The sequence below is a fragment of the Buchnera aphidicola (Hyalopterus amygdali) genome, from assembly GCF_964059015.1.
Lineage (GTDB): Bacteria > Pseudomonadota > Gammaproteobacteria > Enterobacterales > Enterobacteriaceae > Buchnera > Buchnera aphidicola_BN.
The window spans coordinates 403,700-461,370 of the sequence record NZ_OZ060383.1; the positions used below are offsets into that span (position 1 = coordinate 403,700).

Sequence of the window (57,671 nt, forward strand, 5' to 3'; positions counted from 1 at the left end):
CTGTTTTTTTACCAAAAACCATCCAATAACTTTGTTTAATATCTGGACGTGTAGTAATATTTGATTGTATTCTTATTTCTTTAGGATTATTCATAAATCTTTTAGAAATACGTCGTATAGCTTCTGGCATTGTTGCTGAAAACAAGGCGGTTTGATGTTCTTTAGGTATTTTAGACATAATTGTTTCTACATCTTCTATAAATCCCATACGTAACATCTCATCTGCTTCATCTAAAACTAAAGAATCTAAATTTGAAAGGTTGAGTGTTCCTCTCTTTAAATGATCTAACAAACGTCCTGGAGTTCCTACAACAATTTGAGGACCTTGGCGAAGAGCTCGTAATTGTACTTCGTATCTCTGTCCACCATATAAAGGCAATACATGAATCCCTAAAATATATTTAGAAAAACCTGAAAAAGCTTCGGCTACTTGCATAGCTAACTCTCTTGTTGGAGCTAAAACTAAAATTTGAGGTGCTTTTAAGTTAACATTAATATTATTTAATAAAGGCAGTGAAAAAGCTGCTGTTTTACCACTACCTGTTTGTGCCATTCCTAATACATCTCGCCCTTCTAAAAGCAATGGAATACAGGCAGATTGAATAGGAGAAGGTTTAACATATCCCATTTTAGATAAAGATTTAATAATAAAAGGATTTAAACCAAGAAAAGAAAATGTGCTTTCAGTATGAGTCATGCAATAGATATGCCTTTTAAGTTACCGGGGCCAGTCTACATAGCTCATGATGAAAATATATGTTTTTTATTCTCATAGAAAGTTGTGAACCGGCTCAAATTAAATGATCTAATAAATATATTAAAAATAAAATATATTTATTAGTTATTACTAATAATTTTTTTTAAAAATTAAAATGTATTATTAGTAAATAATAGTAAATTTAAAAAAATATGTTTCTAATAAATTATAGAAAAATATAAAAAATTATATACCATACATATGGTACTATTTGATAAAATATAAATCTATATTTTATTAAAAATAAAAATTTTTAATTTTTAGGTTTTATATAAAAAAATATAAATCACATAAAAAATTAATATTTTTTATTGTTTTAAAAATAATTATATCAGATATAAATATTATTTATAGATTTATTAAATACAACAAGAATTCTCTACTTCTTTAATACTTAATCGCAAACGTCCTTGACGATCTATTTCCAATACTTTTACGGATATTATTTGATCTACAGATAAATGATCAGAAACTTTTTCGACTCTTTTGTCAGAAATTTGTGAAATATGAACTAAACCTTCTTTACCAATACCTATTGAAATAAAAGCACCAAAATCAACAATACGGGTTACTTTTCCAGAATAAATTCGTCCGACTTCAATTTCTGCTGTAATTTCTTCAATTCTACGAATGGCATTTTTTGCTTTTTCTCCAATTGCAGCAGATATTTTAACTGTACCATCATCTTCTATTTCAATTATAGTTCCTGTTTCTTCCGTTAACATGCGGATTACAGATCCTCCTTTACCAATAACATCTTTGATTTTTTCAGGGTTTATTTTGATTGTATGTATACGAGGAGCAAATTCAGATATTTCATTTCTAGGCTGGCTTAAAGCTTTTTTCATAATATTTAAAATATGCAAACGTGCAGATTTTGCTTTGTTTAAAGCAATTCGCATAATTTCATTAGTAATTCCTTCTATTTTTATGTCCATTTGTAATGCTGTAATTCCATTTTCTGTCCCAGCAACTTTAAAATCCATATCTCCTAAATGATCTTCATCACCTAAAATATCTGAAAGTAAAACATATTTTTCTTTTTCTTTTACTAAACCCATAGATATTCCTGCGACAGCAGATGTAATTGGTACACCAGCATCCATTAATGCCAACGATGCCCCACAAACAGACGCCATGGAAGAAGAACCATTAGATTCAGTAATTTCAGATACTATTCTTATAGTATAAGGAAAATTATCTAATTTAGGCATAACTGCTAAAAGACTTCTTTTTGCTAGGCGGCCATGACCGATTTCTCGTCTCTTAGGAGATCCTACTATCCCAATTTCGCCAACAGAATAGGGGGGAAAATTGTAATGAAATAAAAAATTATCAGTTTTATCACCTAACAATTCATCTAAATTTTGTGCATCCCTTGATGTACCTAAGGTAACGGAAACTAAAGATTGTGTTTCACCTCGAGTAAATAAAGCTGATCCATGAGTACGGGGTAAAACACCAGTTCTCACATCCAGTGCACGAATCATATCTTTCTCTCTTCCATCAATACGATTTTCATTATTTAATATGCGCTTACGTACAATTTTTTTTTCAATTTTTTGAAAAATATCTTCAATTTCTGATATATCTATATTTTCATTTTCATTCAAGAAAAATTTTGTTATATCTTCTTTGATAGAATTTAATTTGGCATATCTATCTTCTTTATTTAATATTAAATATGCATGACTTATATCTTTTTCAAATAAATTTATAATTTTTAACTCTAATTCCTTATTCGTTTCAGGATAAGATATAATCCAAGGCAATTTGCTTGTTTCGTTTGATAATGAACGAATATTATTAATAACTACTTGCTGTTGTTGATGACCAAACATAATTGCATTAAGTACTATATCTTCACTTAATATTTTTGATTCTGCTTCTACCATTAAAACAGCATTTTGAGTACCCGAAACCACTAGGTCTAAAAAACTAGATTTCATATCTTCTGTAGTAGGATTTAAAATATATTGATTATTAATAAAACCAACTCTTGCAGCTCCCACTGGTCCAGAAAATGGCATTCCTGATAAACTTAATGCTGCCGATGCACCTATAATAGAAATTATATCAGGATTTATTTGCGGATTAACTGAAACTACTGTAGCAATTATTTGAACTTCATTGAAAAATCCTTTAGGAAATAAAGGTCTAATGGGTCTATCAATTAATCGAGCAGTTAATATTTCGTTTTCATTAGGACGTCCTTCTCTTCTAAAAAATCCACCAGGTATACGACCTACAGCATATGTACGTTCTTGATAATTAACTGTAAGAGGAAAAAACTTTTGATGGGGATGTATCTTTTTTTCCCCAACAACAGTGACAAAAACTGCTGTATCATCCATACTAGCCATAACGGATGCTGTAGCTTGTCGAGCCATCATACCTGTTTCTAAGGTAATTGTATGTTGGCCATATTGAAATTTACGTACAATGGGATTCAGCAAAATAATATCCTTAATATAAGACTAATTTTTTATTTATTAAAAAATAAAAATTCTAAATATTAGAATTTTGAGTAAATATAATTTTCCCTGATAAATTCTAGAAAAAAATATTTTTTAAAAAATAAATTTATTTATTTTTTAATGATTTTTAAATTGATTTATTACAAAAAAAGTATTTAAACACGATTGTAAAAAAAAGGGCTCAAAAGCCCTTAATGAGAAATTTTTCTTAAATTAAAAATTTTTAAATATTTTTAACATAAATTTTTTAGCGTCTTAATTTTAAACTTTTAATTAATGCGGTATAATTAGAAATATCTTTTTTCTTTAAATAATTCAATAATTTGCGACGCTTTGAAACCATATTTAAAAGACCTCTACGACCACAATGATCTTTTTTATGTTGAGAAAAATGTAATTGAAGATGATTAATTTGATTTGTCAAAAGTGCGATTTGAACTTCTGTTTTCCCAGTATTTTTTTCATTTTTACTATATTTCAAAACTGTTTCTTTTATACTTATTGAACTAAGAGACATGTGACACTCCATATTTTTTAACTATATAAAACTATTTTCAATTTAATAAAATTATTTAAAAAATAATATCACGCTATTATTAAATTTAATATAGATTAAATTAATTAGTTAAGATCGAAACTAATCGATATGGTATTAATAATTCTCCAGTAAAAATTTTTCCTAATCCAATAAAATTATTATTATATTCTTCGAAAACACGAACTAAACTATTTTCAATGTTAGATATAAAATTAATTTTTTGCCCTAATTTAAAAAAAGATGATTGCTTCATAGAAATATATATTTTAGGAAAATGACAAATTGGAGTATCTATAGGCATTAATAAATTATCTAATTTTGTGAAAATATCTCTTTTTTCAATCTTTTTTTTGTTTAGTAAATTTTTTAAAAAAGATATTGATTTTAATTTAGAATAAGGAAGCAAGCTTATTTTTAAACGACGCAATGAAATAACATGAGCTCCACAAAGTAATTGTTCTCCTAAATCTTCAATAAATGTTCTAATATAAGTACCTTTTGAACAATACACATTTAATTCGATCCAATCTTTTCCTTGTTTAAGAAGATCAATTTTATATATAAAAACATGTCTTATGCTACGTTCAATTTTTATCCCCCTTCGGGCATATTTATATAAGGGTATACCACGATATTTAATTGCTGAATACATTGAAGGTATTTGATTAATTGAACCTGTTAATTTCTTTAATGCAGAACTCAGTTCAAAAAAATTAAATAAAATAGGTCTTTTTTTTAAAATTGTACCATAAGAATCACCTGTAGATGTGCTTTCACCAAATTTAGCAATTACATTATATTTTTTATCAGATTGATTTAAATAATTAGAAAATTTTGTGCTTTCACCAAAACAAATTGGTAACATACCTGTAGCTAAAGGATCTAAAGTACCAATATAACCTGCTTTTTTAGCATTAAAAATATTTTTCACTTCTTGTAAAGCACTATTAGAAGATATTCCTTTAGGTTTATCTAACAACAAAAAACCATTAACATCACGTTTTTTATGAAAAAACATTTATTTATCCTTTATTTTATTCATAACATAATGTTATTATCTTTTTTTACTTTATTTAATAATATAGAAATTTTATTACCCTTAAAAAATGAGTCATCATGAAAAAAAACAATATTTGGAACCATTCTTAAATTCATTGTCTTACATAATAATTTTCGAATGTAACCAGAGGCTTTATTTAATAACATTAATATCTTTTTTACAGTTAAATTATTTTCAGTTTCTAAAAAACTAATAAAAACTTGAGCATAAGATAAATCTCTTGATAATCGTACTTGAGAAACTGTTATCATAATCTTCACACGTGGATCTTTAAGAGAATATTGTATAATCATAGCTATTTTTTTTTGTAATTCTTGAGCAATTCGAGAAGATCGATTAAATGATTTTTCCATAATTTTATTACCAAATTTAAGATATTGTAAAAATATATAATATTCTATAACATGAATTTTTATAATATTCTTTTTACTTCTTTTATTTCAAATACTTCTATATTATCTCCAATGCGAATATCGTTATAATTTTTTATACCAATTCCACATTCCATTCCATTTCGTATTTCATTTATATCTTCTTTAAAACGACGTAATGATTCCAACTCCCCTTCATATACAACTATATTATCTCTTAATATGCGAATCGGATTTTTTCGTTTAATAATGCCTTCAGTTACCATACATCCAGCAATTAAACCAAATTGAGGAGATTTAAATATATTTCTTACTTCAGCTAAACCAATAATATTTTGTTTTAGTTCAGGTGACAAAAGACCTGTCATAGCTAATTTTACTTCGTCAATTAAATGATAAATAACTGAATAATAACGCAAATCTAAATTTTCTAAATTAATTATTTTTTTAGCAGAAGCATCTGCTCGAACATTAAAACCCAAAATAATAGCATTCGACGCTAATGCTAAAGAGGCATCATTTTCAGTAATCCCACCAATACCTGATCCTATAATATTTACTTTTACTTCATCAGTAGATAGTTTTTTTAATGCTCCAGAAATAGCTTCTAATGAACCCTGTACATCAGATTTAAGAATAATTTTTAATTCAGAAAAATTACTTTTTTTTATTTTTTCAAACATATTTTCTAAACTTGATCTATTTTGATTTGCTAACTTCATTTCACGAGATTTATTTTTTCTATAATAAGATACTTCTTTAGCTTTTTTTTCATTACGTACTACAGTTATTTTATCACCTGCAAATGGAACTTTAGATAACCCTAAAACTTCTACTGGAATTGATGGACCTGCACTATTTATTAATTTTCCAATTTCGTTGCGCAAAACCTTAATACGACCATACTCTAAACCACATAATATAATATCTCCTTTTTTTAAACTCCCTTTTTGAACTAAAACAGTTGCAATTGGTCCTCGACCTTTATCAAGAAAAGACTCTATTACTACGCCCTCAGCCATACCTGAAGATATAGCGTTAAGCTCTAATATTTCTGATTGTAGTAGTATAGTATTTAACAACTGATCTATACCTTCTCCAGTTTTTGCAGAAACTGATACAAATATATTATCTCCCCCCCATTCTTCTGAAAGAATGTCATGTTTTGTTAAATCATTTTTAATTTGGTTTATATTTGAATTAATTTTATCTATTTTATTAATAGCAACTATAATTGGAACATTCGCTTCTTTTGCATGTTGAATTGCTTCAATTGTTTGCGGTTTCACTCCATCATCAGCTGCAACAACTAATACAACAATATCAGTAATCTTAACTCCTCGAGATCTCATACCTGTAAAAGCAGAATGTCCTGGAGTATCTAAAAAAGTAATAGATCCTAAATCAGTAGTAACATAATAAGCACCAATGTTTTGCGTAATACCACCTGCTTCATTACATGCGACTTTTGTAGAACGAATATAATCTAATAGTGATGTCTTTCCATGATCAACATGTCCCATAATAGTTACTACAGGAGCACGTATCATAGAAACATTATTTCCCGTATCACGGTCTTTCATCACTCGTTCTTCTAATTCATTTTCACGATGTAAAATAACTTTATGACCCATTTCTTCTGCAATTAATTGAGCAGTTTCTTGATCAAGAATATGATTAATTGTACCTATTATTCCCATATTCATCATATTTTTTATTACTTCAGAACTTTTTATTGCCATTTTGTTAGCCAATTCAGAAACTGTAATAGTATGATTAATTACAACATCTCTATTAACAACAACTTCTGGTTTTTTAAAAATCTGTTGTAATAAAACAGATTTATTTTTTTGTTTTATGTTTTTCCTATTTTTAGAAACTCTAATTTCATCTTTTTTATTTTTTATTTTACTATTTTTTTTATTATTTTTGTTTTGACGATAATTTTTTGTATTTCTATAATAATTTCTTTTATTTTTTTCTATTTCTGAATTATTTTCATCTTCAATATTTCGAATATGAATTGATTTTGATAAATGATAGTCTTTATCTTCTTTTTTATGCAATTTTAAATTTTCAGTGCTTTCTTTGATTATAGATTTTGTATGAAATCCATGTTTTTTTAAATCTGTATTTTTCTTAAAAGACTTGTTTTTTTCATTTTTTTTAACAACATTTGTTTTTTTTAATTGACTTAATTTATTTAAATTTGTTAAATTTTTATTAACTCTATTTTCTTCTGAAATATTGATATTTTTTTCAAAAACTTTTTCATTTAAAATATTTTTTTGTTCTTTTTTTTGATATATAAGTTTATCTTTTAATAAAGATTCTAATTCAGATTTATTACTTTTAGTATATGATCTTTTTTTTCTTACTTCTATTTGAACAGATTTATTCTTTCCTCCTGGAGTTAAAACATTTAAAGTGCTTCGTGTTTTTCTTTGTAAAACAAAAGTATTTAAACAAGATTTCTTTTTATTCTCTAAATATTTTAATAAATTTTTCTTTTCTTCTAAATTAATAGAATCATTTTCATTTTTTAAAATGCCAATTTCAGATAACTTTTTAATTAATTCTTGAACAGGCATTTTAATTTCATTTGATAAATTTTTTAAATTTACTTCAACCATACTATTCCTTCCTATTATTAGACTTATCACCAAACCAACATATATTACGAGCTTCCATAATTAGCAAACCGGCTTGATCAGAACTTAAATTTTTAATATCAATTAAATCATCTATCCCTTGATTAGCTAATTCTTCTACGGTAAATATATTTTTTTCAGCTAATTTTAAAGCTAATACTTGACTCATACCATTTATATTTAACAAACCTTTTTCAATTTTTTTGTTTTTAATTTGATTTCTTTGATCTTCTTCTATAAGAAGTAATCCCTTTTTAGCACCATCTCGAACTAATTGTACTTCTTTTCTAGTTAGATTATTAATGGATAACAATTCATTAAATGGTATATAAGCTAATTCTTCAAGAGAAGAAAATCCCTCTTTAACTAAAATATTAATAATTTTTTCGTTAACATTTAAATTTTTTTTAAAAGTACTAAATGCAATATGAGCTTCTTCTTTATGTTTAGCATGAAGATCTTCTGTGGTCATAACATTAAGTTCCCAACCACTAATCTGAGAAGCTAATCGAACATTTTGACCATTTCGTCCAATGGCTTGCGCTAAATTAGTTGAATCTACAGCAATATCCATAGTATGATGATCTTCATCTACTATAATGGAAACAACATCAGCAGGCGCCATGGCGTTAATCACAAATTGTGCAGGATTATCATCCCATAAAATAATATCAATTCGCTCCCCACACAATTCACTTGAGACAGCTTGTACACGTGCTCCTCTCATACCAACACAAGCTCCCACTGGATCAATACGCTGATCATTTGTTTTTACTGCTATTTTAGCTCGCGAACCAGGATCACGTGCAGCAGCTTTAATTTCAATAATTTCCTCTCCAATTTCAGGAACTTCTATACGAAATAATTCAATTAACATTTCAACTTTAGAGCGACTTAGAAATAATTGAGCCCCACGAGATTCTGGATACACTCCATATAAAATACCACGAATACGATCTCCAGGACGAAAATTTTCTCGGGGTAACATACCTTCTCGCAAAATTAATGCTTCAGCATTATTACCTAGGTCTAAAGCAAGATTATCTCGGTGAATTTTTTTAACTATTCCAGTAATTATTTGGCCAATATGCTTTCGAAATTGATCAACCAACATTGCTCGTTCTGCTTCGCGTACTTTTTGGACAATTACCTGTTTTGCAGTTTGAGTTGTTATTCTGTCAAAATTAACAGATTTTATTTTATCTTCTATATAATCATTAATTTTAACTTGGTCACCCTCAAAACAAGCAGCTTCTAAAGTAATTTCTTTTGTTGGATTTGTTACTATCTCTACTACCATCCATCGTCTAAAAGTACTAAAATTTCCCGTTTTACGATTTATACTCACTCGAACATCAATTTCTTGTTCATGTTTTTTCTTAGTTGCTGTTGCTAATGCAATTTCTAAAGCTTCAAAAATTTTTTCGCGTGGAAGCGATTTCTCATTAGAGACAGCTTCTACAACAGCTAAGATTTCTTTATTCATCTTAGACAACCTCAAACTAAAAATTTTTTAAATAAATATCATAATAAAAAACCCCGAAAATTCGGGGTTTTAGGTAAGATCACCCTATTAATAAAATAATAAAAAACTAAAATACCTTTTATATAAAAAAAATTTTTTTAAAATGGAAAAAAGATTAATTGAATACTTAAAATATTACCGAGGATGGGACTTGAACCCATATGCTTATTAGCATTATCCCCTCAAGATAACGTGTCTACCAATTCCACCACCTCGGTATTATCATTAGATATATAAAAAAATATAAACTAATATATTTAAAATTTAATTTGGCAGTTCATTATTTAATATTTTTAATTCCTCTTTTCTATTCATAAACACTTTTTGTTTTTTATTATCTAAAAAAAAATCTGAATTAACTTTTTTATCATTAATATTACATAAAATAATACTGATAATTAAAAAACAGCAGGCAATTACTCCAATAGAATTTTTTAAAAAACCACCATTTCTAAAACTATTAAAAATTTTAAAATGATTTGATGTATTTAAATGAATATTATTACTAAACCCCTTCCCTGACTGTAATAAAATTAAAAAAATTAAGGAAAAAGAAATTAAAACTAAAAAAATTAAAAAAAATAAATACATACAATATTACTATCCTCTTATATAAATCATTTTTTAAATATAAATATCTTAGGAAAATTTTATTTAAAAAATACGTTATATTTATAGATAAAAACAGATCAAATATATTTTTTAAAAAAATTTTTAATAAATATGAATTATTTTTTTCTAAAGTATTTTAAATAGTATATATCAAAATATATATTTTTTTAATTTAAAAAATTATATGGATTTAATTGTATTTGAAATATCATATGCTATTTTTTTTATCTGAACATAATTTTCCCCCTCGACCATAATACGAACATATGGTTCTGTACCAGATTTTCGTACAAGCAAACGACCTTTTTTACCTAAAATATTTTTATATTTAAAAAAAATAGATTGAAATTTTAAATTTTTTTCAAAATTTAGATCTTTATTAAAAAAAACATTAAATAATATTTGTGGTAACAACTTTATTTGATTAGATAAAAAATACAAAGATAAATTATTTTTAATCATAATTAATAATACTTGTAAACTAGCTATAATTCCATCTCCAGTAGAATGTTTATCTAATAAAATAATATGTCCTGATTGTTCTGCACCAAGAATCCATTTTTTCTCTTGCATTTTTTCATATATATAACGATCTCCTATATTTGCTGCACAAAAAGGTATACCAAGTTTTTTCAATCCTAATACTAAACCTATATTAGTCATTAAGGTACCTACTACTCCACCTTTCAGTTGATTGTTTTTTAAATATTCTTGAGCAATTATGTAAATAATTTGATCTCCATTCACTTCGTTGCCCAAATGATCTACCATAATAACACGATCTCCATCACCATCAAATGCTAAACCAATATCAGCTTTTTTTAATAAAACTAATTTTTTTAAATCATAAACATTAGTAGATCCGGAATTTTCATTAATATTCATACCATTTGGAAAGATAGAAGAAGTTATCACTTTAGCACCGAGATCTTCAAAAATTTTAGGTGCTATTTTATAAGTTGCACCATTGGCACAATCTAGTACAATAGTAAATTTAGATAAGTTAATATTGCGAGGGAAAGTATTTTTACAAAAATTAATATACTTTTTTTTAGCATTTGTAATTTTTTCAGAAAAACCAAATACTCTCGAATAAGAAGAATCATACAAAGAATCGTTTAATTTTTTTTCAATAAAATTTTCTATTTCCTTAGTTAATTTAACACCATTACCAAAAAAAATTTTTATTCCATTATCATAAAAAAGATTATGAGAACCTGAAATTACAATTCCAGCAGAAACATTCAAAGATCGCGTTAAATATGCAATTGCAGGAGTAGTTATACAACCTGCTAATAAAGTTGAAAAACCTTTTGATAAAATTCCGAATTCTAAAGAGTACTGTAACATACATCCTGAAATCCGTGTATCTCTACCTATAATAATTTTTTTTTTTATTTTTACCTAATACTATTGCAATAACTTGTCCTAATTTTAATAAAAAATCTGGAGTAATTGGTTTTTTTCCTACCTTACCACGTATACCGTCTGTTTGAAAATATTTCATAATTATTTTACCCTTATATTGATTTAAATTATTTTTTTAATATACAAATTTCAAAAAAATAAAATTTTATATTTTATAGAAAAACAAGATGAAGCTATAATAATTTTATTACTTCATCTTATTTTAATACATTTTAAAAAAATAATATAATTGACATTAAAATTTTATTTATTCAAAAACAACGTATTTTCTAAGATCAAGCAAAAATAGTAAATAATTTAAAAATTTATTTCTTTAAATATTTTTATTTTGATCAATCTCAGACCATCCCTTTGGATTACGCACATCTCGTCTCGCCATTAAATCATCGATTTGTAATGAATCAATAGTTTCATATTTTATTAAAGCGTCTTTCATGGCATGCAAAATATCAATATTTTCATTCAAAATTTTTCTTGCTCGATTATAGTTTACTTCAATTAACAATTTAACTTCTTCATCAATAATTCGAGCTGTATCATCAGACATGTGTTTTGCTTTTGCAACAGAACGACCTAAAAATACTTCCCCTTCTTCTTCTGCATATAATAAAGGGCCAAGTTTATCTGAAAATCCCCATTGAGTTACCATATTTCGTGCTAAATTTGTAGCTACTTTAATATCATTAACTGCACCAGTAGAAACATTTTTAACACCATAAATAATTTCTTCTGCTAATCGACCACCATACAGTGTAGATATCTGACTCTCTAATTTTTGCCGACTAATACTGAGTACATCTGATTCTGGTAAAAAAAAAGTTACGCCTAATGCTTGTCCTCTAGGAATAATAGTAACTTTATGTGCAGGATCGTGATCGGGTACTAATCTACCAATAATAACATGACCAGATTCATGGTATGCAGTTGATTCTTTTTGTAAATTACTCATTATCATAGATTTTCGTTCAGAACCCATCATAATTTTATCTTTTGCTTTTTCAAAATCCATCATAGAAACAACTTGACCATTTAAACGGGCAGCAAAAAGAGCTGCTTCATTAACTAAATTAGCTAAATCTGCTCCTGAGAAACCCGGTGTACCGCGAGCAATGATCATAGGATCTACATCTTTAGATAAAGGCACTTTTCGCATATGTACTTTTAAAATTTGTTCACGACCACGAACATCTGGTAATGCTACAATCACCTGTCGATCAAAACGACCTGGTCGAAGTAAAGCAGGATCTAAAACATCTGGTCTATTAGTAGCAGCTATTAAAATTACTCCTTCATTACCATCAAACCCATCCATTTCTACAAGCATTTGATTTAATGTTTGTTCTCTTTCATCATGTCCTCCACCTAAACCAGCACCTCTTTGACGACCAACTGCATCAATTTCATCAATAAATATAATACATGGTGCAGATTTTCTAGCATGATCAAACATATCTCTTACTCTGGATGCACCAACTCCAACAAACATTTCAACAAAATCAGAACCTGAAATAGTAAAAAATGGAACTTTAGCTTCACCTGCTATTGCTTTTGCAAGTAATGTTTTTCCTGTTCCAGGAGGTCCTACCATTAATATCCCCTTAGGAATTTTCCCCCCTAGCTTTTGAAAACGAGTAGGTTCTTTTAAATATTCAACTAATTCGCTAACTTCTTCTTTAGCTTCATCACATCCGGCAACATCAGAAAAAGTCGTTTGAATTTGATCTTCTGATAACATGCGAGCTTTACTCTTACCAAAAGACATTGCTCCTTTTCCTCCACCCATTTGCATTTGACGCATAAAAAAAATCCAAACACCAATTAACAATAACATTGGAAACCAAGAAATGAAAATAGAAATAAGAAGACTTGGTTCTTCAGGTACTTCACCAACAATTTTAACGTTTTTTGTTAAAAGATTGTCTAATAACTTAGGATCATTAATAGGAATATATGTAATATATTTACTACTATCTTTTTTGATAACACTTATTGTCCGTCCGTTAATATATGCTTCACGGACCTGATCTTGATTAACTTCTGATAAAAAAGTAGAATAATCAACTCTGTGATTACTTGTATCACTAGAATTAAAATTCTGAAAAACAGACATTAAAATAACTGTAATAAATAACCAAAAGATCAGGTTTTTAACCATGTCACTCAATGGAACAACCTCTCATTAACATCTATTGTTAAAAAACAACACAGATTATTATTTTTTATCTGGTTGCTAGAATAAATATTTCTCGAGATCTTGCTCGAGAAGTTTTAGGTTTAAAAATTTTAATTTTTGAAAAAAATAATTTCATCTGCGAAAAAAAATCATTGAAACCTTCTCCTTGAAATGACTTTAATAAAAGAATACCATTTCGAGATAATAAACAATTGGATATTTTCAAAGCTATATTACATATTTCAATAATTCTAGGCATATCAATAAATGAACAACCTGTCATATTTGGTGCCATATCCGACATAATTACATTAAAATTAGAATTAGAAAAATTATTTAACATTAACTGTAATTTTTTTTTATTAAAAAAATCTATCTGAAAAAAGTCAACACCTATTATTTTTTTCATAGGTAATATATCAAAAGCTATAACGTGACCTTTTTTTCCTATTTTACTAACTGCATATTGAGACCAACCTCCAGGAGAAGATCCTAGGTCAAGAACATGCATTCCACTTCTAAATAATTTATTTTTTTTATCAATTTCTTCTAATTTAAACCAAGATCGTGAACGTAATCTATTTTTTTGTGCCTCCTTAACATATTTGTCATTAAAATGCTCTAGTAACCAACGATGAGAACTCTTTGATACTTTTTTATAAATCATGTTTGTAATATCTTTGTAAAAGATTTGTGGAGAAATTTTAAAAAAAGTTTATTTAAATATAATCTATCCGTAAAATCTTATATTGAACATCACCCGATGGTGTGCATATAATAACAACAGTATTAACAGTTTTACCAATTAATCCTCTTGACATTGGAGAATTAATGGAAATTAAATTTTTTTTAAAATTAGCTTCATCATCACCAACAATCTGATAAGTAAATATTTCATTTGTTTCAATATTTAAAACAGTTACTGTAGAACCAAAAACAACTCGTCCATCATTTGAGATCTTTGTTATATCTATAATTTGAGCATTAGATAACTTAGATTCAATTTCTTGTATACGCCCTTCACAAAAACTTTGTTCTTCTCGAGCGGAGTGATATTCAGCATTTTCTTTTAAATCACCATGTTTTCTCGCTTCTGTGATTGCAAGAATAATACGAGGACGTTTTACATTTTTTAGTTTTTCAAGCTCTTCACGGAGTTTTTCAGCACCTCTAACAGTCATGGGGATTAAATTAATCATATAATAAAACACCTCATTAATTTTACTTCTTAAAAAAATATTTATAAAAAGTATTGCTTCCTATAAAGTTTTTTAAAATATTTTATATTAAAAAAATATTTAAAATAAAAAGAAAAGTTTTTACTTTTTATAAAAAGTAATGCTTTAGATAAAAGTATAGTAATATTATTTTATCATTGATAAAATTTCATAAAAAAAATATAAGTGATTTGTTGAAATAATTTATTTTAACAAAATATATTAAAAAAGTTATTAAACTTGATATTTTTGATACATATAAAATATTTATACAATTATAGATTTTAAGTATATATATATTATGAATATAAATACCTAATTTTAATTCAAGATATATTTTAATGTAAAAAATAAAATTTATCAAAATTTTAAAAAATTTAACGTTTTATAAAAATAATTAAAAGAAAATTAGACATGAATACAAAAAAAATAGAATTTATTCTGAAAGAACAATTAAATTTAAAAGAAGTTTATGTAACAGAAGAGAATAATCATTTTAAAATAACAGCTATAGGAGACGTGTTCAAAGGAAGTAGTCAAGTTACAAGACAAAAAATGATTTACAAACCTTTAATCAATATGATTACAAAAAATAAAATTCACGCTATATCTATAAAATCTTATACATTAAATGAATGGGAAAAAAATAATAATTTATAATTAAAATAAGATAGAGATTGGATTATAAATGAACAAATTATATATAGAAGGAAATAAACAATTAAGTGGAAATGTTAGAATTTCTGGATCTAAAAATGCAGCATTACCAATTTTATTTATGAGTATTCTAACAAAAGAAAAGGTTCAGTTAACTAATGTGCCAAAATTAACCGACATTGATACAACTATTCAATTATTAAAATATTTAGGAGCAAAGATAAAAAATAAAAAAAAAATACTCCATATTGATACAAGTTTAATAAAATCAAACTGTCCACCATATCATTTAACAAAAAAAATAAGAGCATCAATATGGCTATTAGCACCTCTTTTAATACGTTTTGGTAAAGCTAAAATATTTTTACCAGGAGGATGTAAAATAGGTTCTAGACCAATTGATTTACATATCAAAGGATTAATTGAATTAGGTGCAAACATTACTTTAGAAGATAATTATATTTTTGCTACTATCGAAAAACCTTTAATAGGAAAAAACATTTATATTCAAAAAGTTAGTGTAGGAGCAACTATTACTATTATGGGCGCAGCTGCTTTGTCTGAAGGAACAACTGTAATTGAAAACGCAGCCAGAGAACCAGAAATAATTGATATTGCAAAATTTTTAAATACTTTAGGCGCAAATATCATTGGTGCAGGTAATAATAAGATTTTCATTAAAGGCGTTTCTAGACTTTTCGGTGGTACTCATAAAGTTATACCAGATAGAATTGAAACAGGAACTTTTTTAATTGGAGCTGCAATATCTCAAGGTAATGTTATTTGTCATCAAACTGAACCCAAATTTTTAAAAAATGTACTAATAAAATTATTAGAATCAGGTGCAAAAATTAACATAGGAAAAAATTGGATTCAACTCGATATGAGGGGGAAAAAACCGAAATCTATTAATATTGCAACTTCCCCTTATCCAGGATTTCCAACAGATCTACAACCACAATTTACTTTATTAAATACGATTTCTCAAAGCGAAGGTATTACTACTGAAAATATATTTGAAAATCGTTTTATTTACGTTTCAGAATTAATTAAAATGGGCGCTCAAATAAAAATTAAAAAAAATTCTGTAATTTGCAAAGGTGTTTCTCATTTACAATCTCAAAATGTATTTTCAACTGATTTAAGAGGAGCAGCAACATTAGTTTTAGCAGGTTGTATTGCCAGTGGAATTACAATAGTCAATAATATTTATCACTTTGAAAGAGGATATGAATTATTTTCGGAAAAGTTAAATAAATTAGGAGCAAATATTAAACATATATAAAAAAATCTTTTTATTTTACAAAAATAAATTATATTTATTTAAACTAAAATAATCATTATTGATTTATAATATTTTATCAAAAAATTTAAAAAAATAAAATTGGAGTATTTCATGTATGCAGTTTTTTTAAGTGGTGGAAAACAATATCGAGTTAAAAAAAACCAAACTATTAAATTAGAAAAATTAAATTATGTGGCCGGTTCAATTATTGAATTAAAAAATGTATTAATGATTTCTAACGAAAAAAAAGTACAAATAGGTAATCCTTTCTTACCTCGTAGTACTATTAAAGCACATGTAGAAAGTCATGGAAGATTAAAAAAAATTAAAATAATAAAATTTCATCGACGCAAACACTATAAAAAACAACAAGGTCATCGTCAATACTATACTAATGTAAAAATTTTAGAAATCAACAATATTAATGGAGAATAAATAAAAATGGCACATAAGAAAGCCGGCGGATCGACAAGAAATGGACGAGATTCGCATGCTCAAAGATTAGGCGTAAAATGTTTTGGCGGAGAAATGATTTCAGCAGGTAGTATTATTGTAAGACAACGAGGAACAAAATTTCATCCTGGGAAAAATGTAGGTTGTGGAAAAGACCATACAATTTTTGCAACTATTAAAGGAAGGGTAGAATTTAAAAAAAAAGGAATTAAAAAAAGAACTTATATTAATATAGTTCAATAAAAAAATTAATCATTATAGAAAAACCCCTTTTGATAAGGGGATTTCTTTGAAAGAAAAAAATTAAGAATAAAAAATGAAATTTATTGATCACACCGTTATTCAAGTTATTGCTGGAAACGGCGGAAATGGATGTATTAATTTTAGAAGAGAAAAATATGTACCAAAAGGTGGACCAGATGGAGGAGACGGAGGTGACGGTGGAAATGTTTGGTTAGAATCCAATAAAAATTTAAATACTCTTATAGATCTTAGATTTCAAAAAATATTTCATGCTCAACACGGTGCAAACGGATCAGGAAGAAATTGTTCTGGAAAAAAAGGGAAAGATATAAAAATATATGTTCCTATTGGTACAAAAATTATTAATTATCAAACACGTGAAATCATAAGTGATTTAATTAAACACAAACAAAAAATACTAATTGCAAAAGGAGGTTGGCATGGATTAGGAAATAGCAGATTTAAATCTTCAACAAACAGATCTCCAAGAAAAAGAACACTAGGATCAATAGGAGAGAAAAGAGAGATACAACTAGAATTAGTCTTAATAGCAGATGTAGGAACATTAGGAATGCCTAATGCTGGAAAATCTACTTTAGTAAAAAATATATCTAGCGCTAAAACAAAAATTGCAGATTATCCTTTTACTACATTAAATCCTATATTAGGAAGCGTCAGCATAAATAATAAAAATTTTATTATAGCAGATATTCCTGGAATAATTAAAAATGCATCTCAAGGTTCCGGTTTAGGTATTCTTTTTCTAAAACACTTAGAAAGATGTAAAATATTACTTCATATTGTTGATGTATGTCCTCTAGACTATTCTAGTCCTATAGAAAATATGAAAATTGTTTTAAATGAACTTAAAGTATATAATAAAGAATTATATGAAAAAACTAGATGGTTAGTTTTTAATAAAGTTGATTTAATAAAAAATTCAGAAATAAAAAAAATAATTAATACAGCCAAAAAATTCCTAAAACCAGACGAAAAATTCTATTTAATTTCTGCAATTAAAAATTTAGGTATTAAAAAATTATGTTCTGATATCGTCTTACATCTGAAAAAATAATATTTTTTTAATTAAAAAATCTATTTTTTAAATTTATATAAAAAAGAACTCGGTTGATTATAAAAACCAAGTTCTTTAAAAAAATATGAGTTAACGTTTAGAAAATTGTGTTCGTTTCCGAGATTTACGAAAACCTACCTTTTTTCGTTCTACTTGTCTTGAATCACGTGTAACAAAACCAGATTTTCTTAATTCAGCACGCAAAGAATGATTATATTTTATTAAAGCACGGGTAATTCCTTGTCGAATAGCACCAGCTTGTCCAGATACACCCCCACCTTTTACAGTAATATAAATGTTAAAATTATTTATCATATCAACTAATTCTAATGGCTGACGAACAATCATACAAGAAGTTTCGCGACCAAAATAATCTTTTAAAGAACGTTTATTTACAGTTATTTCTCCATTTCCAGATCGAAGAAAAACTCTAGCGGAGGAACTTTTACGACGACCAGTCCCATAGTTTTGGATTTTAGTCATTTATTTTATACCTTTTTTTAAATATTTAAAAACTGAGGACATTGTGCTACATGATCGTGATTTTCATTAGAAAAAACTTTTAATTTTTTGAACATAGAACGACCTAGAGCTCCTTTTGGTAGCATTCCTTTAACAGCTATTTCAATAATTTTAATAGGGTTTTTAGACATCATTTCTTCAAATCTCAACTTTTTTATACCACCTATATAACCAGTGTGATGATAATAAGTTTTATTAATTCTTTTTTTTCCTGTAACTAATATTTTTGAAGCATTTAAAACTATAATATAATCACCCGTATCAAGATGAGGGGTATAATAAGCCTTATGCTTTCCTCTTAGAAAAAGAGATAATGTACTTGCAAATCTACCTAACGTTTTATTAGTAGCATCGACATAAAACCAACTTCGTTTTATATTGTTTAATTTAATTGAAAAAGTTTTCATTTTATCGTTCACTTAAAATATTAATGAATAAAGAAAATAATACTATGATTATAATTAATAAGATATAGTAAATATGTCATTGCCAACAAGACTTTCTTAAATATTTTAAAAAATTATTAATCAATACTACATATCTAATAATAAACAAGAAAAATGTATTAATTCAACTTGATTAAAAAATAAATTCCTATTTTCTAAATATCTATAATATAAATATTTTTCTATTAAAAATATAGAAAAAAATAAATAACATCATGTATTCTACATTTGCAAATTAATGTTATTTTTTTTTAAAATACATAAGTATACATATTACAAATACATTTTATTTCTAAATCATATACATTAGACATGTCACAGGTAAAATAAATTATGCCATCTAAAAATGATTTATTAAAATTTCGTAATGAAATCAATGATGTTGATAAAAAGATAGTTCAGTTGCTCGCAAAAAGAAAAAAACTCGTATTAAATATCGCAAAATCTAAAATAAAAAATAATCAACCGATAAGAGATATACAAAGAGAAAAATATTTACTAGAAAAATTAACTGATTTAGCAAAAAAAAATAACTTAGATAGTAATTACATAATACGATTATTCCAATTAATAATTGAAGAATCAGTATTAACACAAAAAGAAATATTAAAAAAATCTCGTAATGATAAAAATATAAATAGTCCCACCTTTTCTTTTCTTGGTCCCAAGGGTTCTTATTCTCAGATTGCCACCTTAAAATATGCAGAAAAACATTTTGAGAGATACATTGAGAATGCCTGTTTAAATTTTGAAGAAGTTGTAAAATCAGTTGAATGTAAAAAATCAGATTATGCTATATTACCAATAGAAAATAGCTGTTCTGGATTTATCAATGAAGTATTAAATATATTAAAAAAAACAAAATTATTTATTATTGGAGAAATTAATATTCCTATAAATCACTGCTTACTAGGAATAAAAAAAATAGAATTAAGTCAAATCCAATCAATATATAGTCACCCTCAACCATTTAAGCAATGTAGTAATTTTATAAAACAGTTTCCTAATTGGAAAATCCAATATACTAATAGTACAGCAGATGCAATGAAAAAAATTACCGAATATAAAATACAGAATAACGTTGCATTAGGAAGTGAAATTGGAGGAAAAATTTATGGACTAAAAGTATTGTATAAAAACTTAGCAAATAAAAAGAAAAATATAACAAGATTTATTTTTCTAGCAAGAAAATTTGCTACAATTTCTTCAACAGAAAAAACAAAATTAACATTAATTTTGAATATAAAGAAAGTTTCAAAAGAGCTTGATAAAATACTATTAATATTAAAAAATAAAAAAATAATTGTAAAAAAATTAACTTCTCAAAATATACACAAAAAATTATGTAAAGAAACATTTTATATTGATATTCAAGGAAATATATCATCTCCCTTAATGCAAGAAATTATTCAAAAAATACAAAAAATTACTCATTTTGTAAAAATTTTAGGTTGTTATCCAATTGAAAATACAGCACAAATCCTAAAATAAATAGTTTGTGCGAAAATATATATTATTTTATATAATAAAATTATATTAATAATAAATAAAAGATAAATGATGTTTAAATATAATTAAAAAAACTTTAACATTACTTTAAAATGAGTAAGAAAAAATGTTTAATCAATTAACTGAACGTCTTTCACAAAGTTTTCAAAAAATTATCAATAAAGGAAGACTCACAGAAAATAATATCAAAGATACTATACGAGAAGTAAGAAAAGCATTATTAGAAGCAGACGTAACACTGTCAGTAATAAAAATATTTATTAAAAATGTTACAGAAAAATCAATTGGCCATGAAATAAACAACAGTTTAACACCTGGTCAAGAATTTATAAAAATTGTAAAAAATGAATTAATTGCAGCAATGGGAGAAAAAAATAATACTTTAAATTTTTCTGTCGAACCACCTGCCGTAATGTTATTTGTTGGATTACAAGGAGTTGGAAAAACTACAACTTTAATAAAAGTTGCAAATTGGATTAAAAATAAATATAAAAAAAAAATATTAACAACATCAACTGATGTTTATCGAGCCGCTGCAATTGAACAATTAAAAATATTATCCAATCAAGCAAAAATAGATTTTTATTCATCTAACATAGATCAAACACCTAAAGATATTATCTACAAGGCAATTGAATACGCAAAATTAAAGTTATATGAAGTGTTATTGATTGATACAGCAGGACGCTTGCATATTGATAAAATAATGATGAATGAAATACATCAAATACAAATTTATTCTAAACCTATTGAAACACTTCTAGTAGTAGATTCAATGATGGGTCAAGATGCAGTAAATATGGCAAAAAAATTCAACGAATATTTATCTATATCAGGTATTATAATTACTAAAACTGATAGCGATGCTAGAAGTGGTGTCGCTTTATCAATGCGTTATATTACTGGAAAGCCAATTAAATTTGTAGGAACAGGAGAAAAAATAACACAACTAGAAACTTTTCATCCTGAAAGGATAGCAGATAGAATTTTAGGAATGAATCAAGCAATATCTTTTATTAAAGAAATTGAAGAAAAAGTAAATCAATCGCAAGTACAAAAATTAACTAAAAAATTTAGAAAAAAAGATAACTTTGATTTAAATGACTTTTTAATACAACTAAAAGAAATGGAAAAAATGGGAGGTGTAAATTATTTCATAGAAAAATTTTTAAAAAATAAATTTTTATCTAATAATTCATTGTTAGTTGAAAAGAAAAATATTACAAAAAAAATTGAATCTATTATATATTCAATGACAATGAAAGAAAGAATATGTCCAACAATTATAAAAGGTTCTAGAAAACGTAGAATTGCTTTAGGCTCTGGAACGAAAATTCAAGATATAAATCAATTATTAAAAAATTTTAATGATATACAAAGAATAATGAAAAAAATGAAAAAAGGTGGAATTGGGAATATAATTCGAAATATAAAAAATATATTACCTAAAAATTTTTAAAAAAATTAATTAATTTCGTTGAAATATATAAAACAAAAATTTTCATAAATAGATTTTTTAAAAGAGAATAAAAAATGGTAAAAATTCGATTAGCTCGATATGGCACAAAAAAACGTCCGTTTTATAAAATGGTAGTAGCAGATAGTCGATTTTCTAGAGATGGTCGATTTATAGAACGATTAGGTTATTTTAATCCTCTATCCAAAAGTAAAAATCATGAACTTAAAATAAATTTAAATCGTATTTTATATTGGAAAAAAAATGGTGCACAAATTTCAGAAAGAGCAAGAAAAATAATAAAATTATTAAATAAAAAAGAGGAAAAATTATAAATATTAATTCAAAAAAACCAAATAATCCTATTATGATAGGAAAAATAGGACGAGCCTATGGAATATTAGGTTGGATAAAAGTTTTTTCTTTTACTGAAAAAAAAGAAAAAATATTTTTTTATTTTCCATGGTTTATTCTAAAAAAAGAAAAATGGGAAACAATTCAATTTGATAAATGGAAAAAATATAAAAATAATTTTATTATACATATAAAAAATATTTCTGATAGATCAATAGTTAGCACGTTCACTAACTCAGAAATTTTTATAGAAAAAAAAATATTACCAATATTAAAAAAAAACGAATATTACTGGGATGACATTATTGGATGTGATGTATTTAATATAAAAAAAAAATATTTAGGAAAAGTAATCAATTTAATAAGAAGTCAAAATAGTGATATTTTAATCATAAAAAATTATTTACAAAAAAATATTTCAGAAAAAATAATGATCCCATTTATACATAAAAAAATTGTTTGTAATATTAATATTAAAGATAAAATTATAGTAATTATATGGAATTAAAAAAAAAACTAAAAATAATCAACAATGCAATATTAATTTAATATGGTTTTATATTATTACAATATTTCCAAAAATGTTCGATGCAATAATACATTATGGAGTTACTGGGAGGGCAATTCAAAAAAAAATTATAAATATTCAATTTTTTAATCCAAGAGATTTTTCTGATAATAAATATAAATCCGTAGATGATCGTCCTTATGGAGGAGGACCAGGCATGTTAATGAGTGTTAAACCACTTTATTTATCTATTAAAAAAGCAAAATCTTTATTACAGGATGCAATGGTAGTTTATTTGTCACCTCAAGGAAAAAAATTACATCAAAAAAAAATTTTAGAAATTATTAAAAAGAAAAAAATTATCTTTATATGTGGTCGATATGAAGGAATAGATCAAAGAATTATTGATTATCAAGTAGATGAAGAATGGTCTATAGGAGATTATGTGCTCACAGGAGGAGAGCTTGCGGCTATGGTAATAATTGATTCTATTTCTAGACTAATACCAGGTGTTATTAATAAAAAATCAGTAGAAGAAGATTCTTTTTCTCATAATTTACTTGATTATCCTCATTATACTAGACCTAAAATAATTAAAAATATGCATGTTCCAAAAATATTATTTTCAGGTGATCACGAAAAAATTAGAATATGGCGTTTAAAACAGGCGCTAGGAAAAACATGGGAAAAAAGACCTGATCTAATAAAAAATGCTAATTTAAAAAAAGAAGAAAAAATACTTTTAAACGCATTTAAAAAAAATAAAAAAGAAAAATAAAAAAATCTTTTTAATTTCTTTAAAAAAAGGAAATAACATGAATAAAATTATTCAAGAAATTGAGAAAAAACAATTAAAAAAAGATATACCTAATTTCAGACCTGGAGATACAGTTGAAGTAAAAGTATGGGTTATAGAAAGTTCAAAAAAACGTTTACAATCTTTTGAAGGAATAGTTATTTCAATAAAAAATCGATCCTTAAATTCATCCTTTACTGTACGTAAAATTTCCAATGGAGAAGGTATTGAGCGTGTATTTCAAACTCACTCTCATAGTATTGATAGTATAATAATTAAAAGAGAAGGTAAAGTTAGAAAAGCAAAATTATATTATTTAAGAACACGTACTGGGAAATCTGCTCGAATTAAAGAACGAAAAAAATAAGAACTTTAATTAATTTAAAAAAATTTAGTCATGCAGTCACGACGTTATTCTTGACTGCACCATTAAAAATTAAAGAGGATTTATTTAGAAACTAAATAGTTCCACCTACTGTTAATTGCTCTATTTTTATAGATGGTTGCCCTATTCCTACAGGAATACTTTGACCTTCTTTTCCGCACATACCCATACCTTGATCCATCTTTAAATCATCACCAACCATTGATATTTTTTGCATTACTTCTAAACCGGAACCAATAAGAGTCGTATTTTTAATTGGTGAAATAATTTTCCCTTTTTTTACTAAATAAGCTTCTGAAGTTGAAAATACAAATTGTCCAGAAGTGATATCAACTTGACCTCCAGAGAAATTAATAGCATATACTCCATAATCAATACTTTTTATAATGTCTTCTAACTTAAATTGACCTGATGTCATATAAGTATTAGTCATGCGCGGCATAGGTAAATGTGAATAAGATTCACGACGTCCATTACCAGTAGATTTCATACCCATTAAACGCGCATTAAGTTTATCTTGCATATATTTTTTTAATATTCCATTTTCAATGAGTATATTACGTTGACCTGGGACACCTTCATCATCGACATTCAATGAACCACGTTGATTTTTTATAGTTCCGTCATCAATTACAGTACATAATTCCGAAGCAACTTTTTTTTCAATCATATTAGTAAAAATTGAGGTTCCTTTTCTATTAAAATCACCTTCTAAACCATGTCCTACTGCTTCATGCAACAAAACACCAGGCCAACCAGATCCTAAGACAACTGGAAAGGTGCCAGAAGGTGCTTCTTTTGAAGAAAGATTTAAAAGAGCTATACGAACTGCTTCTTTCGTCCAATAATCAACTCTTGCTTCTCCAAGAATATCATCTTGCTTTAAAAAAAAACTATAGTTACTACGGCTACCACCTCCACTTCTACCTTTTTCTATTTTTCCTCGGTCTTCAACTACAACGCTTATAGAAAATTCAACTAATGGCCTTATGTCTGTAGCTAAATTTCCATCAGTAGAGGCAATTAAAATTTGCTCATATGAACCACTTAAACTTGCATTTACTTGTACAACTCGATCATCAATCTTATGTGCTATATGATCTACTCTGTAAAGTAAATTAATTTTTTCACTAGATGTGAATTCTGTTAACGGATTAAATGGTCGGTAAAAAGACTCCTTTTTTTGATTTAACAAAGGTTGTATTTTTAATTTTTCTTTCTTATCAAAAATACTTTTTGCTATATGAGCACTTTTTCTTACTGCATCTATAGAAATTTGATCAGAATATGAAAATCCAGTTGTTTCACCAGAAACAACTCTTACACCAATTCCTTGATCTAAATGATAGTTACCTTCTTTAATAATTCTATTTTCAATCGACCAAGATTCGATCATGCGAGATTGAAAATAAAAATCTCCATAATCTAAGCTATGAGTACATATTTCTTCTAAACAAGAAAAAATATCTTGATGATGTATTTTATTCGCAGTCAATAAAGACTCAGTAACTAATTCCAATGTCATTTGGACTCACTTTTTAGTTTAAATGTTATTTAAAAGTCATTATAAAAGATTAAATAAAAAAAATAAAAAATATTTTTTATAAAAATTGTTATATAATACTTTTAAAGAATTTAATAAAAAAATAAAAAATAATATTTTTATTGGAGTGAAATATGCACAAAAAAATTAATGTGCTACTAATTAACGGACCTAATTTAAATCTTTTAGGAAGTAGAGAAAAAGAAATTTATGGAGACGAAACCTTATATGATTTATTAGATAATTTAAAAAAAAGATCAGAAAAATTAAATATATCATTAAGCCACGTTCAATCAAATGCAGAACATGTATTAATTGAAAAAATTCACTCTTCAAAAAAAAACAATATCGATTATATTATCATCAATCCTGCAGCATTTACACATACAAGCATAGCAATTAGAGATGCATTGATTGGTATTAATATTCCATTTATTGAAATTCATATTTCTAATATTTATGCAAGAGAAGATTTTCGTTCACATTCATGGTTATCTGATATTTCTCAAGGTGTTATTACAGGATTAGGTTTTGATGGATATTACTGGGCTTTAGAAACAATATCAAAAAGATGTTGCATACAAAAAAAATAACTATTTTTTATTTAAATTTTTTTAAATCCCCTTTGCACCTTCTACTTTAAATTCTATAATACCTTTAGAAAGTGCAATAAAAAAACTTAATATTTATTTTAAATTAATTCATACCATACCTTTTTAGTTTTTTCCGTAAAGTACTTCGGTTAATACCCATAATCGAAGCAGCTCGCGTTTGGTTTCCACGCGTATGTTGCATTATTACATCTAGCAAGGGTTGTTCTAATTCAGACAACATTAATTGATATACATTATTTACATATTGAATATCATCTAAACTTGAAAAATAATGTTCTAAAGATTTTTTTATTAATGCACGTAATGATTTTTTGATAATTTTATCTTTTTTATCTTTTTCAAAAATAAATAAAAATTCTGGACCTATTAACTTATCTGACATAAAATAACCAACTTTTTATCTTATTAAATATACCTATATTATTAATCAATTTAATTTTTTAAACAATAAATCATCTTTTAAAATAAGATGATATTTTTAATTTTTAAAAACATAAAAATGATTAAAAAATATTTTATTTTCTTTTACTTAAATAAAAAAGAAGATCTTGCATATCCTGAGGTAAGGGAATAGTCCAACTCATTAAGTTTTTAGTAATAGGATGAATAAATTTAATATAATGAGCATGAAGTGCTTGACGGAAAAAACAACATTTTTCAAGATAATTTTGATCTTCTTTAAAATTTTTTAAGCCATAATTAATACCACTATATAACGGATCACCTAATATAGGATATCTAATATGTAACATATGAGTACGAATTTGATGCGTACGACCAGTTTCTAATTTTAGAATGATATGTGTATGAAATTTAAAACGATAAATTATCTTATAGTGGGTAATAGATTTTTTCCCTAATGGATGTGTCATCATACATGTTCTCTTAAGAGGGTGTCGCATTATAGGCATGTTCACAGTGCCACCTGTAATCATTTTTCCTTTTACAATAGCTTGATATTCTCTAACAATTTTTCTTTTTTTTAACAATTCTATTAACTTAACATATGAAATAATTGTTTTTGCGACAATCATTAATCCACTTGTATTTTTATCCAAACGATGCACAATACCACAACGGGGGATAGAATTAATATTTTTATAACGGTACAATAATGCATTTAAAATTGTTCCATCTTTATTCCCGGCGCCTGGATGAACAACCAAACCAGCTGGTTTATTAATAATTAATATATTATCGTCTTCATAAACAATATTTAAAAAAATATTTTGGGGTAAGTGAATAAGATTTTTTTCAAAAAGAGGATAAATAGTAATTTTTTCTCCACCTAACATTCTTTTATCCGGTTGATTTTCTACCTTTCCATTGACATAAACATTCTTCATAAGAATCCATTTTTTAAAGCAAGAACGTGAATATTGAATAAAGAGTTTAGGTAAAATTTGATCTAATCTTTTTCCAAATAAACCAATGTAAGGTACATCCGCATTTAGTTCTTTTTTGTTCAATGAAATAATCCTTAGTTTTTAATATCTATCTAATATGATATTTTATAATATGATTGTGAATTTTGTTTTACTAAAATCAGTAATTATCTATATTATTAATATATACACATCGTTTATAAAAAAATTTATTAATTTAAAGAAAAATATATCCCAATGAAGAAAAAGAAAAATTTTATATTTATTTTTATGATATTCTTTTTAAATTTTTCAGTATTATCTAATAATTTAAAAACCAACATTTTTATAGAAAATAATTATATATATAAAAAATGTAAAAAAGAATTAAAAGAAAACAAATTTAATAAAGCAATTATTAGTTTAAAAAAAATTGAAAATAATAATCTTACTAATATAAATAACGATAAAATTCAAATAAATTTAATTTATGCTTATTATAAGATTGAAAATTTTAATATGGCTGAAAAAAATATACAAAAATTTATTAAATTATATCCTAATCATCCAAATATAGACTATGTTTTTTACATACAAAGTCTAATCAATATATCTTTAGATAAAACAATATTTTATAAATTCTTGCCAATTCAAAGCTATAATAGTGATCCTATTTATGCAAATAAAGCATTTTTCCAACTTAAAAAATTTATTACTCATTATCCTAATAGTGCATATCTTATAAATGCAAAAAAAGATTTATTTTATTTAAAAAAACGTTTATCAGAATATGACTTAAAAATATTAAAATATTATTTTTTTCATGAAAAATATATTGCAGTTATCAATCGCGGAAAGGAAATACTTCAAAAATATCCAGAAACATCAGCTGCAATAAATACGCTTAAATATATGGAAAAATCTTTTTTTGAATTAAAAATTTTTGATACAGCAAAAAAAATATCTCAAATTATTTTATTAAATAAAATTTAATTTTTTTTATAAAACAGTTAATATTAATTTACTTATAAAAAAAATTTTAATAAAAACTAATTTTATTTTGAATATGTAACTAAAAACATGAAAAAAACAACAAATGAAATACGTAAAAGTTTTTTAAATTTTTTTAAAAAAAAAGGACATGTAGTAATTCCAAGTAGTTCTTTAATTCCCAAAAATGATTCTACATTGTTATTTACTAATGCAGGTATGAACCAATTTAAAGAATACTTTTTAGATCAAAAAAAAATATTTCATCCACGTATTGTTACTGCACAAAATTGTCTAAGAACTGGAGGTAAACATAATGATTTAGACAATGTAGGATATACAAAAAGACACCATACATTTTTTGAAATGTTAGGTAATTTTAGTTTTAATGATTACTTTAAAGAAGAAGCAATTAAATATGCTTGGGAATTACTAACATCAAAAAAATGGTTTAATATAAATCCGTATAAACTATGGATTTCAGTATATGAATACGATGAAGAAACATATAAAATATGGCGTAATATTATTCAAGTTCCTGCTAAAAATATTATAAAAATAGGAGATAAAAAAAATTCTCAATATGATTCTGAAAATTTTTGGCAAATGGGAGAGACTGGACCATGCGGTCCATGCACAGAAATATTTTATAAATACCATTCTAAAAAATTAGATGATCATGAGGATTTTTTTGAAAATAAAAATGAAAATTTTATAGAACTATGGAATATTGTTTTCATAGAATTTAATCGAATTTCTAAAACAAAAATACTTTCTTTAAAAAACAAATCAATAGATACAGGAATGGGTTTAGAAAGAATTTCTGCTGTATTGCAAAATGTGCATTCAAACTATAAAATTGATATTTTTCAAAATTTAATAAAAAAAATATATAAATTTGCGAATGTAAGAAATGTAAATAATATTTCTTTAAAAATAATAGCTGATCACATTAGATCTTGCGCTTTTCTTATTGCAGAAAATATCATTCCTTCTAATGAACATCGTGGATATGTTTTACGAAGAATTATTAGAAGAGCGATTAGACATGGTAATAAAATTGGAATAAAAAATCATTTTTTTTATAAATTAGTCCCTGATTTAATTGAAGTTATGGGAGATTCTGCTGAAATATTAAAAGGACAAGAAAATAAAATAAAAGAAGTGATCAAAAAAGAAGAAATACAATTTTGTCAAACATTAGAAAAAGGTTTAAAAATACTTAACATAGAAATAAATAAAAGCGAAAATAAAAAAATGTCAGGAGAAACTGCATTTTATCTCTATGATACATTAGGATTTCCTATTGAACTAACATCTGATATTTGTCGTGAAAAAAATATTGATATTGATTTTAAAGGCTATAACATAGCCAAGGAAAAACAAAAAAACAAATCTATTCAAAAAAATAAATTTTACAAAAATTACAATGAAAATATTAATATTCATGATACATGCAAATTTGAAGGTTATAAAAAATATAAAATAAAATCACTGATAAAACATATTTTCATAAAAAATTCATCAGTTCAGATCATTCAAAAAGGACAGAAAGGAACTATTTTTCTTGAAAAAACCTCTTTTTATCCCGAATCTGGTGGTCAAATAGGTGACATAGGTGAAATATATTATAAAAAATCTCGTTTTATAGTAAAACAAACAAAAAAATTTGGTGATACAATTGGACACTTTGGAGAAATAATTTCAGGTGTCATGATTATTAATAAATTTGTATATGCTAAAATTGATCAAATATATAGAAAAAATGTGCAATTAAATCATTCAGCAACACATCTACTTCATTCTGCATTGCGAGAAATATTAGGAAAAAATGTCATTCAAAAAGGTTCTTTAGTAAGTAATACACATTTACGCTTTGATTTTTCTTTTTCTGATAATATAAATTTATTAAAAATACAAAAAATTGAGAATACTGTTAACACACAAATTCGTAAAAATACAATAATTAAAATTAAAAATTTAACCCTAGAAGAAGCTAAAAAGAAAAATGCAATAGCTTTATTTGATCACAAGTATAAATCTCTTGTTCGAGTCGTATTCGTTAAAGATTTTTCCATAGAACTTTGTGGTGGTACTCATGTAAAAAGAACTGGAGATATTGGATTATTTAAAATTATATCACAATCAAATATATCTTCAGGTATTAAAAGAATTGAAGCTGTTACTGGACAAAAAGCAATTGAATATCTACATATTCAAGATAAAAAAATAAAAGATATATCTGCTATTTTAAAATCTAATAATTCCAACATAAAAGAAAAAATAGAAAAAATAATAAAAAAAGTTACATATTTAGAAATAAAAATATCAGAGTTACAACAAAAAGAAAACCTACATCAAATTAAAAAATTAATTAAAAATGTTAAATATATCAATAAAGTAAAAATATTAATTAATATTTTTCAAAATTACGATCAAAAATCACTAAGATCGATAATTGAACAATTAAAAAAAGAATTAAAAATTGCAATTATTATATTCATCAATAAAAATAGAGATAATTTTACTATTATTATCGGCATCACTAAAAATTTAACTCACTACGTAACCGCAGCAGAAATTATGGATATTTTTATTCAAAAAACAGGTGGGAAGGGAGGGGGAAAAAGTACAATTGCTGAAGGAGGAAGTATAAATATAGAAAAACTACCTAATTTTTTAATTGATATTCAATCATGGATTGATAAAAAATTAAAAAAATAGAAATTTTAAAAATTAATTTTTAAATATAACTATTTAAAATATAAATAAACATACTTATATTATGATTATTTAAAAAAAGATTTATTTATAATATAAAAATATTTTTATCTCATGATTTTTTATTAAAATATTTTGTGCTCTACATTTAATCTTTCATTTTTTATGATATAAAAAAGATGGGCCGAAATCTTTTATTTCAAGGAAAAAAGAATGCTTATTCTAACTCGTCGAGTTGGCGAAACGTTAATAATTGGCGATGAGATAACTGTAACAGTACTAGGAGTTAAAGGTAACCAAGTTCGTATTGGTGTAAATGCCCCTAAAGAAGTTTCGGTACATCGTGAAGAAATATATCAACGTATTCAAGCTGAAAAAAAACAAAAAAAAAGTTAATAGTAAATACTGCATCTTACTTTTGATTAAGTAAGATGCTTCTTATAAAAGAAAAAATTATTTTTCAAAAAAAAATTGACTTATATTAAAAAAAAAGTATCATTAAAGTAATAGAATAAATTTTAATCAGGTGAGATGGCCGAGAGGATTAAGGCGCTCCCCTGCTAAGGGAGTATGTAGAAAAAATCTGCATCGAGGGTTCAAATCCCTCTCTCACCGCCATTAAGTCATTCTATTTGTTTTTTTTAATTGCATCCGTAGCTCAGTTGGATAGAGTACTCGGCTACGAACCGAGCGGTCGGAGGTTCGAATCCTTCCGGATGCAAAAAAATATTTCTAACCAAGTAAATATAATGATATATATATATAAAAAAAATTTTTTTTAACATATCTTTTTAAATAAAAATTACATTTAGGGGAGAAAATTGATAGAGGATATCTCAAAAAAAATTGCTTGGCTAAAAAAAAGACCAATAATATTAAAAAATATTTTTCGAGGTATTGAACGTGAAACTCTAAGAATCAAAAAAAACGGACAATTTTCTGAAAATAAACACCCATATCTAATCGGTTCATCTTTAACCCATAGATGGATAACAACTGATTTTTCAGAAAATTTATTAGAGTTTGTTACACCCACCAGCAAAAATATCAATTATTTGCTAAAATTTTTACAAGACGTACATTCTTTTGTAGCATACAAAATAAAAAATGAACGTATGTGGCCATTTAGTATTCCATATAGTTATAATCAATCAACACCTATTAAAATTGCAGAATATGGACAATCTCAAATTGGAAAAATAAAAAATATTTATAGAAAAGGTTTAAAAAACAGATACGGTGATCTAATAAATACTATTTCTGGTATACATTATAATTTCTCATTACCTAAAATATTCTGGAAAAATTGGAAAAAAGATACAAAAAATTTAAATCATATGGATTATGTTTCATGTGGTTATTTAAATTTAATTCGTAATTATTACAGATTTGGTTGGGTGATTTCTTATCTTTTTGGTGCATCACCAGCAATATCAAGATATTTTTTAAAAAATAAAAAACATAAATTTAAAAAGAACAAAGAAAAAATACTATATTTGCCTTGGTCAACTTCATTGCGATTAAGTGATATGGGATATACCAAGACTTCTATTATAGATTTAAACATTTTGTTCAATGATTTAGAATCATACATAAAAAATTTAGATAAAGCGATTCATACCACATCAAAAAAATTCTCTAATATAGGAATGAAAAACGAAAAAGGCGAATTTTTACAATTAAATACAAATATTTTACAAATGGAAAGTGAATTATATACTCCAATAAGACCAAAACGAACAACTAAACCAGGTGAATCGTTTTTGCATGCTCTTAAAAATAAAGGTATTGAATATGTAGAGATACGCTCTTTAGACGTAAATCCATTTTCGCCAATAGGAATTAATAAAGATCAAATACTCATTTTAGATTTATTTCTAATTTGGTGTGCATTAATTGATGCACCTGAAATGAATAAAAGTAATATTTTACTCAATAATAAAAACTGGGAAAATATTATTTTTGAAGGAAGAAAACCAAATCAACAAATTTATATTAATAATCAATATGAAACAAAATTATTAACTGAAATAGGAGAAATAATTTTTCAAGATTTAAAAAAGATTGCTAGGATAATGGATTTTCAATCTGAAAATTTTGAATATCAAGAAGCATGTAAAAAAACTGTGCTTTTCTTTAAAAATACAGAATTAACTTATTCTGCGCAATTACTAAAAATTATAATAAAAGATGGTGCAAAGAAAACTGGATTAGACTTAGCAAATAAATATCATAATCAATTTATCAAAAAATTTCATAAAAATTCACACAAAAACATTTTAGAATGCGAAACTATACGTTCTCACAGTGAACAAAGTAAAATAGAAAATAGTGAAATTTTATCTAAGAAATTTCTCCCATGCTAAAAATTAACATGGGTAATAGTTAAAAATTAACATAACTTTTCATATATAATTGTATAAAAACATTCTATGAAGAAGATATTATTAAATAATTCCTATTGTAATAATTCATTAACTTTATCTATCTTTTCCCATGGAAATTCTTCTCTTCCAAAATGACCATAAACTGCTGTATTAAGATAAATTGGTCGTAGAAGATCAAGCATTGTAATTAATCCATAAGGACGTAAATCAAAAATATTTCGTACTAAATTAATTAAAGATTTATTGCTTATTCTTCCTGTTTTAAAGGTTTCTATCATAATTGAAGTAGGCTCTGCAATTCCAATGGCATATGATAATTGAATTTCACATCGATCAGCTAATCCCGCTGCTACAATATTTTTAGCAACATATCTCGCTGCATACGCTGCCGAACGATCTACTTTTGATGGATCCTTTCCAGAAAAGGCACCTCCTCCATGCCTAGACATGCCTCCATAGGTGTCAACAATAATTTTTCGACCTGTCAAACCACAATCTGCCATAGGACCTCCAAGAACAAATCTACCCGTAGGATTAATAAAAAATTTTGTATTCTTTTTTAACCATTTTTTTGGTAAAACTGGCTTTATAATTTCTTCCATCACAGCTTCTTTTAAAATGTTTTGAGTAACATTTTCTTTGTGCTGAGTAGAAAAAACTACTGTATCGATTCCAATTATATTTCCATTATTATATTTAAATGTGACTTGACTTTTAGCATCTGGTCTAAGCCAAGATAAAATATTTTTTTTCCTTAATTCAGATTGTTTTTTTACTAATAAATGGGCATAAGTAATTGGTGCTGGCATTAAAACTTCTGTTTCATTAGTGGCATAACCAAAAATAATTCCCTGATCTCCTGCTCCCTGTTCTAAAGGATTAAAACGATCTACTCCTTGATTAATGTCAGGTGATTGTTTACCTATAGTGCTAAGTACTGCACAAGAATTTGCATCAAAACCAGTTTCAGAATTAATATAACCAATATTATTAATAGTATTTCTAGTAATTTCTTCAACATCAACCCATGCTGTAGTTGTAATTTCACCTCCAATTAAGACCATTCCTGTTTTAACATAGGTTTCACAGGCAACTCGGGCTTTTAAATCTTGTTTAATGATTTCATCTAATAAAGCATCAGAAATTTGATCTGCAATTTTATCAGGATGTCCTTCTGAAACTGATTCTGATGTAAAGAGATATTCAGTCATTTTATTTAATTTACCTTATTTAAACTTTTAACAAATTAAAAAATATTTTTATATATAATATATGTTAATATTTCTATTTATTTTAACCTTCAATAAAATTAATACTTGATTTAAATATTTATTTAAAATAAAAAAATAATTTACTATTCAGTACATATAACTATTTTAAAGAAATCATAAAAATGATAAAAAATAAAAACATTTGTAATGATATAAAAATATTGCAGTTAAAATCTATAAAAATAAACCTAAAATATATTTTTATAGATATAAAAGAATTAGAATAAAAAAAACCACTGCTTTACTATCATATAACTATAAAATTTGAAGAAATATTAATAAAAAACGAAATAAAATAGAAATATATATTTCTATTTCAAATGTTAGGGAATAAAAAGTACCAGAAAGATATAGGTTAGAAAAATATATTAAAAATAAATTATATCAAAAAATAAAATTTAACCTTCATCATTTATAATCTTCTGTTAAAGAAAAAATAAAGATAAATCTAACTTTTAATATAAATAATTAAAAAATAATATAAAAGAATAAAAAAATTAAAAAACGTAAATAAATTTTAAAAAAGCAAGATCACTTAAAAAAAATAAATATAATTTACTTTTATATGAACAACATATATAAAATCAGATTTTCTATAAGAAAAAAAATTTTTAAGAAATAGAATATCAATTTTCTAGTGACAAAAACGAGAATGGAAAAAAAAGGAATTAATCTTTAAAGAAAAAGATAATTATACTAATAAAAATATAAAATTAATTATTAAAAAAATAAAAAATGAAAAAACGTATTCGACGAATTTATATTGAAGATCATTTAAAAATTAATCAAATAATATTATTATCAAAAAATAATACACACTATGTAAAAAAAGTATTACGAATGAAAGAAAAAGATAAGTTAGAAGTATTTAACAATCAAAAATATGTTTTTATTTCTGAAATAATAGAAATTAAACAAAAAACAATTAAAGTAATTATTTTAAAAAAAGAAATAAGAAATATTGAATCACCACTATCAATACACTTAGGTTTAGTTATATCAAAAAATGAAAAAATGAAATTTTCTATACAAAAATCTGTCGAGCTAGGAGTAAAAAAAATTACACCATTAATTTCAGAATATTGTCATCTTAAAAAAAAATCAAATGATTTTTTAAATAAAAGTAAAAATTGGAAAAACATAAAAATATCTGCATGTCAACAGTGTAATCGAAATATTTTCCCAAAAATTAATCATCCAGAATCTATCTTCTCATGGTGTAAAAAAACATATAAATATGGAACAAAAATAGTTTTTGATCCACACTCTACACTAACAATGAACGTACTACCTAAAAAAATTAATTATATTCGATTATTGATTGGCTGTGAAGGTGGATTTTCACGATTAGAAATAGAAAAAATTATTCAATATAAATTTATTCCAATTAAATTAGGACCAAGAATTTTAAGAACAGAAACTGCTGTAATTGCAGCAATTACTGCTTTACAAATAAAATTTGGTGATTTTAATTAAAATTAGTTAAAAAAATATATTTTTTTTGGTGTTAGTACTATGGGAAGAGCAATATCCCAATATTCTTTGGGTATATAATTTATTATTTGAAAATCATAAGCTAATCCTATAGGAATGATGTTTTTTATTTTCCAGTTTTTTAAAAATTGATCATAAAATCCTCCACCCATACCAAGTCTAATACCTGTCTGATCACATGCGACTAAAGGTACAATTATCAAATCTAAATATGATGATGAAAAAATATTTGGAATATCATAAAATGGTTCTAATATGTTATATTTATTATAATATAGAACAGAATAAGGGGTAAAAGGAACAAAAATTAACTGTCTTAAATAAAAAGAATTTATTACAGGAAGAAATACATTTTTTTTTTGTTTCCACATTTCTAAAATTAGAGGATATGTATTAATTTCACCATCAAAAGGTAAAAAACAACCAATATTTTTAGCATTATAAAAAACATTATAATTAAATGCTATATTCAAAATTTTTTTTGATGCATCATACTTACTCGTTAAATCTATGGAATTACGCAAAATACGCATGTAGGATCGAATATTTTTTCGATATGTAAATGATTTGGTTGATATATTATACATTATTTTAATATTAGTCGTATTTAATAAAAAAAATTAATTTTTTATGACATCAATACCATTTTTAGTTCCAATTAGCAGTACATCTGCAACTCTTGAAGCAAACAAACCAACACTAACTACGCCTGGTAGAGAATTTATTTTTTTTTCTATAGATATTGGATCTTTAATATATAAGTTATATACATCTATAATGATGTTACCATTATCTGTTATAACATTTTTTCTTAATTTTGGTTGTCCTCCTATTTTTAATATTTCTTTTGATATATAAGATAATGATATAGGAATAATTTCAATAGGTAATGGAAAATTTCCTAAAATATTTACTTTTTTCGATTCATCAATAATACAAATAAACTTTTTTGACATAGCAGCAATAATTTTTTCTCTTGTTAAAGCAGCTCCACCACCTTTAATCATTTGCATTTGACGATTTATTTCATCTGCACTATCTACATATACTTCTAGAGAATGAAATTTTTTTAAATTTAATACTTTTATACCACTCTTTTGCAATAATAAAGTAGAAGCATGAGAACTAGATACAGCTCCAGATATTAAATGTTTTACTGTTTTTAAAGCTTGAATAAAATAAAAAACAGTACTTCCTGTTCCAATCCCAATAACCGTTCCAGGACAAATATAGTCCAATGCAGCCCAAGCTGCTTTTTTTTTTAATTTGTCTAATTTCATAATATAAAAAACCTATTTTATTTTAAATAAATATTCTAAAATAGAAAAATAATAGATTTTTAACATAATCAATCTAATAATATCTTTATAAAGATATATAATATAGTATTTTCATACATCAAAAAATAATTTTTATGTATTTATAAAAAAAATATTTTTTTATTAAGATAAGAAAAGAGACGTTTTTAGGATGGCTGGGGTACCTGGATTCGAACCAGGGATGCCGGTATCAAAAACCGGTGCCTTAACCACTTGGCTATACCCCATTATCATTATAGATTTTAAAAAATGTACTGTATACGGGAGGCGAGATTTGAACTCGCACACCTTACGGCGCCAGAACCTAAATCTGGTGCGTCTACCAATTTCGCCACTCCCGCACTAGAAATTGGCTACGACGGGAATTGAACCCATGACCCCAGCGTTATGAGTGCTGTGCTCTAACCAACTGAGCTACGTAGCCTGAAAAATAAAATGTTTTTAAAATCAATTAGTTTTTATTTTATAATATAAAAAGTAAATAATCAACAATATTATTAATGTAAAAAAATGATTTTTTTAAAATTTTTAAAAAATAGAAAAATAAAATTAAATATGAAAAAAATGAATAATGAAAACAAACAAAATAACAACAACTTTATTAGTAAAATTATTAATGAAGACTTTCAAAAAAATAAAAATTTATTATTACATACTCGTTTTCCTCCTGAACCTAATGGGTATTTACATATTGGACATGCCAAATCAATATGTTTAAATTTTGAAATTGCAAATTTATATAATGGATACTGTAATCTTAGATTTGATGATACAAATCCTAATAAAGAAAATAAAAAATATATTAATTCTATTAAAAATGATATTAGATGGTTAGGATACAAATGGTATAAAAGAGCCTTTTATTCTTCTGAATATTTTTCAATACTATATAAATATGCAAAAGAATTAATTAAAAAAGATTTAGCATATGTCGATCAACTAACAAAAGAGCAAATACGTGAATATAGAGGAACATTAAAAAATGTAGGAAAAAATAGTCCTTATAGAAACCGTAGTATTGAAGATAATTTAAAATTATTTAAAAAAATGAAAAATGGATTTTTTAAAGAAGGAGAAGCTTGTTTACGCGCTAAAATCAATATGAGTTCTCCATCTATTATTATGCGTGACCCCGTATTATATAGAATTATTTTTACTAAACACCATCAAACTAAAAATCAATGGTGTATATATCCTATGTATGATTTTGCTCATTGCTTGTCTGATTCTATTGAAGGTATTACTCATTCTTTTTGTACATTAGAATTTCAAGATAATAAAAATTTATATAATTGGATTCTAAAAAATACTAATGTTAAACATTATTCACAACAATATGAATTTTCTAGATTAAATTTAGAATATTCTATCTTATCTAAAAGAAAAATTAGCATATTAATTAATAAAAATATAATTAATGAGTGGGACGATCCAAGAATATTGACTATTGCTGGACTAAGAAGAAAAGGTTATACAGCATCTTCTATTCGTCAATTCTGCCATAAAATTGGTATAACTAAACAAAACAATTTAGTAGAGTTTTCTATGTTAGAATATTGTATTAGAAATGAACTTAATCAAACAGCAACCCGAACTATGGCTGTCTTGGAACCTATTAAAGTATATTTATACAATATAGATGATGATTATGAAAAAAAAATAACTGTACCTAATCATCCAAATAATCCAAATTTAGGAAATCATGAAATTATTTTTACTAATACTATATATATTGAACGAAAAGATTTTCAAGAAAAATATGATAAAAAATATAAAAGATTAAAAATTGGAACCGAAGTTCGTTTACGCCATGCATATATCATAAAAGCAGAAAAAATAGAAAAAGATAAAAATGGCAATATTGTAACCATTATATGCTTTTGTGATACTACTAGCTTAGGAAAAAAACCAATCAATAAAAAAAATCCTGCCGTAATACACTGGATTGCAAAAAAAAATACCCTTCCAGCTAAATTTAATTTGTATAATCATCTATTTACAATAAAAAACCCTGAACAAAAAGAAAATTTTTTATCGTTTTTAAATCCTGATTCATTGATAATAAAAAATGGTTTTATTGAAAAAAAAATAGGGAAAAAAATTATAAAAAAAATAAATAGTAATAACTATGAAAATTTATTTTTTCAATTTGAAAGAATTGGTTATTTTTGTTTAGATCAATTAAGTTCAAAAACTACATTAGTTTTTAATAGAACTGTTAGTTTAAGAGATTCATGGAAAGTAAAAATGAAAAATTAAAATAATTTTTTATATTTTTTAAAACTACTAAAATTATTGCCTTATTAAAATAATTAAATTAAAGATTAAAATCTTTAAATTATCTATTCATTTTAACTAATATTTTTATATTTAGCATGACTAAAAATTATATTTTTATAACTGGCGGAGTAGTATCATCTTTAGGAAAGGGAATAGCAGCTGCTTCATTAGGAGCTATATTAGAAGCACGCAGTTTAAAAGTAACCATTATGAAGTTAGACCCATATATTAACGTAGATCCCGGAACCATGAGTCCTATTCAACATGGCGAAGTATTTGTTACTGAAGATGGTGCTGAAACAGACTTAGACTTAGGACACTATGAACGATTTATTCGTACTAAAATGACGTGTTTAAACAATTTTACTACTGGAGGAATTTATTCTGAAGTTTTAAAAAAAGAAAGAAGAGGAGATTATTTGGGTTCAACTATTCAAGTTATACCTCATATTACTAATGCGATTAAAAATAGAATCATTTTATGTTCTAAAACTAGCGATATTATTCTCGTAGAAATAGGTGGAACAGTTGGAGATATTGAATCTTTACCATTTTTAGAAGCTATTCGTCAATTAGCAGCTGATGTTGGACGAAAAAACGTAATATATATACACTTAACACTTGTACCATATATAAAAACAGCTGGAGAAATTAAAACTAAACCTACTCAACATTCAGTAAAAGAATTATTATCAATTGGAATACAACCAGATATTTTAATTTGTCGCTCTCAAAAAACAGTACCAAAAAACGAAAGAGAAAAAATTGCATTATTTTGTAATGTACCAGTAAATGCTGTAATTTCTTTGAAAGATGTCAAATCAATATATAAAATACCGAAAGTATTAAAAGATCAAAAATTAGATAATTATATTTGCCAATATTTTGGATTAAACGTCCCAGAAGCTAATTTAAAAGAATGGGAAAAAGTAATTTACGAAGAAAAACATTCTGTTAAAAAAATTATTATTGGTATAATCGGAAAATATATTAAATTACCTGATGCATATAAGTCCGTAATAGAAGCACTTAAACATGCAGGTTTGAAAAATAAAATTAAAGTTCAAATAGAATTAATTAATTCTCAAGAAATCAATAAGAAAAATTTAAAATTATTAAAAAATCTAAACGGTATTCTAGTACCTGGAGGATTTGGAGATCGTGGTGTAAAAGGAAAATTATTATCTGTTCAGTATGCACGCGAAAATAAAATTCCATATTTTGGAATATGCTTAGGTATGCAAATAGCAATTATAGAGTTCTCACGAAATGTTATGGGTATTAAAGAAGCTAATTCTACAGAGTTTGACTCAAAATGTAAATTTCCTATTATTGACTTAATTAAAACAAAAATAAATAATATAAAAAAAAATATAAACAATCAAAAAAATAATAATTCTAATTTGGGAGGTACTATGAGATTAGGTAGTCAACCTTGCAAATTAATTTTAAATAGTTTATCTCAAAAAGTATATAATAAGAATGTTATTATAGAAAGACATAGACATCGTTATGAAGTAAACAGTACTTTAGTAAAAAAAATAGAGAAATCAGGATTGAAAATTGCAGGGCGTTCTAAAAAAAACAATGTAGTTGAAATTATAGAAATTTCTAATCATCCTTGGTTTGTTGGTTGCCAATTTCATCCCGAATTTACTTCTACTCCGCGTGATGGACATCCATTATTTATAGATTTTATCAAATCAGCAGAAAAAAACAAAAAAAATAAATTTATTATATAATATACTACTCAAATAAGGCAAAAAATGTCTAAAATATTAAACATCACTGGTCGAGAAATAATTGATTCTAGGGGTAATCCTACTATAGAATGCGAAGTATGTCTTGAAGGCGGTTTTGTCGGTATAGCTTCAGCACCATCTGGTGCTTCAACAGGTTCTTTTGAAGCGTTAGAGTTAAGAGATAATGACAAAAATCGATTTATGGGAAAAGGTGTTCAAAAATCAGTTGAAATAATAAATAAGAATATTTTTCATGCTTTAAAAAATAAAAATGCACAAGATCAAATTAATATTGATCAAACTATGATTGATTTAGATGGTACAAAAAATAAATCTAACTTAGGTGCTAATTCAATTTTATCTGTATCTTTAGCAGTTGCAAAAGCAGTTGCATCCTCTAAGAACATACCTTTTTATCAATATATTTCTGAAATTAATAATACTCCAGGAATATTTTCAATGCCTCTTCCCATGATTAATATAATTAACGGGGGGAAACATGCTAATAATAATATTGATCTTCAAGAATTTATGATACAACCTATTGGTGCGCAATCAATAAAACAAGCGATACGCATGGGAGCAGAAATATTTCACGAGTTAGGTAATTTACTTAAGGATAAAGGTATAAGTACTACAGTAGGAGATGAAGGAGGATATGCGCCAAATTTTAAATCAAATGAAGAAGCATTAGATATAATTCAAGACGCAATACACAAAACTAAATATATATTAGGCAAAGATATAACATTATCTATAGATTGTGCGGCATCTGAATTATATGATAAAAATAGTAAAGTATATCAATTTCTCGGAGAAGATATGCAACTTAGTTCGCAAGAACTCACACATTATTTAGAAAATCTATGCAATAAATACCCTATTATTTCTATAGAAGATGGACAAGATGAATCAGATTGGGAAGGTTTTTTATATCAAACAAAAAAACTAGGGGACAAGATACAATTAGTAGGGGATGATTTATTTGTTACTAATAAAAATATTTTAAAAAAAGGAATAAAAAAAGGAATCGCAAATGCAATTTTAATAAAATTAAATCAAATTGGAACCTTAAGTGAAACAATAGAAACTATTAAAGTTGCAAAAAAATTTAACTATAGCGTTATTATTTCTCATCGATCAGGTGAAACAGAAGACACATCAATAGCTGATTTATCAGTAGGAACAGCATCAGGTCAAATTAAAACTGGATCAATGAGTCGATCTGATAGAACTGCTAAATATAATCAATTAATTAGAATTGAAGAAAAATTAGGGAAAAAATATGCTCCATTCTATGGATTAAGGGAAGTTCATTCATCTTTTATAAGATAAAAAGGTAATTTTAATGAGAATCAGGTATTCTAAAATATATACCAGTTTCTCATTAAAATAAAACTATTAAAATTTTATGAGTATAATCATGTATTACTATCCGATTAATGAAATCTTTCAAACAATACAAGGTGAAGGTTATTACTCTGGAACACCATCAATTTTTATTCGATTACAGGGGTGTCCAGTACATTGTAAATGGTGCGATACAAAATATACATGGACATGTAATAATAAAGACAAAATTTCTAATAAAGAAATGATAACGAAAAAAAAGAAAGACAAAAAATGGAGTTACATGAATCTTAAAGAGATTTTGTTATTATTAAAAACCAAAAAATGGACCGCTAGACATATTGTAATTACTGGTGGCGAACCCTGTTTATATAATCTTCTCGAAATTACAACAGAACTAGAAAAAAAAGGATATAGATGTCAAATAGAAACTAGTGGAACGAAATTAATCATATGTTCTATAAAAACTTGGATTACACTCTCACCAAAAAAACATCAAAAAACATTAGATACTTCGATTTTACGTTCTAATGAGATAAAATATCCTATTTTAAAAGAAGAAGATTTACTGTATTTAGAAAATATTTTAAAAAAAATAGAAAACAAAAAAAAACATCATATTTTCTTACAACCTATTAGCCAAAATAAGAACGCAATCAAAATTTGTATTAAACAATGTATAATAAAAAATTGGCGATTATCAATACAAATACATAAATATATTAAAATTCAGTAAACTTCTTTATTAAAATTGAACATAATTCTAAACACCTTGATAAATACATCCTGATGTGCACGTTTCTTTAATTATAACAGCATTTAAAATAGATAAACTTGGCTTTAAACGGTTCCAAATCCATTGAGCTATTATTTCGCTTGTTGGATTTTCTAAACCTGGTATATCATTTAAAAAATTATGATCTAACTGATTATATATAGGTTTAAAAGCTGATTTAATATCGGCATAATCTATTATCCAACCACTTTTTTTTTGAATATTACCTGCGATTTTTAAACGAACTAAAAAAGAATGACCATGTAATCGTGAACATTTATGTCCTTTATCAACATATGGTAGATAATGTGCTGCTTCAAATTGAAAATCTTTAAATATGATAGTTTTCACAAATTTCTCAATATAATATTAAAGTAAAAAATATGATTTTTTTATTATTTAGTGTTAGGCAGAATAACTTGTGGATTAATAGGTTCTCCTTTATAACGTATTTGAAAATATAATTTAAAAGATCTATTGTTTAATGAGCCCATAGTAGCAATTTTCTGTTTTTTATATACTTTATCTTTTTCATTAACTAAAATAGATTCGTTACATCCATATATACTTAAATAATTATTTTTATGTTGAATAATAATCAAACGACCATAATGTTTAAAAGAACTATCAATAAAAACAACTTCGCCGGAAGCTACGGCATAAATAGATTGCCCTTTAAAACCAGATATTTCAAAACCTTGATGATCATTAATTTTAAAATTAGACAATTTTTTGATATTTAAATTTCTTACAGGCAAACACCAAAGATCAGAAATAAAAAAATTTTTTTTTTGTAAATAAATATTATTTTTTTCTTTTAATTTATTATGTAATGGAAAATATATTTTTTTAAAAAATTTATTCATTTTAATTAAATGTGCGATATTTGATGATTTTTCAAAAAATGATTTACAAGAAATATACTTTTTTTTAATTTTATCTTCATTGAAGATGATAAATCTTAAAAGATTTATATTCTTAATTGAAATATTTGCAATCCATACCTTTTGTCCTATAAATATTTTATAGGATTTCTTAAAATTATTAAATTCATATAATTTTTGACAAGTATAACCAAAATGTTTACAAAGAGAAAATAATGTATCTCTTTTTTTTACAATATAAAAAACATGAAAAATATTTTTTTTAAAACAAATCATATAATTATGATTACCAATAAAAAAATTGTTTTTTTTATTAAAATATTTTTCATTATTTTTTAATGATGAAAAATGATTTTTTTTAAAAAAAAAATCATTTAAACAATCTTGATAAAATGTATTTTTTATTTTTTTTAAATGATTTAAAAAAGATTTTTCATTTTTTTTAATGATTGAATTTCCAGATGCAATATTTGTATAGGAAAAAAATGTAAAAATTAAAAAAAATAATCTATATATTAAAAAATTTGATTGCATTTATCACACCGTTAAATTTCATTATAATAAAATTAGATAATAAAATTTTTATATAAAATAAATGTTAATATTTTTTTTTCAAATTACTGTTTTTAGACTCTATAAGCATCACGACTGATTGACAGGCTATACCTTCCTTTCTGCCAATACATCCTATCATTTTAGAACTTGTAGATTTTACACTTACTTTTTCTATTTCAATGTTGAGATCTGATGATATATTTGATCTCATTAAAAAAATATGAGGTAAAATTTTGGGGGTTTCAGCAATAATAGTAGTATCCACATTACATATACGATAATTTTTCGAATAAATTTTCTTCCATACATCTTTTAATAAAGTTCTACTGTTGATATTTTTATATTTTTTGTTTTCACTAGGGAAAAGTGTACCAATATCACCTATTGCCGTTGCTCCTAAAAATGCATCTATTAAAGAATGAATTAACACATCACCATTAGAATGAGCAAGTAAACCTTGATGATAAGGTATTTTTACCCCCCCAATAATTAAAGGTTTCATACTACCAAATGCGTGAATATCAAAACCACATCCAATTCTCATTATTAATTACATCCTCTTTATTTTTTAAAAAAATCTTTAAGATAAAGTCTCGCAAAAACAATATCTTCAGGATAAGTGATTTTTATATTTTTATGACTTCCTAAAACTATTTCAGGATAATGTCCGCAATATTCCAATGCTGATGATTCATCCGTTATAGTAATTTGATCTTGAATAATTTTTTTTAAGCACAATCGTAATAAATTTATTGGAAATAATTGAGGAGTTAAAGCATGCCATAGTTGTTTTCTAGGAATAGTATGTAATATTTTTTGATTTGTTCGATCAGTACATTTTATAGTATCAGAAACAGGTCGTACTAAAATACCACCTACTTTGCTATTTTTAGCAGTAGAAATTAAATTTTCTAAATCTTTATAACTCAAGCAAGGACGTACTGCATCGTGCACCATTACTAAATCAGCGTCTGTTTTAACCATTAACCCAGATAGAACAGAATATATTCTTTCGGGACCTCCTAATACAGATAAAATCCGCAAATCAGATGATATAGGTAATTTATGAAAATAATTATCCTCTTGATGTAAACTTACAATAATACGAACTATATTAGGATGTAATAACAATGTTTTTAAGGTATATTCAAGAATAGTAAAATTTTTTATTTTTATATATTGTTTTGGAAAAGCTAACTGCATTCTTCGACCTATTCCTGCAGCAGGAACTACGGCCATAATTTTTGGCTTAGGTGAATTAATTAATGTCATTGAATATCCAAAAAAATTTATTTATTTAACATTTTTAAAAATTTTTTATTTTTTTATTATACTATTTAAACGTTCAATTTCTAATATTAACTGATTATTCCTTATTTCAAAATCCTCGTTTTTTTTTTTTTGAATTATAATTTTTTTATATATTTTAATATAATCCAAAACGCCATTTTTTCCAATCCAAAGAGAATACTGCAACCAAAAAAATAAAAATAGTAAAAATATTTTTAGTATTTTCATATTTCACTCTATATAATTGAATTTACAATAAAAATTTTTACTTAATATTAGGAAAGGATATAATATATCGATCATGTAATATTTTAATTAATTTTTGTGTATTCTTTTTTAAGGATGCTGTTCCATCTAAATGCAAATCTGGTTTTTCTGGTCTTTCATATACAGATTGAATACCGGTAAAATTAGATATTTCACCAAAAAAAGATTTTTTATATAATTTTTTAGGATCACGTTCTTTACATATATCAATCGGAGTGTCTACAAAAACTTCCAAAAAATTTTTTTTTCCTAAACGTGAAAAAATCATTTCTCTATGATTTTTATAAGGAGAAATAACAGCAACTAAAACTATAATTCCTGCATCTATCAATAGCCTTACCACCTCTCCAATACGTCTAATATTTTCATTTCTATCTACAACACTAAAACCTAAATCAGAACATAAACCTGATCTAATATTATCTCCATCTAATAAATAAGTACTACAATTATTTTTAAAAAGAATTTGTTCTAAAGAATTAGCAATACTAGATTTTCCTGATCCTGATAATCCTGTAAACCATATTACAAAAGATTTATGACTATTTTTTTTTTCACGTTTCACCCGCGTTACCGAACATTTTTGCCAAGTGATGTCTTTTTTAAAAAAATTATTCATGATAAAACCTATATACTATTTTTTAATATCCCAATGTGGAAAATATTTAAGAATTAAATTGTATAAATCTAATTCAAAATTATTTTTATTATTAGATATAATTTTTTCTTTTTTTTCCAAATTTTTTTTAATCATACCTGCTCCTACTGTAATATTAGTTAAAAGATCAATGAAAATTAAACTACCTGTAATTTTGTTTTCTGCATAATCATCAAATATCATTTTTTCAGTAAATGTAATTTTTATTCGTCCAATACTATTTAACTTTAATACATTAGTTGTCTTTTTAATTAAAGTATTTATATCTATTTTAAATAAAATTTCTTTAATATAAACATGCGTTTTTTTTCCTGATAATTTAATAAGATACGAATTACCTACTTTTAAAATATCATCAGTCATCCAAACGATATCTACAATTGCTTCTTGACAAGATTCTAAACAAGAATCTACATTAACAAAAAAATCTCCTCGACTAATATCAATTTCATCTTTTAATACTATCGTAATAGGTTCACCAGTTTCTGCTTTTTGTATATCTTTATTAAAATTTAAAATACGAACGATAGACGAATGAATATTACCAGGTAATATTTTTACATTCTGTCCAACATAAACTGTACCAGAAAATAATGTACCAGAATATCCACGAAAATTTGCATTAGGTCGATTAACATATTGTATTGGAAATCTAATTTCTGATGAATTACATGTATCTTTAATTTTGATATTTTCTAAAATATGTAATAATGTATTTCCCTTATACCATGGCATAGAATTACTTTTAAATACAATATTTTCCCCAATTAATGCCGATATAGGAACGAAAAAAATTTTTAGATCTTTTGAAAGATTTTTTGAAAATAGAAAAAAATCATTTTTTATTTTTGAAAAAATATCTTCTTTATATTCCACTAAATCCATTTTATTTATTGCAACAATAAGATACTTAATTCCAAGTAATGTAACAATAAAACTGTGCCTATAAGTTTGCTGAGATAAACCTTTCCTAGCATCTACTAATAAGATAGATAAATCACAAGTAGATGCACCCGTAACCATATTTCGAGTGTATTGTTCATGACCTGGGGTATCGGCAATAATAAATTTTCTTTTTTTTGTCGAGAAATAACGATATGCTACATCAATAGTAATGCCTTGTTCGCGTTCTGATTGAAGTCCATCTACTATTAATGCAAGATCTATTTTTTTTCCTTGTGTTCCATGACGTTTGCTATCTTTTTTTAAAGAAGATAAATGATCTTCGTAAATTTGTTGGGTATCATGCAATAGACGACCAATTAAAGTACTTTTTCCATCATCTACACTACCACATGTCAAAAATTTCAATAAAGTTTTTTTCTCATTTAAATACAACCAATTTTGAAAATTATCTTGCATAATAACACGTTTAGCATTAAAATTTTTATTCATTTTAAGATCAACCTATTTTTAAAAGTAACCTTGTCTTTTTTTAGATTCCATAGAGCTTTGCTTATCATGATCAATAGATCGACCTGTACGCTCGCTTGTTTTAACTATTAATGTTTCTTGAATAATATCTGGTAAAGTAGTAGATGTAGATTCAATGGCACTAGTTAATGGCCAACAACCTAATGTTCGGAATCGAACCATTTTTTGCATTACTTGTTCATTCGGGTTAATATTAATACGATCATCATCAATTACTAATAAGGCGCCATCTCTTTCCAAAACCGGTCGAATAGCAGCAAAGTAAAGTGGTACAATTTCAATATTTTCTAAAAAAATATATTGCCAAATATCTAATTCTGTCCAATTTGACAGAGGGAAAACACGAATGCTTTCTCCTTTGTTAATTTGACTGTTGTAATTCCACCACAATTCAGGGCGTTGTTCTTTAGGATTCCATTGATGAAAAGAATCGCGAAAGGAATAAATACGTTCTTTAGAACGTGATTTTTCTTCATCCCGTCTAGCTCCACCAAAAGCAGCATCAAATTTATATTTATTTAATGCTTCTTTTAATCCTTCAGTTTTCATTATGTCAGTGTATTTGGCACTACCATCTTGAAAAGGATTTATACCTAACAATTTTCCTTTTATATTAGAATGAACAATTAATTCTATATTTAAAGATTTAGCTATTCGATCTCTAAAGGAATACATTTCTCTAAATTTCCACCCAGTATCTATATGTAATAGTGGAAAAGGCAAACGACCTGGATAAAAAGATTTTCTGGCAAGATGCAACATAACTGAAGAATCTTTACCAATAGAATATAACATGACAGGATTATCAAACTCTGCTATTACTTCACGCATGATATAAATACTTTCTGATTCTAATTGACGTAAATGAGTAGCATTTTTTTTAAACATCGTCTTTCCTTAAATTAAATTTACTATAGAAGATGTATGTTTTATTTTGTTCAGTTCATTAAAAGTATTAAACCATTCTAATTTTTTATGCAATAAAACAACTTTTCCAATAATTAATAAAGATGGATTTATAGCAAATTTAACTACTTTATCAAGTTCATCTAAACGTCCTATAAAAACTTTTTGTTTAATCATAGTGCCTTTGCTAATTACAGCTATTGGAGTAGATTTTGAACGACCATGAAAAATAAGTTTTTGAGAAATATTTAACGCCTGTAAACTACCCATATATATAACTAAGGTATACGAAGAATCAGATAAAATAGACCAATTATTTAATATGCTATTTTTACATTTATGACCTGTAATAAATATTACGCCTTGTGCATATTCTCGATGTGTTAATGGTATACCAGTATAAGCTGCAATGCCAATTGCAGATGTAATTCCAGGTACAACTTGAACATCAATTCCAGCATTTTTTGCTGCTTCTAACTCTTCTCCGCCTCGACCAAATATGAATGGATCTCCTCCTTTCAAACGAACTACTTTTTTCCCTTTTTTTGCTAAAGATATTAGTAATTTTATAATTTCATCTTGAGTAATATTTTTTATACCAGCTGATTTTCCAACACAAATACATTTTGCATCTCGACGAATTAAATCTAAAATTTCTAAAGAAACTAAATTATCATATAACACTATATCTGCTTCTTGCAGTACCTGTAATCCTCTTAAAGTGAGTAAACTGCCGTTTCCAGGTCCAGCACCTACTAAAATAATTTCCCCTCTTAATATATTGGGTTCATCAATCATTTTCATTAAAAAATCAATTGCTTTTTTTGTTTGTCGACTTATTACATATTGAACAAAAATACTATTAAACAATTTCTCCCAAAATCGACGTCTTTCTAATACATTGTCAAATTTTTTTTTAATGATCGGTCTCCAATTTCCAGCAATTTTAGCAACATCACCTAATCTTAAGGGAAGAATAGATTCAACTTTTTCACGTAACAAACGCAATAAAACAGGTGCTGTTCCTCCTGAAGAGACAGCTAAAACTATTGGTGAACGATCAATAATAGAAGGAAAAATAAAAGAACATTTTGACTGATCGTCTACTACATTAACTAATTTATAGAATTTATTACATATTTGAAAGACTCTTTTATTTAATTTAATATTATTAGTAGCAGCAATTACTAAAAACATTTTATGAATATAAGTACTACTAAAAGTATGAGATATCCAAAATACTTTTTTTTTATTTAATAATTCTTTTATCTCAGAACATATGTCTTTACTAATAATATTAACTATAGCTCCAGAACGAAGCAGTAGTTTAATTTTATTAAAAGCAATTTCTCCAGCTCCTACTACTAATATGTTTTTTTTCTTTAAATCTAAAAAAATAGGAAGATAATTCACATTTACCTTATTGAAAAAATAGAAAATCTATATATATATTATATATATAAAATATAAAAAAAATATCTTATTTTTTTTATAAAAAACTATTTTTATAAATATATAAATTTATTAAGTCTTATCTTCATGCAAACCACATTCTCTTTTTAATCCAAAAAAACGTGTTTCTTCTTCTAGCATACCGTCTTCAAATTTCTTTGTAGTATGAACATCTCCTACAGAAATATAGCCCTCTTTTAATAAAGGATGAATGCTCAATTTATTTTTTTTAATATATGTATGTATTTCATCGTTAGACCAATCTAAAATTGGTAAAACTTTAAAAATATTTTTTTGAATAGAAATGTATTCCAACGAACTTCGACTGTTAGATTGTTGACGTCGTAGTCCTGCAAACCATGTCTTTACCGATAATTTTTTAAAAGCTAAATTCATTGGTTCTACTTTATTTATAGTATTATATAAATTAATCCCCTGAAGACCTTTTGTCCATAGTTTTCCATAACGTGCTTCTTGCCATGAGGGGGATATTTTAGAACGAAACACTTTTAAATTTAAATTCCATTTTTTTGTTAAAAGATCAATAAAATGATATGTTTGAGGAAATAAATATCCAGTATCAATTAATATGATAGGAATATTAGGTTTTTGTGTGACTATAAGATGTAATAACACAATTGATTGAATACCAAAACTAGATGACATAATATGCGTACATGGTAAATTTTTTAATGACCAAGATATACGCTTTTGAGCTGAATACTTAGATAGTATCACGTTAAATTTAAATAAAAATTCTTTTTTTTTTAGAATCCAACAAATTTATATTTTCATATTTAAATTGAGACATATTTTCTCTCTATCAATTCCAAAAATCGTGAATAGGATCAATAATTTCTTTAACAATTCTCTTTCTAATAATAAAATCTCCAAAATCTTCTTTAATTTTTCTTTTAATTGACCAGGTCTTTATCAAAAATTCTAAATGAGTTAATATTTCTTTTACTGTAATATTTTCTTTGTATATCTTTGGAATACGATTACCTATACGATTTCCACCTAAATATAGATTATATCGACCAATAGCTTTTCCAATTAAACCAATTTCAGATAATAAAGATCTTCCACAACCATTAGGACATCCAGAAATACGTAAGATTATTATTTCCTTTTCAACACCATATTTTAACATGATATTTTCTACTTGCGTAATAAAAAAAGATAGCATACGTTCAGCTTCCGCCATGGCCAAGGGACAAGTAGGAAAAGAAACACAAGCCATAGAGTGCTCACGTAATGGAGTATTTTTTTTGATCAGTCCATGTGATAATGCAATTTCTTCTATTTTTTGTTTGTTTTTATTTGATATTTTAGATATGACTATATTTTGATTAGCAGTAAGCCGAAAATTGCCTTCATGTAAATTCGCTATTTTTAATAAACCTGTTTTTACTAATTGTTTTTTATTATCGTCAATTCTACCATTTTGAATAAATATTGTTAAACTCCAATCATTATTAATATTCTTAGTCCATCCAAATTTATCGCCTCGACTATTAAAGTAATAAGGTCTAATAGTTTCGAAATTTACGTTAGCTCTTTTTTCAACCTCTTTTTTAAAAACACTTACACCTACTCTTTGTATAGTATATCTAGTTTTTGCATTTTTTCGATCAGTACGATTTCCCCAATCTCTTTGCGTAGTTACTATAGCTTGAGCAATAGATAAAACATTTTCAGAAGTAATATATCCTAATTCAACAGCAAGAAATGGCCATGTATTTTTATTTCCATGATTGATAGACAAACCACCACCTACTAGTACATTAAATCCAATAATTTTATTATTCTCTGTAATTGCTATAAAATTCATATCATTTGCATATAAATCCACATCATTGTATGGCGGAAGAACTACTGTAGTTTTAAATTTTCTTGGTAAATAAGTTTTCCCTAAAATAGGTTCGTGATCTGTAGTTGCAACTTTTTCTTGATCCAACCAAATTTCTGCATAAGCTTTAGTTTTAGGCAATAAAAAATCAGAAATTTTTTTAGCCCATTCATAACATGATTTATGTAATAAAGATTGATCAGGATTTGAGGTGCAAAGAACATTTCTATTAACATCGTTAGCTGTCGCTAAAGCATCTAAACCAATTTCATGTAGCATTTTATGAGCATCTTTTAATTTTTTTTTTAAAATACCATGAAGTTGAAAAGTTTGACGATTAGTTAATCGAATAGTTCTATATAACGTATTTTCATTTGCAAACTGATCAATTTTTAACCACTTTTTAGCTGAAATAATTCCTCCGGGTAATCGACAACGTAACATCATTGCGTAACGTGGTTCTAATTTTTGCTCATTACGTTCTATACGTAAATCCCGATCATCTTGCTGATACATACCATGAAATCGAATTAATGAAAAATTATCTCCAGTAAAACCATTAGTAATTTCATTTTTTAAATCATCTATAATTGTACCTCTAAGGTAATTACTGTTTTCTTTAATATTTTCTTCTTTTGTTTTTTCTAAAAGTATTTTTTTATGATTTTTTTTCATTAATACACATCTCTTTGATAACGTTTTTGTATTCGTAAAGTTTCTAAAAATTCGCTGGACTCGTCAATTGTCATATTACCATTTTTTCTAAAAATATCTAATAATGCTATTTCAACATCTTTTGCCATTTTAGATGCGTTACCACAAACATATATTTGTGCACCATTTTTTATCCAATACCATATCTCTTCTGCATTTTCTCTTATTTTATCTTGAACATATACTTTATTTTTTTGATCTTTCGACCAAGCTAAACTAATTTTAGTAAGAAGTCCTTTTTTTAAATATTTTTGCCATTCTAATTGATATAAAAAGTCTTCTGTAAAATTGGGATTACCAAAAAAAATCCAATTCTTACCAGTAGATTGATCATTATCACGTTGCTGCATAAAGGCACGAAACGGAGCAATGCCAGTTCCGGAACCAATCATAATAATAGATGTATCTTTATCTAGAGGTAAACGAAAATTGTTGTTTTTTTCAATAAAAATTTTTACAGAATCATCAACTTTTAAAGTTTGTGATAAATAACTAGAAGAACCACCTAAATACAAAGAACCAGAAATTATTTTTTTTACTAAACTAACTGTAATATGAACTTCATCATTTACTTCAGATTGTGAAGAAGAAATAGAATACAAACGAGGTGTTAAAGGACGTAATATATTAATAAATTTTTGAGAAGATAATTTCTTAGGAAAATCACAAATCATTTTTGTTAAAGGCGTATTTTTTACATAATCATTTAAGATTTTTTCATCTGATATAATCTCTTTTAAAATTTTATTTTTTGTAATATCAGCATAAAGTCGAATAATATTTTTAGTATTTGTAGTAAGTTCAAAATTATTTTTTAAAGCATCAAAAATCGTGATTGATTTATTTTTAAATATTATTTTATCAGATTTGTCTATATAAAGAATTTCCAATACTTTATTTACTAATTTACTACTATTTTGATACCAAATACCTAATGCATCACCAGGAGTGTAGATAATATTAAGTTTGCTAACGTCTAACTCAATATGATAAATATCTTTTGTTGAATTTCTACCAGTAATCTTTTGATTAACTAATACAAATGCTGTACCGGGATCATTCTTAGTACATATTGTTTTTTGATTAATAACACCTTTATTATTCAGAAAGGGAGAAGAAATATCTATATTTTTTAAAGAAACCAACAAATTTTGAGACCATTTAATATAATTTTCTTCATATTCAATGTCTGCATCTAATCTATTTAATAAACGTTTTGCTCCTAATTCACTCAATCTTTTATCAAAATCTTTTCCTGCTTGGCAAAACAAATCGTAGGAACTATCTCCTAATGCAAATATGCTATAGTATAACTGATTTAATTGAGGAGCTTTATTAGACATAATAAATTTATATAAAGACAATGCTTCTTCTGGAGGTTCTCCTTCTCCTTGAGTAGAAATAATTAAAACTAAAATTTTTTCATCTTGAATTTTTTTAAAATTATAATCAGCCGCTTTAACAAAGCAAGTTTTTTTATTTTTGTCATTTAAATAACTATTTAAACGTTCAGCAAGTGATAATGCGTTTCCAGTTTGAGATGCAGATATAATGGTAATAGTATTGTTTGAACTTTCTTCTTGAAATTTTTTATTCATTTCCAATTTTAATTGAGAAGAATCTTTATTAGCTAAATTCCAAAAATAACCCGAAAGCCAAGCACACTGAACACTAGAAAAATTTTTTTCAATTTTTTTTAAATTTTCTAATTGATCCGATTGAAAAGGAAAAAGAGCATTAAACAGATTTTTATTTTTCATTATACTAAATATCCAAATTTCATTATATCAATAAATTAATACCATTAATTTAGTACAATTTACATAAAATATAGTTTTTTATCTACTAATAAAAAATTGTAATTTTACATAAAATTAATTTAAAAATTTATTTTCTTTCTAATTCAATTAATTTATCTCTTGCATTTTTTATTACAATACTTGGAATACCAGATAAAGCAGCTACTGATATACCATAACTTTTATTTGATATACCTCTTTTAATTTTATATAAAAAAGAAATATTTAAATCATTTTCAATAGCAGAAAAATAAAAATTTTTTATATGCTTAAAAAAATCTTCTAATTTTGTTAATTCTACAAAATGAGTTGATAATAAAATCATAGATTTATTTTTTGATACTAAATATTCAGCACAAGACCAAGATAAAGCTAATCCATCTTTACTTGATGTGCCTCGTCCTAATTCATCTATTAAAACTAAGCTATCAGAAGTAGCATTATTTAAAATATTGGATATTTCCATCATTTCCATCATAAAAGTTGAACATCCATTACTAAGATCATCTGCAGCACCAATGCGTGTAAAAATTTTATCAATAGGACCAATAGAAGCATATTTAGCAGGAACAAAACTACCTATACACGCCATTATAACAATAAGAGCAACTTGACGCATATAAGTACTTTTACCACCCATGTTAGGACCCGTAATAATCATCATTCTATCTTTCTTTGATAAAGAAATAGAATTAGCAATAAAAGGAATATCTAAAAAACATTCAACAACTGGATGACGACTATCTAATAAATGAATGCCATATTTTTTAGTGATTTTAGGACATACATAATTTAAAGATATTGCACGTTCAGATAAATTCGCTAAAACATCTAATTCTGATAATGCCAACGCTGTATTTTTTATCTTATCTAAATATGGTTCGATTATATCGAATAGTTCCATATATAATTTTTTTTCTAAAAGTAAAGCTTCAAATTCAGCAGAAATAACTTTTTTTTCATAATTTTTTAACAAAGGAATAGTATATCGTTCCATATTTTTTAATGTTTGCACTTTAATATAATACTTCGGAATTAAATAAGAATGACGTTTGCTTACTTGAACATAGTAACCGAGAATCTTATTAAATTTAATTTTAAATGAAGAAATACTCAAATTTTTTTTTTCTTTTATCTCAAAATTTTTTAAAAATTTTTGAGAATGATTTTTTAAATCACGTAAATCATCAAGTTTTTTATTATAATTTGATGCTATTACTCCTCCATCTCGAATAGATAATGGAACAATTTTATTTATTGATTTTTTTAATAAAAAAAATATTTTTTCAAATTTACCAATAGAAAATTGTATCTTTTTAATGCAATTAGTATTTATTCTTTCTAATATTTTATCTATTTTTGGTAAAACATTTAATGTAGAACGCATTCTTAAAAAATCACGAGGAACAGCTGTACGCAAAGACAAACGAGAAGATATTCTCTCCAAATCACTAACCTGACGCAGCATTGATTGTATTTCTTTATAAAAAGGTTGAAGACACTTAACTATAT

52 protein-coding genes, 6 tRNA genes and 2 pseudogenes (2 of these 60 running past the window's edge) are annotated in these 57,671 nt (G+C 25.5%); 23 read left to right on the forward strand and 37 right to left on the reverse strand.

Annotation, left to right across the window (positions count from 1 at the left end):
• The 13 genes and pseudogenes from AB4W74_RS01880 to greA all read right to left on the reverse strand — a co-directional run.
• A protein-coding gene (locus AB4W74_RS01880; protein ID WP_367681779.1) for a DEAD/DEAH family ATP-dependent RNA helicase crosses the window boundary here: on the reverse strand, positions 1–697 show its 5' end (the start). It extends 1,112 nt beyond the left edge of the window; the window shows 697 of its 1,809 coding nt (coding positions 1–697); the start codon lies at positions 695–697; its stop codon lies beyond the left edge, outside the window.
• Positions 698–1,116: 419 nt separating this feature from the next.
• The gene (gene pnp / locus AB4W74_RS01885; protein WP_367681780.1) at positions 1,117–3,213 is read right to left on the reverse strand and encodes a polyribonucleotide nucleotidyltransferase; all 2,097 of its coding nucleotides are present in this window, start codon (positions 3,211–3,213) and stop codon (positions 1,117–1,119) included.
• 268 nt (positions 3,214–3,481) lie between these two features.
• Positions 3,482–3,751 carry a 30S ribosomal protein S15 gene (gene rpsO / locus AB4W74_RS01890; RefSeq protein WP_367681781.1) on the reverse strand — a complete coding sequence of 90 codons (270 nt, stop codon included), beginning with the start codon at positions 3,749–3,751 and terminating at the stop codon, positions 3,482–3,484.
• Positions 3,752–3,851: 100 nt separating this feature from the next.
• Entirely contained in the window at positions 3,852–4,790 is a 939-nt protein-coding gene (gene truB / locus AB4W74_RS01895) for a tRNA pseudouridine(55) synthase TruB (protein WP_367681782.1), read from the reverse strand.
• Between the two features lie 20 nt (positions 4,791–4,810).
• A complete protein-coding gene (rbfA, locus tag AB4W74_RS01900; protein ID WP_367681783.1) occupies positions 4,811–5,185 on the reverse strand; it encodes a 30S ribosome-binding factor RbfA in 375 nt (124 codons plus the stop codon).
• A 59-nt stretch (positions 5,186–5,244) separates the two neighbouring features.
• Positions 5,245–7,836 carry a translation initiation factor IF-2 gene (gene infB, locus AB4W74_RS01905; RefSeq protein WP_367681784.1) on the reverse strand — a complete coding sequence of 864 codons (2,592 nt, stop codon included), beginning with the start codon at positions 7,834–7,836 and terminating at the stop codon, positions 5,245–5,247.
• A 1-nt stretch (position 7,837) separates the two neighbouring features.
• Positions 7,838–9,340 (reverse strand): transcription termination factor NusA, encoded by a 1,503-nt coding sequence (gene nusA, locus AB4W74_RS01910; RefSeq protein ID WP_367681785.1) that lies wholly within the window; start codon positions 9,338–9,340, stop codon positions 7,838–7,840.
• Positions 9,341–9,515: 175 nt separating this feature from the next.
• Positions 9,516–9,597 (reverse strand) — tRNA-Leu (locus tag AB4W74_RS01915).
• A gap of 46 nt (positions 9,598–9,643) precedes the next feature.
• On the reverse strand, positions 9,644–9,970 hold the full coding sequence (gene secG / locus AB4W74_RS01920; protein WP_367681786.1) for a preprotein translocase subunit SecG: 327 nt from the start codon (positions 9,968–9,970) through the stop codon (positions 9,644–9,646).
• Positions 9,971–10,171: 201 nt separating this feature from the next.
• Positions 10,172–11,498: pseudogene (gene glmM / locus AB4W74_RS01925) on the reverse strand (phosphoglucosamine mutase).
• A 234-nt stretch (positions 11,499–11,732) separates the two neighbouring features.
• On the reverse strand, positions 11,733–13,574 hold the full coding sequence (ftsH, locus tag AB4W74_RS01930) for an ATP-dependent zinc metalloprotease FtsH (protein WP_367681787.1): 1,842 nt from the start codon (positions 13,572–13,574) through the stop codon (positions 11,733–11,735).
• A gap of 64 nt (positions 13,575–13,638) precedes the next feature.
• The gene (locus tag AB4W74_RS01935; protein WP_367681788.1) at positions 13,639–14,259 is read right to left on the reverse strand and encodes an RlmE family RNA methyltransferase; all 621 of its coding nucleotides are present in this window, start codon (positions 14,257–14,259) and stop codon (positions 13,639–13,641) included.
• A gap of 52 nt (positions 14,260–14,311) precedes the next feature.
• Positions 14,312–14,791 carry a transcription elongation factor GreA gene (gene greA, locus AB4W74_RS01940; protein ID WP_367681789.1) on the reverse strand — a complete coding sequence of 160 codons (480 nt, stop codon included), beginning with the start codon at positions 14,789–14,791 and terminating at the stop codon, positions 14,312–14,314.
• A gap of 432 nt (positions 14,792–15,223) precedes the next feature.
• Between greA and AB4W74_RS01945 the strand changes: the two genes are divergently transcribed.
• The 5 genes from AB4W74_RS01945 (at position 15,224) to cgtA (ending at position 18,522) form a co-directional block, all read left to right on the forward strand.
• Positions 15,224–15,469, forward strand: a complete 246-nt coding sequence (locus tag AB4W74_RS01945) for a BolA family protein (RefSeq protein ID WP_367681790.1) — start codon at positions 15,224–15,226, stop codon at positions 15,467–15,469.
• 28 nt (positions 15,470–15,497) lie between these two features.
• Complete coding sequence (murA, locus tag AB4W74_RS01950; protein WP_367681791.1) at positions 15,498–16,751, forward strand: UDP-N-acetylglucosamine 1-carboxyvinyltransferase; 1,254 nt, start codon at positions 15,498–15,500, stop codon at positions 16,749–16,751.
• A 111-nt stretch (positions 16,752–16,862) separates the two neighbouring features.
• Positions 16,863–17,186, forward strand: coding sequence for a 50S ribosomal protein L21 (gene rplU / locus AB4W74_RS01955; protein ID WP_367681792.1), 324 nt, complete (start codon positions 16,863–16,865; stop codon positions 17,184–17,186).
• A gap of 6 nt (positions 17,187–17,192) precedes the next feature.
• Entirely contained in the window at positions 17,193–17,447 is a 255-nt protein-coding gene (gene rpmA, locus AB4W74_RS01960; protein WP_367681793.1) for a 50S ribosomal protein L27, read from the forward strand.
• Between the two features lie 73 nt (positions 17,448–17,520).
• Entirely contained in the window at positions 17,521–18,522 is a 1,002-nt protein-coding gene (cgtA, locus tag AB4W74_RS01965; RefSeq protein WP_367681794.1) for an Obg family GTPase CgtA, read from the forward strand.
• A gap of 90 nt (positions 18,523–18,612) precedes the next feature.
• On the opposite strand, the gene rpsI is transcribed toward cgtA, so the two are convergent.
• A complete protein-coding gene (gene rpsI / locus AB4W74_RS01970; protein ID WP_367681795.1) occupies positions 18,613–19,005 on the reverse strand; it encodes a 30S ribosomal protein S9 in 393 nt (130 codons plus the stop codon).
• 17 nt (positions 19,006–19,022) lie between these two features.
• Positions 19,023–19,451: a 50S ribosomal protein L13 gene (gene rplM, locus AB4W74_RS01975; protein ID WP_367681796.1), complete on the reverse strand. Its 429-nt coding sequence runs from the start codon at positions 19,449–19,451 to the stop codon at positions 19,023–19,025.
• A gap of 372 nt (positions 19,452–19,823) precedes the next feature.
• Here rplM and AB4W74_RS01980 point away from each other — a divergent pair, with 372 nt between their 5' ends.
• From AB4W74_RS01980 to rplS, 6 genes are all read left to right on the forward strand, one after another.
• Positions 19,824–20,981, forward strand: a complete 1,158-nt coding sequence (locus AB4W74_RS01980) for a chorismate mutase (protein WP_367681797.1) — start codon at positions 19,824–19,826, stop codon at positions 20,979–20,981.
• A gap of 124 nt (positions 20,982–21,105) precedes the next feature.
• Positions 21,106–22,458 carry a signal recognition particle protein gene (gene ffh / locus AB4W74_RS01985; RefSeq protein WP_367681798.1) on the forward strand — a complete coding sequence of 451 codons (1,353 nt, stop codon included), beginning with the start codon at positions 21,106–21,108 and terminating at the stop codon, positions 22,456–22,458.
• A 74-nt stretch (positions 22,459–22,532) separates the two neighbouring features.
• A complete protein-coding gene (rpsP, locus tag AB4W74_RS01990) occupies positions 22,533–22,790 on the forward strand; it encodes a 30S ribosomal protein S16 (RefSeq protein WP_367681799.1) in 258 nt (85 codons plus the stop codon).
• Positions 22,784–23,317, forward strand: a complete 534-nt coding sequence (gene rimM, locus AB4W74_RS01995) for a ribosome maturation factor RimM (protein ID WP_367682251.1) — start codon at positions 22,784–22,786, stop codon at positions 23,315–23,317. Before rpsP ends, rimM begins: the two co-directional genes overlap by 7 nt.
• A complete protein-coding gene (trmD, locus tag AB4W74_RS02000) occupies positions 23,313–24,095 on the forward strand; it encodes a tRNA (guanosine(37)-N1)-methyltransferase TrmD (protein WP_367682252.1) in 783 nt (260 codons plus the stop codon). Before rimM ends, trmD begins: the two co-directional genes overlap by 5 nt.
• Before the next feature lie 37 nt (positions 24,096–24,132).
• The gene (rplS, locus tag AB4W74_RS02005; protein WP_367681800.1) at positions 24,133–24,480 is read left to right on the forward strand and encodes a 50S ribosomal protein L19; all 348 of its coding nucleotides are present in this window, start codon (positions 24,133–24,135) and stop codon (positions 24,478–24,480) included.
• Between the two features lie 91 nt (positions 24,481–24,571).
• On the opposite strand, the gene tldD is transcribed toward rplS, so the two are convergent.
• Positions 24,572–26,023: a metalloprotease TldD gene (tldD, locus tag AB4W74_RS02010; protein ID WP_367681801.1), complete on the reverse strand. Its 1,452-nt coding sequence runs from the start codon at positions 26,021–26,023 to the stop codon at positions 24,572–24,574.
• A 152-nt stretch (positions 26,024–26,175) separates the two neighbouring features.
• Between tldD and aroQ the strand changes: the two genes are divergently transcribed.
• Positions 26,176–26,634: a type II 3-dehydroquinate dehydratase gene (gene aroQ / locus AB4W74_RS02015; protein ID WP_367681802.1), complete on the forward strand. Its 459-nt coding sequence runs from the start codon at positions 26,176–26,178 to the stop codon at positions 26,632–26,634.
• 103 nt (positions 26,635–26,737) lie between these two features.
• Here the strand turns inward: aroQ and fis are convergent, their stop codons facing one another.
• Complete coding sequence (fis, locus tag AB4W74_RS02020) at positions 26,738–27,037, reverse strand: DNA-binding transcriptional regulator Fis (protein WP_367681803.1); 300 nt, start codon at positions 27,035–27,037, stop codon at positions 26,738–26,740.
• Between the two features lie 133 nt (positions 27,038–27,170).
• Positions 27,171–28,124, reverse strand: a complete 954-nt coding sequence (gene rluD / locus AB4W74_RS02025; protein WP_367681804.1) for a 23S rRNA pseudouridine(1911/1915/1917) synthase RluD — start codon at positions 28,122–28,124, stop codon at positions 27,171–27,173.
• A gap of 153 nt (positions 28,125–28,277) precedes the next feature.
• On the opposite strand from rluD, the gene AB4W74_RS02030 reads away from it, so the two are divergent.
• The 6 genes from AB4W74_RS02030 (at position 28,278) to gshA (ending at position 34,096) form a co-directional block, all read left to right on the forward strand.
• A complete protein-coding gene (locus AB4W74_RS02030; RefSeq protein WP_367681805.1) occupies positions 28,278–29,012 on the forward strand; it encodes an outer membrane protein assembly factor BamD in 735 nt (244 codons plus the stop codon).
• 87 nt (positions 29,013–29,099) lie between these two features.
• Positions 29,100–31,733, forward strand: a complete 2,634-nt coding sequence (alaS, locus tag AB4W74_RS02035; protein ID WP_367681806.1) for an alanine--tRNA ligase — start codon at positions 29,100–29,102, stop codon at positions 31,731–31,733.
• A gap of 210 nt (positions 31,734–31,943) precedes the next feature.
• A complete protein-coding gene (gene csrA, locus AB4W74_RS02040) occupies positions 31,944–32,126 on the forward strand; it encodes a carbon storage regulator CsrA (protein WP_011053910.1) in 183 nt (60 codons plus the stop codon).
• Positions 32,127–32,255: 129 nt separating this feature from the next.
• Positions 32,256–32,348 (forward strand) — tRNA-Ser (locus tag AB4W74_RS02045).
• 29 nt (positions 32,349–32,377) lie between these two features.
• A tRNA-Arg gene (locus AB4W74_RS02050) sits at positions 32,378–32,451 on the forward strand.
• Positions 32,452–32,551: 100 nt separating this feature from the next.
• A complete protein-coding gene (gene gshA, locus AB4W74_RS02055) occupies positions 32,552–34,096 on the forward strand; it encodes a glutamate--cysteine ligase (RefSeq protein ID WP_367681807.1) in 1,545 nt (514 codons plus the stop codon).
• Positions 34,097–34,188: 92 nt separating this feature from the next.
• Here gshA and metK read toward each other — a convergent pair whose 3' ends face one another.
• A complete protein-coding gene (metK, locus tag AB4W74_RS02060) occupies positions 34,189–35,328 on the reverse strand; it encodes a methionine adenosyltransferase (RefSeq protein ID WP_367681808.1) in 1,140 nt (379 codons plus the stop codon).
• A 795-nt stretch (positions 35,329–36,123) separates the two neighbouring features.
• Between metK and AB4W74_RS02065 the strand changes: the two genes are divergently transcribed.
• Complete coding sequence (locus AB4W74_RS02065; RefSeq protein ID WP_367681809.1) at positions 36,124–36,864, forward strand: 16S rRNA (uracil(1498)-N(3))-methyltransferase; 741 nt, start codon at positions 36,124–36,126, stop codon at positions 36,862–36,864.
• Positions 36,865–36,866: 2 nt separating this feature from the next.
• On the opposite strand, the gene AB4W74_RS02070 is transcribed toward AB4W74_RS02065, so the two are convergent.
• The 5 genes from AB4W74_RS02070 to AB4W74_RS02090 all read right to left on the reverse strand — a co-directional run bounded on the left by AB4W74_RS02070 (position 36,867) and on the right by AB4W74_RS02090 (position 38,625).
• A complete protein-coding gene (locus AB4W74_RS02070) occupies positions 36,867–37,469 on the reverse strand; it encodes a 5-formyltetrahydrofolate cyclo-ligase (RefSeq protein WP_367681810.1) in 603 nt (200 codons plus the stop codon).
• Positions 37,470–37,502: 33 nt separating this feature from the next.
• The gene (rpiA, locus tag AB4W74_RS02075) at positions 37,503–38,162 is read right to left on the reverse strand and encodes a ribose-5-phosphate isomerase RpiA (protein ID WP_367681811.1); all 660 of its coding nucleotides are present in this window, start codon (positions 38,160–38,162) and stop codon (positions 37,503–37,505) included.
• A 191-nt stretch (positions 38,163–38,353) separates the two neighbouring features.
• A tRNA-Gln gene (locus AB4W74_RS02080) sits at positions 38,354–38,428 on the reverse strand.
• Between the two features lie 32 nt (positions 38,429–38,460).
• Positions 38,461–38,542, reverse strand: a tRNA-Leu gene (locus AB4W74_RS02085).
• Positions 38,543–38,551: 9 nt separating this feature from the next.
• A tRNA-Met gene (locus tag AB4W74_RS02090) sits at positions 38,552–38,625 on the reverse strand.
• Between the two features lie 140 nt (positions 38,626–38,765).
• On the opposite strand from AB4W74_RS02090, the gene glnS reads away from it, so the two are divergent.
• From glnS to queE, 4 genes are all read left to right on the forward strand, one after another.
• Positions 38,766–40,460: a glutamine--tRNA ligase gene (glnS, locus tag AB4W74_RS02095; protein ID WP_367682253.1), complete on the forward strand. Its 1,695-nt coding sequence runs from the start codon at positions 38,766–38,768 to the stop codon at positions 40,458–40,460.
• Positions 40,461–40,576: 116 nt separating this feature from the next.
• On the forward strand, positions 40,577–42,223 hold the full coding sequence (locus tag AB4W74_RS02100; RefSeq protein WP_367681812.1) for a CTP synthase: 1,647 nt from the start codon (positions 40,577–40,579) through the stop codon (positions 42,221–42,223).
• A 24-nt stretch (positions 42,224–42,247) separates the two neighbouring features.
• A complete protein-coding gene (eno, locus tag AB4W74_RS02105) occupies positions 42,248–43,558 on the forward strand; it encodes a phosphopyruvate hydratase (RefSeq protein ID WP_367681813.1) in 1,311 nt (436 codons plus the stop codon).
• Positions 43,559–43,646: 88 nt separating this feature from the next.
• Positions 43,647–44,309 (forward strand): 7-carboxy-7-deazaguanine synthase QueE, encoded by a 663-nt coding sequence (gene queE, locus AB4W74_RS02110; protein ID WP_367681814.1) that lies wholly within the window; start codon positions 43,647–43,649, stop codon positions 44,307–44,309.
• Between the two features lie 27 nt (positions 44,310–44,336).
• Here the strand turns inward: queE and queD are convergent, their stop codons facing one another.
• The 13 genes and pseudogenes from queD to mutS form a co-directional block, all read right to left on the reverse strand.
• Complete coding sequence (gene queD, locus AB4W74_RS02115; RefSeq protein WP_367681815.1) at positions 44,337–44,699, reverse strand: 6-carboxytetrahydropterin synthase QueD; 363 nt, start codon at positions 44,697–44,699, stop codon at positions 44,337–44,339.
• A 44-nt stretch (positions 44,700–44,743) separates the two neighbouring features.
• On the reverse strand, positions 44,744–45,766 hold the full coding sequence (locus AB4W74_RS02120) for a peptidoglycan DD-metalloendopeptidase family protein (RefSeq protein ID WP_367681816.1): 1,023 nt from the start codon (positions 45,764–45,766) through the stop codon (positions 44,744–44,746).
• Positions 45,767–45,830: 64 nt separating this feature from the next.
• Entirely contained in the window at positions 45,831–46,331 is a 501-nt protein-coding gene (gene ispF / locus AB4W74_RS02125; protein ID WP_367681817.1) for a 2-C-methyl-D-erythritol 2,4-cyclodiphosphate synthase, read from the reverse strand.
• Positions 46,332–46,348: 17 nt separating this feature from the next.
• On the reverse strand, positions 46,349–47,059 hold the full coding sequence (gene ispD, locus AB4W74_RS02130; protein WP_367681818.1) for a 2-C-methyl-D-erythritol 4-phosphate cytidylyltransferase: 711 nt from the start codon (positions 47,057–47,059) through the stop codon (positions 46,349–46,351).
• A 45-nt stretch (positions 47,060–47,104) separates the two neighbouring features.
• Entirely contained in the window at positions 47,105–47,305 is a 201-nt protein-coding gene (locus tag AB4W74_RS02135; RefSeq protein ID WP_367681819.1) for a septum formation initiator family protein, read from the reverse strand.
• A 37-nt stretch (positions 47,306–47,342) separates the two neighbouring features.
• Entirely contained in the window at positions 47,343–47,963 is a 621-nt protein-coding gene (cysC, locus tag AB4W74_RS02140) for an adenylyl-sulfate kinase (RefSeq protein ID WP_367681820.1), read from the reverse strand.
• Between the two features lie 15 nt (positions 47,964–47,978).
• Positions 47,979–49,397: a sulfate adenylyltransferase subunit CysN gene (cysN, locus tag AB4W74_RS02145; protein ID WP_367681821.1), complete on the reverse strand. Its 1,419-nt coding sequence runs from the start codon at positions 49,395–49,397 to the stop codon at positions 47,979–47,981.
• 18 nt (positions 49,398–49,415) lie between these two features.
• Positions 49,416–50,324 (reverse strand): sulfate adenylyltransferase subunit CysD, encoded by a 909-nt coding sequence (cysD, locus tag AB4W74_RS02150; RefSeq protein WP_367681822.1) that lies wholly within the window; start codon positions 50,322–50,324, stop codon positions 49,416–49,418.
• A 9-nt stretch (positions 50,325–50,333) separates the two neighbouring features.
• Entirely contained in the window at positions 50,334–51,755 is a 1,422-nt protein-coding gene (gene cysG, locus AB4W74_RS02155; RefSeq protein WP_367681823.1) for a siroheme synthase CysG, read from the reverse strand.
• 111 nt (positions 51,756–51,866) lie between these two features.
• Positions 51,867–52,605: pseudogene (locus AB4W74_RS02160) on the reverse strand (phosphoadenylyl-sulfate reductase).
• 12 nt (positions 52,606–52,617) lie between these two features.
• Positions 52,618–54,321, reverse strand: a complete 1,704-nt coding sequence (gene cysI / locus AB4W74_RS02165) for an assimilatory sulfite reductase (NADPH) hemoprotein subunit (RefSeq protein WP_367681824.1) — start codon at positions 54,319–54,321, stop codon at positions 52,618–52,620.
• Positions 54,321–56,120, reverse strand: coding sequence for an assimilatory sulfite reductase (NADPH) flavoprotein subunit (locus tag AB4W74_RS02170; protein WP_367681825.1), 1,800 nt, complete (start codon positions 56,118–56,120; stop codon positions 54,321–54,323). Before AB4W74_RS02170 ends, cysI begins: the two co-directional genes overlap by 1 nt.
• A gap of 127 nt (positions 56,121–56,247) precedes the next feature.
• Positions 56,248–57,671, reverse strand: the 3' portion of a protein-coding gene (mutS, locus tag AB4W74_RS02175) for a DNA mismatch repair protein MutS (RefSeq protein WP_367681826.1). 982 nt of this gene lie beyond the right edge of the window; the window shows 1,424 of its 2,406 coding nt (coding positions 983–2,406); its start codon lies beyond the right edge, outside the window; it ends in the stop codon at positions 56,248–56,250.

Excerpts from the sequence above, each read along its gene's own strand:
- metK (WP_367681808.1), bottom strand. The coding sequence starts at position 35,328 with ATGACTGAATATCTCTTTACATCAGAATCAGTTTCAGAAGGACATCCT.
- AB4W74_RS01935 (WP_367681788.1), bottom strand. The coding sequence starts at position 14,259 with ATGATTTATAAAAAAGTATCAAAGAGTTCTCATCGTTGGTTACTAGAG.
- murA (WP_367681791.1), top strand. The coding sequence starts at position 15,498 with ATGAACAAATTATATATAGAAGGAAATAAACAATTAAGTGGAAATGTT.
- AB4W74_RS02030 (WP_367681805.1), top strand. The coding sequence starts at position 28,278 with ATGAAGAAAAAGAAAAATTTTATATTTATTTTTATGATATTCTTTTTA.
- AB4W74_RS01980 (WP_367681797.1), top strand. The coding sequence starts at position 19,824 with ATGCCATCTAAAAATGATTTATTAAAATTTCGTAATGAAATCAATGAT.
- rpsO (WP_367681781.1), bottom strand. The coding sequence starts at position 3,751 with ATGTCTCTTAGTTCAATAAGTATAAAAGAAACAGTTTTGAAATATAGT.
- rplU (WP_367681792.1), top strand. The coding sequence starts at position 16,863 with ATGTATGCAGTTTTTTTAAGTGGTGGAAAACAATATCGAGTTAAAAAA.
- csrA (WP_011053910.1), top strand. The coding sequence starts at position 31,944 with ATGCTTATTCTAACTCGTCGAGTTGGCGAAACGTTAATAATTGGCGAT.
- AB4W74_RS01945 (WP_367681790.1), top strand. The coding sequence starts at position 15,224 with ATGAATACAAAAAAAATAGAATTTATTCTGAAAGAACAATTAAATTTA.
- ftsH (WP_367681787.1), bottom strand. The coding sequence starts at position 13,574 with ATGGTTAAAAACCTGATCTTTTGGTTATTTATTACAGTTATTTTAATG.
- cysN (WP_367681821.1), bottom strand. The coding sequence starts at position 49,397 with ATGAATAAAAATTTTAATGCTAAACGTGTTATTATGCAAGATAATTTT.
- rbfA (WP_367681783.1), bottom strand. The coding sequence starts at position 5,185 with ATGGAAAAATCATTTAATCGATCTTCTCGAATTGCTCAAGAATTACAA.
- truB (WP_367681782.1), bottom strand. The coding sequence starts at position 4,790 with ATGTTTTTTCATAAAAAACGTGATGTTAATGGTTTTTTGTTGTTAGAT.
- AB4W74_RS02065 (WP_367681809.1), top strand. The coding sequence starts at position 36,124 with ATGAAAAAACGTATTCGACGAATTTATATTGAAGATCATTTAAAAATT.
- AB4W74_RS02135 (WP_367681819.1), bottom strand. The coding sequence starts at position 47,305 with ATGAAAATACTAAAAATATTTTTACTATTTTTATTTTTTTGGTTGCAG.
- ispF (WP_367681817.1), bottom strand. The coding sequence starts at position 46,331 with ATGAGAATTGGATGTGGTTTTGATATTCACGCATTTGGTAGTATGAAA.
- infB (WP_367681784.1), bottom strand. The coding sequence starts at position 7,836 with ATGGTTGAAGTAAATTTAAAAAATTTATCAAATGAAATTAAAATGCCT.
- glnS (WP_367682253.1), top strand. The coding sequence starts at position 38,766 with ATGAATAATGAAAACAAACAAAATAACAACAACTTTATTAGTAAAATT.
- AB4W74_RS02100 (WP_367681812.1), top strand. The coding sequence starts at position 40,577 with ATGACTAAAAATTATATTTTTATAACTGGCGGAGTAGTATCATCTTTA.
- tldD (WP_367681801.1), bottom strand. The coding sequence starts at position 26,023 with ATGACATTGGAATTAGTTACTGAGTCTTTATTGACTGCGAATAAAATA.
- rpiA (WP_367681811.1), bottom strand. The coding sequence starts at position 38,162 with ATGAAATTAGACAAATTAAAAAAAAAAGCAGCTTGGGCTGCATTGGAC.
- AB4W74_RS02170 (WP_367681825.1), bottom strand. The coding sequence starts at position 56,120 with ATGAAAAATAAAAATCTGTTTAATGCTCTTTTTCCTTTTCAATCGGAT.
- AB4W74_RS02120 (WP_367681816.1), bottom strand. The coding sequence starts at position 45,766 with ATGCAATCAAATTTTTTAATATATAGATTATTTTTTTTAATTTTTACA.
- rpsP (WP_367681799.1), top strand. The coding sequence starts at position 22,533 with ATGGTAAAAATTCGATTAGCTCGATATGGCACAAAAAAACGTCCGTTT.
- rpmA (WP_367681793.1), top strand. The coding sequence starts at position 17,193 with ATGGCACATAAGAAAGCCGGCGGATCGACAAGAAATGGACGAGATTCG.
- ffh (WP_367681798.1), top strand. The coding sequence starts at position 21,106 with ATGTTTAATCAATTAACTGAACGTCTTTCACAAAGTTTTCAAAAAATT.
- secG (WP_367681786.1), bottom strand. The coding sequence starts at position 9,970 with ATGTATTTATTTTTTTTAATTTTTTTAGTTTTAATTTCTTTTTCCTTA.
- nusA (WP_367681785.1), bottom strand. The coding sequence starts at position 9,340 with ATGAATAAAGAAATCTTAGCTGTTGTAGAAGCTGTCTCTAATGAGAAA.
- rplM (WP_367681796.1), bottom strand. The coding sequence starts at position 19,451 with ATGAAAACTTTTTCAATTAAATTAAACAATATAAAACGAAGTTGGTTT.
- cysD (WP_367681822.1), bottom strand. The coding sequence starts at position 50,324 with ATGTTTAAAAAAAATGCTACTCATTTACGTCAATTAGAATCAGAAAGT.
- cysI (WP_367681824.1), bottom strand. The coding sequence starts at position 54,321 with ATGAAAAAAAATCATAAAAAAATACTTTTAGAAAAAACAAAAGAAGAA.
- queE (WP_367681814.1), top strand. The coding sequence starts at position 43,647 with ATGTATTACTATCCGATTAATGAAATCTTTCAAACAATACAAGGTGAA.
- rplS (WP_367681800.1), top strand. The coding sequence starts at position 24,133 with ATGAATAAAATTATTCAAGAAATTGAGAAAAAACAATTAAAAAAAGAT.
- cgtA (WP_367681794.1), top strand. The coding sequence starts at position 17,521 with ATGAAATTTATTGATCACACCGTTATTCAAGTTATTGCTGGAAACGGC.
- aroQ (WP_367681802.1), top strand. The coding sequence starts at position 26,176 with ATGCACAAAAAAATTAATGTGCTACTAATTAACGGACCTAATTTAAAT.
- cysC (WP_367681820.1), bottom strand. The coding sequence starts at position 47,963 with ATGAATAATTTTTTTAAAAAAGACATCACTTGGCAAAAATGTTCGGTA.
- eno (WP_367681813.1), top strand. The coding sequence starts at position 42,248 with ATGTCTAAAATATTAAACATCACTGGTCGAGAAATAATTGATTCTAGG.
- ispD (WP_367681818.1), bottom strand. The coding sequence starts at position 47,059 with ATGACATTAATTAATTCACCTAAGCCAAAAATTATGGCCGTAGTTCCT.
- alaS (WP_367681806.1), top strand. The coding sequence starts at position 29,100 with ATGAAAAAAACAACAAATGAAATACGTAAAAGTTTTTTAAATTTTTTT.
- AB4W74_RS02070 (WP_367681810.1), bottom strand. The coding sequence starts at position 37,469 with ATGTATAATATATCAACCAAATCATTTACATATCGAAAAAATATTCGA.
- greA (WP_367681789.1), bottom strand. The coding sequence starts at position 14,791 with ATGATTAATTTAATCCCCATGACTGTTAGAGGTGCTGAAAAACTCCGT.
- rpsI (WP_367681795.1), bottom strand. The coding sequence starts at position 19,005 with ATGACTAAAATCCAAAACTATGGGACTGGTCGTCGTAAAAGTTCCTCC.
- fis (WP_367681803.1), bottom strand. The coding sequence starts at position 27,037 with ATGTCAGATAAGTTAATAGGTCCAGAATTTTTATTTATTTTTGAAAAA.